This is a genomic window from Pseudomonas sp. (genome assembly GCF_050739935.1).
In the GTDB taxonomy this organism is placed as follows: domain Bacteria; phylum Pseudomonadota; class Gammaproteobacteria; order Pseudomonadales; family Pseudomonadaceae; genus Aquipseudomonas.
This window is the reverse complement of sequence record NZ_JBOICF010000082.1, coordinates 1-57,671: the sequence shown is the minus strand read 5'-3', so window position 1 is coordinate 57,671 and position 57,671 is coordinate 1. Positions and strand designations below refer to the sequence as shown.

The window sequence follows — 57,671 nt, the reverse complement described above, 5'->3', positions numbered from 1 at the left end:
CGATTCAGCGCATTCAGCTTTGGCTTTCGCTATGTCCGATCGTCAACGGCTGTTCCTGCACAAACCCGAACGAGGTCAATTGAAACCCCTGTTCGTCGATCTGCAGTGCCCAGCCTTCACGATCCCAATCTCCCAGCACGATCCGTTGTGCGGTGTCGGCGCCGATCTGCAGCTTGTGGATCGCCGGGCGATGAGTGTGACCGTGGATCAGGGTCTTCACCCCGTATTCGGACATGATCCGCGGGACTTCTTCCGGCGTCACGTCGACGATATCGTTGGCTTTCATGCGGGTCTGCGCGCGGCTTTCGCTGCGCAATTTGCGCGCCAGCTTGTGCCGGGTGCTCAAGGGCAGGTGCCGCAAAACCCATAAAGTCAGTGGATTGCGCAAATAGCGGCGCATGCGCATATAGGCTTCATCGCGAGTGCACAGGCTGTCGCCGTGCATCAGCAACACCGGCTCGCCATTGAAGCGCACGACACTCGGGTCGCGGAGCAGGGTGCAGCCAGCGGCCTTGCAAAAGGCCTGGCCGATCATGAAGTCGCGATTGCCATGCATCAGGAACACTTGCGTACCGCTGTCGCTCAATGCTCGCAGGGCTTCGCAGATCGAGCGCTGGAAGGGCGACATCGCGTCATCGCCGATCCAGGCTTCGAAAAAATCCCCGAGGATATACAGCGACTCGGCGCCACGGGCCCGGTCACTTAGCAGATCCAGAAACGCCCGGGTAATGTCCGGGCGTCCTTCTTCCAGATGCAGATCGGAGATCAGCAATATCACTCAACGATCTCGGCTTTCTCGATGATCACGTCTTCGGCGGGAACGTCCTGGTGACCGGCCTTGGAAGTAGTGGCGACGCCTTTGATTTTGTCGACCACGTCCGAACCTTCGACCACTTCACCGAACACCGCGTAGCCCCAACCTTGAACGGTCTTGGCGCTGTGGTTCAGGAAGCTGTTGTCAGCGACGTTGATGAAGAACTGAGCGGAAGCGGAATGCGGTTCCATGGTACGGGCCATGGCGACCGAATACTTCTTGTTCGGCAGGCCGTTGTCGGCTTCGTTCTGGATGCTTGGACGCTTGTCTTTCTTTTCTTTCATGCCTGGTTCGAAACCGCCGCCCTGGATCATGAAGTTACCGATGACGCGGTGGAATACGGTGTTGCTGTAGTGGCCGGCGTTCACGTATTCGATGAAGTTGGCGACAGTGATCGGCGCTTTTTCAGCGTTCAGTTGCAGGACGATGTCGCCGTGGTTGGTGGTCAGTTTTACTTTGGACATGTTCTAAGTCGCTCTTTTGAAATTCGTGGTTGGACGTGTCGATCGCGGCTTACGGCGTAAAAGAGCCAGCGATTTCACCCAGGCGCGCAGTTTACAGAGGCAGGTCGCACAACGGGAAGTTGCGATTAGCTTTGTACGAAAAGTGTCTGCGGGCTGAGCGCCTTCGGCGTTACGCGTCCCAGGCTACGTTAAAAACAGGCTCACCATGTTCATCGAGCGCCTCAACTCCGCTTGCTCGCCTGTTTTTGCCTTTGCCTAGCCTTGCCGTGCCTTCGTTCGACGACTTTTCGTACAAACCCGGTCGCCGCTTAGATGACCTGCGGCGTATCTCGGCAGTTTTGTCACTGCACGCTGTCAGGGCCTTGACAGCTTCGGCTATGATAGGCGCTTTGATTTATTCGGCCTACCCTGGCCAAGACTGTTAGGTTTTCAAGGATCCTATGAGCAAGCCCACTCAAGACGCCGCTGCGAATTCAAAGGCAGGCCCTGCAATTCCAACCAACTTCCTGCGCCCTATCGTGCAGGCAGACCTGGATTCGGGTAAGCACACCAAGATCGTGACCCGTTTTCCGCCGGAGCCTAACGGCTACCTGCACATCGGTCATGCCAAGTCGATCTGCGTCAACTTTGGTCTGGCTCAGGAGTTCGGTGGCGTCACGCATCTGCGTTTCGATGACACCAACCCGGCCAAGGAAGACCAGGAATATATCGATGCCATCGAAAGCGACGTCAAATGGCTGGGCTTCCAGTGGTCCGGTGAAGTGCGTTATGCCTCGCAGTATTTCGATCAGTTGCACGACTGGGCGGTCGAGCTGATCAAGGCCGGCAAGGCTTATGTCGACGACCTGACCCCCGAACAGGCCCGTGAATATCGAGGCACCCTGACCGAACCGGGCAAGAACAGCCCGTTCCGTGAGCGCAGCGTCGAAGAAAACCTAGACCTGTTCGCCCGCATGAAGGCCGGTGAGTTCGAAGATGGCGCCCGCGTGCTGCGCGCCAAGATCGACATGGCTTCGCCGAACATGAACCTGCGCGATCCGATCCTGTACCGCATCCGCCACGCCCATCACCACCAGACCGGCGACAAGTGGTGCATCTACCCGATCTACGACTTCACCCACGGTCAGTCGGACGCCATCGAGGGCATCACCCACTCGATCTGCACTCTGGAATTCGAAAGCCATCGTCCGCTGTACGACTGGTTCCTCGACAACCTGCCGGTGCCGTGCAAGCCGCGCCAGTACGAGTTTTCGCGTCTGAACCTGAACTATACGATCACCAGCAAGCGCAAGCTCAAGCAACTGGTCGATGAAAAGCACGTCAATGGCTGGGACGACCCGCGCATGTCGACCCTGTCGGGCTTCCGCCGTCGCGGTTACACCCCGGCGTCGATCCGCAACTTCTGCGAAATGATCGGCACCAACCGTTCCGATGGCGTGGTCGACTTCGGCATGCTCGAATTCAGCATCCGTCAGGACCTGGATCACAACGCCCCGCGCGCCATGTGCGTGCTGCGTCCGTTGAAGGTCGTCATCACCAACTACCCGCAAGACAAGGTCGATCACCTCGAACTGCCGCGTCACCCACAGAAGGAAGAGCTTGGCGTGCGCAAGCTGCCGTTCTCCCGTGAAATCTACATCGACCGCGATGACTTCATGGAAGAGCCGCCGAAAGGCTACAAGCGTCTGGAGCCGAACGGTGAAGTACGCCTGCGCGGCAGCTACGTGATCCGTGCCGATGAGGCAATCAAGGACGCCGACGGCAACATCGTCGAGCTGCGGTGCTCGTACGATCCGGAGACCTTGGGCAAGAACCCTGAAGGCCGCAAGGTAAAGGGCGTGATCCACTGGGTGCCGGCTGCTGAAAGCATTGAGTGTGAAGTGCGTCTGTACGATCGCCTGTTTTTGTCCGCAAACCCGGAAAAGGCAGAAGAGGGCAAGACCTTCCTGGACAACATCAATCCAGGCTCCTTGCAGGTCCTCACCGGTTGTCGCGCTGAACCGTCGTTGGGTGAAGCAGCGCCGGAAGACCGTTTCCAGTTTGAACGCGAAGGTTATTTCTGCGCTGACGCGAAGGACTCGAAACCAGGTCAACCGGTATTCAATCGGACGGTGACCCTGCGTGACTCCTGGGGCCAATAAGGAATCGTCGTGCTTTCTATTTACAACACGCTGACCAAGAGCAAAGAAGTCTTCAAGCCGCTGGATGGCAACAAGGTGCGCATGTATGTCTGCGGCATGACTGTGTACGACTACTGCCACCTGGGCCATGGCCGCAGCATGGTGGCGTTCGATCTGGTTACCCGCTGGCTGCGTTTTAGCGGCTACGACCTGACCTATGTGCGCAACATCACCGACATCGACGACAAGATCATCAACCGCGCCCGTGAAAACGGTGAAGCGTTCGATGCCTTGACCGCGCGCATGATCGACGCGATGCACGAGGACGAAGCGCGCCTGAATATCCTTAAACCGGACATGGAGCCGCGTGCCACTGACTACATCGGCGGCATGCACGACATGATCCAGAGCCTGATCGACAAGGGCTATGCCTATGCGCCAGGCAATGGCGACGTGTATTACCGCGTCGGCAAATTCCTCGGCTACGGCAAGCTGTCGCGCAAGAAGATCGAAGATTTGCGCATCGGTGCACGGATCGAAGTCGATGAAGCAAAAGACGATCCGCTGGACTTCGTGCTGTGGAAAGGCGTCAAGCCGGGCGAGCCGAGCTGGGAATCGCCGTGGGGTCCGGGACGTCCGGGATGGCACATCGAGTGCTCGGTGATGTCCACCTGCTGCCTTGGCGAGACCTTCGACATTCATGGCGGCGGCAGCGATCTGGAATTTCCGCACCATGAAAACGAAATCGCCCAGAGCGAAGCGGCCACCGGCAAGACCTACGCCAATGCCTGGATGCATTGCGGCATGATCCGCATCAATGGCGAGAAGATGTCCAAGTCCTTGAACAACTTCTTCACCATTCGCGACGTGCTGGATAAATACCATCCGGAAGTGGTGCGTTACCTGCTGGTGTCGAGCCACTATCGCAGCGCGATCAACTATTCCGAAGACAGCCTGAAAGAGTCCAAGGGCGCGTTGGAACGTTTCTACCACGCGCTCAAAGGTCTGCCAGCTGCCGAGCCCGTGGGTGGTGAAGCATTCGTCGAGCGTTTCTCCGCGGCCATGAACGATGACTTCGGTACGCCGGAAGCCTGCGCTGTGTTGTTCGAAATGGTGCGCGAGATCAACCGTCTGCGTGACAGCGATGTCACGGCGGCGGCAGGGCTGGCGGCGCGTTTGAAGCAGCTCGCCAGCGTGCTGGGCGTGTTGCAACTCGAAGCCGACGACTTCCTGCGTGCAGGTGCCGAAGGTCGTGTCGATGCAGCACAAGTGGAAGCGCTGATCGCCGCGCGCCTGCAAGCCCGCGCCGACAAAAACTGGGCCGAATCCGACCGCATCCGCGACCAGCTCACCGCCTTGGGCGTGGTGCTGGAAGACGGGAAGGGCGGGACGACCTGGCGGTTGGCGGATTGATGATCAGATCTTGATACATCAGCGGCTGTTACATTGATTCGCGAATGAATTCGCTCCCAGAGGTTGATCGCATTTCAACTGTGGGAGCGAATTCATTCGCGATGACGCCGGACCGGACGCGCCAGTCTTTGGATGATCGGTCCCACGCTCCGCGTCGGAATGCATCCTCAAACGCTCTGCATCACAGTCGACGCCCACGCAGAGCGTGGGAACGATCAGCGTTCGCCTGGCTGCTTTCCATGCATTGATAATGCGTTCTTGTAGGCGCCGGCTTGCTGGCGAACGCCGTGGGTCAGTCGATATTTATGCTTCTGATCCAACGTGTTCGCCAGCAAGCCGGCTCCTACAGGGCTCGCATTTCAACGATAGGTGCGCATTTGGTCTGGCCCAGGGCCTAGAACCCTTGCTCACGCAAGCGCTTATACAGCGTATTGCGGCTTACCCCCAATTGCTTGGCCAACTGCGAAATATTCCCGCCAGTTGCCTGCAGCAATTCGTTCAATTCCTCTGGCGTATCCAGCGCAGCCTTGCGATTGAAGACGGTATCCGGTTCGTCGTTCTCGCTGTCCGTTTCCAGATCGGCAAAGAAATCTTCCGGCAAATGCTCGGCGGCAATCGCTTGATCTTCGGCCAGAGCCAGGGCCACCTGAATCACATTGCTCAACTGACGTAAATTGCCGGGCCACGGATGCCGTTCGAACAGCGCCAGCACTGAAGCGTCGAATCCCGCGGTCTGCTGAGGTTCGCGATGCTGCTCCCAGATTGCCCACACCAGTTCCGCCTTATCCGTGCGCTCCCGAAGCGGCGGCAGTTCAAGGTTCAAACCACTGATGCGGTAATAGAGATCCTGCCGAAACCGCCCGCTTTGTACCTGTGCGCGCAATGAACAGTGAGTCGCTGAAATGATCCGGATATCCACCGGAAACAATTCACTGCTGCCCAACGGCTGCACGCAGCGCTCCTGCAACACCCGCAGCAGTCGAGCCTGAACCGGCAAGGGCATGTCGCCGATTTCGTCGAGAAACAAGGTGCCTTTGTCGGCCTTGCGAATCAGGCCGATGCTGCCTTTATGGTGAGCGCCGGTGAAAGCGCCTTTTTCGTAGCCGAACAGCTCGGCTTCGACCAATTCCGAGGGGATCGCCGCGCAGTTGACAGCAATGAATGGCTGATCGGCCCGGGAGCTGGCCCGATGCAGGGTTTTGACGAACACCTCTTTGCCCGCGCCGGTCTCGCCAAGAATCAGCAACGGGACATTCTTCTCCAACAGACGCTGCGCCTGACGCGCCGCCTTCGCCACCTTCTCATCGGCGAAACCCGGCATTGGAGTTTCGGCTTTCTTTGGCGTGGCCACGGTCCGGAATTTCAGCACCGGCGCTTTCGGCCGTTTAATAAGGCCATGAAAACGGTTATGTCCCGAGGCCTGCAGCGCAAAGGGCTGGCCCTCCTGTTGAGCGAGCAAGTGCGCGATCGGCGCTTTGAACAGGTTCTCGATATTCACCTGCAGCAGGCTCACCCCCAACAGATTGTCGGCGCGGCGATTGGCGCAGAGGATGCGTCCGCTTTCATCGAACACCAGCAGCCCGGCCCATTGGCTGTCGAGATTGTTCAGGCCGGTGTTGAAAGTCAGCTGAAAATAGCCGTTCTGAAACTGGTCGAGGATCAGCCGGTTTTCGATGGTCTGGCTCATCATCTTCACCATCCCCAGGGTGTGGGACGGCGGCAGGAAGCTGTCGCTGGACACGTCGAGCACCGCGATCATTCGCCTGGAAGCATCGAAGATCGGTGCCGCCGAACCGGTCATGAAGCGATTGGCCTTGAGAAAGTGTTCATCGTGTTCAATGTGAACAGCCTGTTCGCACGCCAGCGCGGTGCCGATGGCATTGGTGCCGACGCCCCGTTCAAGCCAGCTGGCCCCCGCCACAAAACCTTTTTGCTGATCCGGTTCGACGAAGCGCTTGGTGCCCCACGAGTTGAGCACCTGGCCTTGCTGATCGGCCAGCAGAATCAGGCAGTTGGAATTGCTGAGGATGTTTTCGTAGAAAGGCAGCACTTGTTGATGCGTGGTCTGCACCAGCGCGTGATGGCGCTCCAGCAATTGGGAAACCTGCTGTTCAGGCAAACGGCCAAAGGCAGGGCTGGACTGGTGATCGAGGCCGAATTCACGGCAGCGCGCCCAGGAGTCCTGAATGATGGTGTCGTGAGCGATGGATGTGGCGGGTATGGCCATGGGCATGTGTCCGTGCGCGAGCTTTTATTGTTTTTGAGATACGGCTTTGGCGAAGCATCGGTGCTCGAATCGTTCATCCATTGTTGTTCAGGATTGTTCAAAGTCAATGTTCATTTTGTTCAGGTGTTCAGCCTTTCCTGTTCATTTATGTTCATCAACGAATATTGATTTACCTCGGGATTTAGCGCGACCGCTCTAGATAGGGCCATACGGGCGTCTGTTCGCTAGCGAAGATCGATTGGCACGATTGTCGCTATCCAACAAGCGGTCATCGAATTTCCCGACCGGTGTTTATGACCCAATCACGTCATACCCCGAACAAGACAAATAAAAAGGGCACGCCATGTCTCTCACGCTTGAGCACGTCAGCCGCGCAGTCGACGGTCAGATCTGGATCGACGATGCTTCGCTGAGCTTCGAACCCGGCTCATTCAACGTATTGCTGGGGCGCACCTTATCAGGCAAGACCAGCCTGATGCGCTTGATGGCCGGCCTGGACAAGCCAGACAGCGGCCGAGTACTGATGAATGGCAAAGATGTCACACAGATCGCTGTGCGCCATCGCAATGTTTCCATGGTTTATCAGCAGTTCATCAACTATCCGAGCATGACGGTTTTCGACAACATCGCCTCGCCCTTGCGTCAGGCGAAGATGTCAAAAGACGAAATCGAAGGCCGCGTGCGGGAAACCGCGAAGATGCTGCGGATAGAAAAATTCCTATCCCGTTACCCGCTGGAATTGTCCGGTGGACAGCAGCAACGTACGGCCATGGCACGCGCGCTGGTCAAGGACGCCGAGCTGATTCTGTTCGACGAGCCCTTGGTCAACCTCGACTACAAGCTGCGCGAAGAACTGCGCCAGGAAATGCGCCAGCTGTTTGAAACCCGCAACACCATCGCCGTATATGCGACCACCGAGCCCAATGAAGCGCTGGCGCTGGGCGGGACGACGACGATCCTGCATGAAGGACGGCTGATCCAGAGCGGCAAGACCCCGGAGGTTTATCACCAGCCGAAAACGGTGCTGGCCGCCGAGTTGTTCTCCGAGCCACCGATCAATCTGATGCCGGGGCGCATCGACGGCAACGAAGTGAGCTTCGCCAACTTCGTGCATTTCCCGCTCAACGTCGACCTGCGCAAGATCGGCGATGGCGATTATGGTTTTGGCGTGCGCCCCAGCCATCTGAGTCTGGTGCCATCCAATGACGACGATCTGGAACTGGCGGTGACTGTGGAGCTGGCTGAAATCAGCGGCTCGGAGACCTTCCTGCATGTGCGCAACGAGCATTTCTCGCTGGTGCTGCATTTGCCGGGGGTGCACGAGTACGACGTCGATACGCCGATCCGCGTGTACATCCCGACTCATAAATTGTTCGTATTCGATCAGCAGGGCGGCCTTATCCAGGCGCCGGGCCTGCGCATGGCGAGGGTTGCCTGATGGCCGAGATCCGTTTGCAACAACTCGCGCATAGCTATAGCGCAAGCCCCAGTGGCCCTGAAGATTACGCGATTCGCGAAATGACCCACGTCTGGGAGCAGGGCGGGGCGTATGCCTTGCTCGGGCCATCCGGGTGCGGCAAGTCGACCTTGCTCAACATCATTTCCGGATTGCTCAGCCCCTCGGAAGGCAAGGTGATGTTCGACTCCACGGTGGTAAACGACATGTCGCCGGAGCAGCGCAACATCGCTCAGGTTTTCCAGTTTCCGGTGGTGTACGACACCATGACGGTGTACGACAACCTGGCTTTTCCCCTGCGCAATCAGGGCATGGCCGACGCGAAAGTTCAGGCTAAGGTGCAGGAAATCGCCGATGTGCTGGACCTGCAACCGCTGCTGAAAAAGAAAGCCAAGAACCTCACCGCCGACGAGAAACAAAAGGTTTCCATGGGCCGCGGGCTGGTGCGCGACGACGTGTCGGCGATTCTGTTCGACGAACCGCTGACCGTGATCGACCCGCACCTGAAGTGGAAACTGCGGCGCAAGCTCAAGCAGATCCACGAGCAATTCAACATCACCATGGTCTACGTCACCCACGATCAGCTCGAAGCTTCGACCTTCGCCGACAAGATCGCGGTGATGTACGGCGGCCAGATCGTGCAGTTCGGCACGCCGCGCGAGTTGTTCGAAAAACCCCATCACACTTTCGTCGGCTACTTCATCGGCAGCCCCGGCATGAACCTCATCGAAGTCAGGCCTGAGGCGGGTGGTGTCGGTTTCGGCGGTATTCATCTGCCGCTGCCCGACGCCCTGCAGCAGCGCCTGTCGGCAACTCAGTGGAACACGCTCAAGGTCGGCATTCGGCCGGAATTCGTGCATGTCTGGGACGGCCCGTTCGACGACGCCATGTGTGCCGACGTGACCTACGTCGAGGACTTGGGCACCTACAAGATCCTCACCCTGAACCTGGCGGGACAGTCGCTCAAGGTGCGCCTGCAGGAAGACAAACCGGTGCCGCAGGGTCAGGCCTGGATCAGTTTCCCGGCCCAATGGCTGATGCTTTATGCCGATGAATTTCTGCTGGAAGCCGCTGCGAATCAGACGCCGGCCAGCGAGGTGCCCCATGAGTAAAGTGCAGAACAACAAGGCCTGGTGGCTGGTATTGCCGGTGTTTCTGCTGGTGGCGTTCAGCGCCATCATTCCGATGATGACCGTGGTCAACTACTCGGTGCAGGATATTTTCGACCAGTCCAGCCGTTACTTCGTAGGCGCCGACTGGTTCAGGCAGGTGCTGCAGGACCCGCGGCTGCATGACTCGCTGTTGCGCCAGTTCATCTACTCGTTCTGTGTGCTGCTGATCGAGATCCCGCTGGGTATTGGCATCGCCCTGACCATGCCGACCAAGGGTCGCTGGTCGTCGCTGTGCCTGATCGTGATGACCATCCCGCTGCTGATTCCGTGGAACGTGGTCGGCACCATTTGGCAGATCTTCGGCCGTGGCGACATTGGCTTGCTGGGGTGGTTTCTGAACAATGTTCTGCATATCAACTATAACTATGCGGCCAATGCCTCGGACGCCTGGGTGACGGTGCTGGTCATCGACGTGTGGCACTGGACCTCGCTGGTGGCGCTGCTCTGCTATTCGGGTTTGCGGGCGATTCCGGATGTGTACTACCAGGCGGCGCGCATCGATCGGGCATCGAACTGGGCGGTGTTCCGACATATCCAGTTGCCGAAGATGAAGAGTGTGCTGCTGATCGCTGTGATGCTGCGCTTCATGGACAGTTTCATGATCTACACCGAGCCGTTTGTATTGACCGGTGGCGGCCCCGGCAACTCAACGACCTTCCTCAGTCAGACCCTGACCACCATGGCGCTCGGCCAGTTCGACTTGGGTCCGGCGGCGGCCTTCTCGCTGGTGTATTTCCTGATCATTCTGTTGGTGTCATGGGTGTTCTACACCGCGATGACCCACGGCGAAAAGAACTGAGGAGCGGCCCATGAACAAGCGCGAAAAACTGCCGTTGAAGAAAATCGTGTCGTTGTGGATCTACCTGCTGTTTCTGCTGGTGCCGATCTACTGGCTGGTGAACATGTCGTTCAAGACCAACACCGAAATCCTCGGCGGCCTGACGCTGTTTCCTCAAGATTTTACCGTCGCCAACTACAAGGTGATCTTCACCGATGAGAGCTGGTACAGCGGCTACATCAACTCGCTGTACTACGTTTGTCTGAATACCGTGATATCGCTGAGCGTGGCCTTGCCTGCCGCTTATGCGTTTTCCCGCTATCGTTTCCTTGGCGACAAGCACTTGTTCTTCTGGCTGTTGACCAACCGCATGGCGCCACCGGCAGTGTTTCTGCTGCCATTTTTCCAGCTGTACTCGTCCATCGGTCTGTTTGATACCCACATCGCGGTGGCATTGGCGCACTGCCTGTTCAACGTACCGCTGGCAGTGTGGATTCTCGAAGGCTTCATGTCTGGGGTTCCCAAGGAGATCGACGAAACGGCCTACATCGACGGTTACAGCTTCCCCAAGTTCTTCGGCAAGATTTTCATCCCGCTGATTGGCTCGGGCATCGGTGTGACGGCGTTCTTCTGCTTCATGTTTTCCTGGGTCGAGCTGTTGCTGGCGCGGACCCTGACATCGGTCAACGCCAAGCCGATCGCCGCGGTCATGACGCGCACGGTGTCGGCATCGGGGATCGACTGGGGCGTGCTGGCGGCGGCGGGGGTTTTGACCATCCTGCCCGGCATGCTGGTGATCTGGTTCGTTCGCAATCACGTGGTCAAGGGTTTTGCCCTTGGTCGTGTCTGAGGAGTCGAAAAATGGAGTGGATGTCCTGGACACTGCCGACCGCCATTTTCTTTGCGTCCATCGCCACCATTCTGGTTGCGATGACTGTCTGGGAACTGCGTTCGGCGAGCATCGAACGTCGCGGTTTTCTGCCGATTGCCACCACCCGTGGCGACCGGCTGTTCATCGGTCTTCTCGGCAGCGCCTACCTGCATTTGCTGGTGATTGGTGCGACCGACTGGAACATCTGGGTCGCCTCCGGGCTGTCCCTGATTTGGCTGTTGATGGTGATGCGTTGGGGTTGAGAAAGGAGCGGCTAAAAACCGTAGAAGCGCGCTTGCCCGAAAGGGGGTTCGTTTGCGAAGAAAGTGTCGACTGACACTGGCCGGGCGCGCTCCTGCAAAAGAAGCAAAACGGGTTGAAACGCGGGACTACATAAGAATCAACACTGGAGGTGTCTATGTTCAATAAGAAAAACAAGCTGCGACATAGTGTGACGGTAGCGACGATGGTGATGCTCAGCGGTTTGAGCGTTTCGGCGTGGGCGGATCAGTACGAGGACGCCGCGAAGAAGTGGGCGGCCAGCGAGTTCAAGCCGACGACCCTGTCCGACGCTGACCAGCTCAAGGAACTGGAGTGGTTCATCAAGGCAGCCGAACCGTACCGCGGCATGGACATCAAAGTGGTTTCCGAAACCTTGACCACCCATGAGTACGAGTCGAAAACCCTGGCCAAGGCCTTCACTGAAATCACCGGCATCAAGGTGACCCACGACCTGCTGCAGGAAGGGGATGTCATCGAGAAGCTGCAGACGGCCATGCAGTCCGACAAGAGTATCTATGACGGATGGGTCAACGACTCCGACCTGATCGGTACACACTTCCGCTACGGCAAGGCGCTGTCGCTGACAGACCTGATGGCCAGCCCCGAAGGCGCCAAGGTCACATCGCCTACTCTGGACCTCAAGGACTTCATTGGCACCTCGTTTACGACCGCGCCGGACGGCAAGCTGTATCAGTTGCCTGACCAGCAGTTCGCCAACCTCTATTGGTTCCGCGCCGACTGGTTCGAACGTCCTGAGCTGAAGAAAAAGTTCAAGGACAAATACGGTTATGAGCTGGGCGTCCCGGTGAACTGGTCGGCGTATGAGGACATCGCCAAGTTCTTCAGCGAAGACGTCAAGGAAATCGACGGCAAGAAAGTCTATGGCCACATGGACTACGGCAAGAAAGACCCTTCCCTGGGTTGGCGCTTCACCGACGCCTGGTTCTCCATGGCCGGCAGCGGCGACAAGGGGCTGCCGAACGGTCTGCCAGTGGACGAGTGGGGTATCCGTGTCGAGGATTGCCATCCGGTCGGCTCCAGCATCACTCGCGGCGGCGACACCAATGGCCCGGCGGCTGTTTACGCGACCCAGAAATACATCGACTGGCTCAAAGCCTATGCACCGCCGGAAGCTGCGGGCATGACCTTCTCCGAGTCAGGTCCGGTTCCGTCTCAGGGTAACGTCGCGCAGCAGATTTTCTGGTACACCGCGTTCACCGCCGACATGACCAAGCCGGGTCTGCCGGTGATGAACGCCGATGGCACGACGAAATGGCGGATGGCGCCGTCGCCGAAGGGCCCGTACTGGAAGGATGGCATGAAGCTGGGTTATCAGGACGTGGGTTCGTGGACGTTCCTCAAAGCTTCCGACGAGAAAAGACGCAACGCGGCATGGCTCTACGCGCAGTTCGTGACCTCCAAGTCGGTCTCGCTGAAGAAAACCATCGTTGGCCTGACGCCGATTCGCGAATCGGACATCAACTCCAAGGAGATGACTGCGCTGGCGCCGAAGCTAGGCGGGCTGGTGGAGTTCTATCGCAGCCCGGCCCGCCTGCAGTGGTCGCCGACCGGTACCAACGTTCCGGACTACCCGAAACTGGCACAGCTGTGGTGGAGTCACGTGGCTGAAGCAGTTACCGGCGAGAAGACCGCGCAAGCGGCCCTGGATGGTCTGGCCAAGGATCAGGATGCGATCATGACCCGCATCGAACGCTCCAAGGTTCAGGATGCCAGCGGTTGTGCACCGAAGATGAATCCGGAAACCTCGGCGGAAGAGTGGTACAGCAAGGCTGAACAAAGTGGCGGCAAATTCCTCGCGCCGCAGCGAAAATTGGCCAACGAGAAACCGAAGGGCGAAACCATCGCATATTCCGATCTCTTGAAAAGCTGGGAAGCTGCGAAGAAGTAACGCGTTGGAACACTGATCGTTGTTTTTGCAGACCAACGATCAGTGGGCAAATCCCCGTGGGAGCGAATTTATTCGCGAAAATGTTTTCCTGGCGATGCAGATGTGTCGGATGTACTGGCAAATCGCGAACGAATTCGCTCCCACAGGTTATTTGTAGATTTAATTTACCTCGACAACCAAAAACGGCACCCCAGGTAGGGTGCCGTTTTTCATTCATGCGCCTGTGGCTTAGCCGTGCAGTGTCTCTGCCGCGTATAAAGTGTTCTCAAGCAGGCAGGCGCGGGTCATTGGGCCTACGCCGCCTGGCACCGGGGTGATCCAGCCAGCGCGGGGCAGGGCGGTCTCGTAGACCACGTCGCCTACCAGCTTGCCGTCGTCCTGACGATTGATGCCTACGTCGATGACGATCGCGCCTTTCTTGATCCACTCGCCTTTCACCAGCCCCGGTTTACCCGCCGCCACGACCACCAGATCGGCGCGACCGACATGGCCCGCCAGATCCTGGGTGAAGCGGTGAGTCACGGTGACGGTACAGCCTGCCAACAGCAGTTCCATGGCCATTGGGCGGCCGACGATGTTGGAAGCGCCCACGACCACCGCATCTTTGCCGTACAGATCGACGCCGGTGCTTTCCAGCAAGGTCATGATGCCTTTCGGGGTGCAGGGACGCAGCAGCGGGATGCGCTGGGCGAGGCGGCCGACATTATAAGGGTGGAAACCGTCGACATCCTTGTCCGGACGGATGCGCTCCAGCAGGCTGGACGACTCGAGATGCTCGGGCAGAGGCAATTGCAGCAGTATGCCGTCGATGGCCGGGTCATCGTTGAGGCTGTCGATCAGGTCGGTCAGCGCGGTCTGAGTGGTTTCGCTGGGCAGGTCGTAGGCCCGGGAGATGAAGCCGACCTCTTCACAGTCTTTGCGTTTGTGCGAGACGTAAACCTGAGAGGCGGGGTCGCTGCCGACCAGAATCACCGCGAGGCCCGGCGTGCGCAACCCTTGCTCGCGACGTTCAGCGACTCGTTGGGCGATCTGCTGGCGCAGGTTGGCTGCGATCGCTTTGCCGTCTATTAGTTTTGCAGTCATTACGCGTGATTAACCATCGGAAGGGAGGGAAAAAGAGCGCGCATTCTCGCATGACCAGACGCAAGGGCAAAGGCGATTGGTCCGCTTAATAAGCTAACCCCTTTAATTAACTGAATTTTTTAGAAAAAAGTGTTGACGACCTTCGAGGCCGTCTATAAGATTCGTCGCACTTGTCGGGCACAACCCCACACAGGATAAGCCGGAAGCGGTTAATCAGGTCGAAAGGTTGATTAAGTCAGGTAGAGTTCAAATCGGCTCAGCGTGATTGAAAGCTCTTAATTTGTAGTCGCAAGAATGCAAATTAACCAAGCGCCCGTAGCTCAGCTGGATAGAGCATCCGCCTTCTAAGCGGATGGTCGCAGGTTCGAGTCCTGCCGGGTGCGCCATTAAGGCAGCTTTGGCACAAGTAGTTACAACGCAATATGGTGGGCGTAGCTCAGTTGGTAGAGCACAGGATTGTGACTCCTGTTGTCGTGGGTTCGATCCCCATCGTCCACCCCATATTCGAAAAGGCGCCAGATTCATAGTCTGGCGCCTTTGCCTTAAGCGCCTCATACGCGGATGTGGTGGAATTGGTAGACACACTGGATTTAGGTTCCAGCGCCGAAAGGTGTGAGAGTTCGAGTCTCTCCGTCCGCACCAGCTACAAACCTTGAGAGATGCCTAGCGCATTCGCAGGGATCGAAAAGCCGCCTAGTGCGGCTTTTTTTGTTTCAGAGTATTGGTTTCATGCGGGTAGAGTTTCGCCAGGTAATAGATGGCGTGCTTTCCCGGGATGTTTCCAGCGATGGGATCGATATTCGGTCGTGCTTCGCTTCCTTTATATAGGTGCGCGCAAGGTGCGTTCCAGACCGCTCGCGGTGGTCTGAATCTTCTTGGTCTCTTCGCTGGTTGCATTCCTGTGTATTTACCCTTCTTCGGTAGGGTGACTTCTTGAGTTTGACCCACTAGAATGCTTGCCCTTGATTCTGGGGTCGGAAACGGCCGGCTAACGTCTGTGCAACGAGGAATATCCATGCAAGTTTCTGTTGAAAACACTTCCGCTCTCGAGCGCCGCATGACCATTGGCGTGCCAGCTGAGCGCATCGAGACCGAAGTCAACAAGCGTCTGCAGCAGACCGCACGTAAAGCCAAGATCCCGGGCTTCCGCCCTGGCAAAGTGCCTATGAGCGTGATCCGCCAGCGTTACGAAGACGGTGCTCGTCAGGAAGCACTGGGCGACCTGATCCAGTCGACCTTCTACGAAGCTGTCGTAGAGCAAAAGCTGAACCCGGCTGGCGCGCCTTCCGTCGAGCCAAAAACCTTCGAGAAAGGCAAGGACCTCGAGTACATCGCTACTTTCGAAGTGTTCCCTGAATTCTCCGTTGCCGGTTTCGAGTCCGTTTCCGTCGAGCGTCTGTCCGCTGACGTCGCTGATTCCGACCTGGACAACATGCTGGAAATCCTGCGCAAGCAGAACGTCCGTTTTGAAGTGGCCGAGCGCGCCGCCGCAAACGAAGACCAGTTGAACATCGACTTCGTGGGCAAGATCGACGGCGAAGCATTCGCTGGCGGTTCGGCTACTGGCACTCAGCTGGTACTGGGCTCGGGCCGCATGATCCCTGGCTTCGAAGACGGCCTGGTTGGCGCCAAGGCCGGTGAAGAGCGCGTTCTGAACCTGACCTTCCCAGAGGATTATCAGAATCTGGAGCTGGCTGGCAAAACCGCCGAATTCACCGTCACTGTCAACAGCGTTTCGGCACCGACCCTGCCTGAACTGAACGAAACTTTCTTCAATCAGTTCGGCATCAAGGAAACCGGTATCGAAGGCTTCCGCACCGAAGTTCGCAAGAACATGGAGCGCGAGCTGCGTCAGGCCATCAAGTCCAAAGTCAAGAATCAGGTAATGGACGGTCTGCTGGCCGCCAACCCGATCGAAGTGCCTAAGGCTCTGCTGGAAAACGAAGTGAACCGTCTACGTGTTCAGGCCGTTCAACAGTTCGGCGGCAACATCAAGCCTGACCAACTGCCGGCCGAGCTGTTCGAAGAGCAGGCCAAGCGCCGCGTCGAGCTGGGTCTGATCGTTGCTGAAGTGGTCAAGCAGTTCGATCTCAAGCCTGATGAAGTCCGCGTTCGCGAGCTGATCCAGGAAATGGCTTCCGCTTATCAGGAGCCAGAGCAGGTAGTCGCTTGGTACTACAAGAACGAACAGCAGATGAACGAAGTGCGTTCGGTTGTGCTTGAAGAACAAGTTGTGGATACTGTTTTGCAGAAAGCGAGCGTGACCGACAAAGCGGTCTCGTACGAAGAAGCAGTCAAGCCGGTAGAAGCTCCACAAGCCGACTGATTTCTTTCTCTCGTTCGAAAACACCATAAGCCAGCCTTCGCGCTGGCTTATGCGTATTCAAGACATGACTATTTGGGAGTGAATGCGAGACATGTCCCGCAATTCTTATATTCAGCAGAACTCTGACATCCAGGCCGCTGGCGGCTTGGTCCCGATGGTTATCGAGCAGTCCGCCCGTGGCGAACGCGCCTATGACATCTATTCCCGCCTGCTCAAGGAGCGCGTCATTTTCCTTGTCGGTCCGGTTGAAGATTACATGGCCAACCTGATCTCGGCGCAGCTGCTCTTCCTTGAAGCGGAAAACCCGGACAAGGACATCCATCTCTACATCAACTCTCCAGGCGGTTCGGTGACTGCGGGCATGGCGATCTACGACACCATGCAGTTCATCAAACCGGACGTTTCGACTACCGTAATGGGTCAGGCCTGCAGCATGGGCGCGTTCCTGCTGGCGGGCGGTGCCAAGGGCAAGCGTTTCGCCCTGCCCAATTCCCGCGTGATGATTCACCAGCCACTGGGCGGTTTCCAGGGGCAGGCGTCGGACATCGACATTCACGCCAAGGAAATCCTGTACATTCGTCAGCGTCTGAACGAGCTGCTGGCGTACCACACCGGTCAGTCGCTGGAAGCCATCGAGCGTGACACCAACCGCGATAACTTCATGAGCGCCGAACGCGCTGCTGAATACGGCTTGGTGGATGCGGTGCTCGACAAACGTCAAATGATCAAATGATTGCTTGATAGGCAGTAATCCCAGGTGGCGAGGATCTCCCTGCTACCTGCGGACTTGAAAAAGCCCGCAATTGCCTTCATCTTGTGTTGCAAGCCTACCGGATTGGATCGATCGAATGACTGACACCCGCAACGGCGAGGACAACGGCAAACTGCTTTATTGCTCCTTCTGCGGCAAAAGCCAGCATGAAGTACGCAAGTTGATTGCCGGCCCCTCGGTATTTATCTGTGACGAGTGCGTCGACCTGTGCAATGACATCATCCGCGAGGAGGTGCAGGAAGCACAGGCAGAAAGCAGCGCGCATAAATTACCATCGCCGAAAGAAATCAGCGGCATCCTTGACCAGTACGTTATCGGTCAGGAGCGTGCCAAGAAGGTTCTCGCAGTAGCGGTGTACAACCACTACAAGCGGCTGAACCAGCGCGACAAGAAAAATGACGACGTTGAACTGGGCAAGAGCAACATCCTGCTGATCGGCCCAACGGGCTCTGGCAAGACCCTGCTGGCCGAAACGCTGGCACGTTTGCTCAACGTACCGTTCACCATCGCCGACGCCACCACCCTGACCGAAGCCGGTTACGTGGGTGAGGACGTGGAAAACATCATCCAGAAGCTGTTGCAGAAATGCGATTACGATGTCGAGAAGGCCCAGATGGGTATTGTCTACATCGACGAAATCGACAAGATTTCGCGCAAATCCGACAACCCGTCGATTACCCGGGACGTTTCCGGCGAGGGCGTGCAACAAGCTTTGCTGAAACTGATCGAGGGTACCGTGGCTTCCGTTCCGCCGCAGGGCGGTCGCAAGCATCCACAGCAGGAATTCCTGCAGGTGGACACGCGCAACATCCTGTTCATTTGCGGCGGTGCGTTCTCCGGCCTTGAAAAGGTCATCCAGAATCGCTCTACCAAAGGCGGCATCGGCTTCAACGCTGAAGTTCGCAGCAAGGAAGAGGGCAAGAAGGTGGGCGAGTCCCTGCGTGAAGTCGAGCCTGACGATTTGGTCAAGTTCGGTCTGATCCCGGAATTCGTGGGCCGTCTGCCAGTGCTGGCGACCTTGGATGAGCTGGACGAAGCTGCGCTGATGCAGATTCTGACCGAGCCGAAGAACGCCTTGACCAAGCAGTACGGCAAGCTCTTCGAAATGGAAGGTGTGGACCTCGAATTCCGCACTGACGCGCTCAAGTCGGTTGCCCGTCGCGCGCTGGAGCGCAAGACCGGTGCCCGCGGTTTGCGCTCCATCCTCGAAGGCGTACTGCTCGACACCATGTATGAAATCCCGTCGCAAACCGACGTGAGCAAAGTGGTGATCGACGAGAGCGTCATCGAAGGAACTTCCAAGCCGCTGTTGATCTACGAAAACAGCGAGCCGCCTGCCAAGGCAGCTCCGGACGCGTAAGCCTCGCGGCTTCGCGCCGGGCGACTGGAAAACGAAAAGGGCCCTCGGGCCCTTTTCGCGTTTCAACGCCTCTTTCGCATTAACTCGAACCAACGCTTGTTTTTTTGGGTAGCTACCCCCATCTTGGTTTTCAGCCCATTTATATCTGTCCATGGCCTCAAGGCCGCCGTAGAGGCGAAATCATGAAGACGACCATTGAATTGCCTCTTTTGCCATTGCGCGATGTCGTGGTGTATCCGCATATGGTTATCCCACTGTTCGTGGGGCGCGAGAAGTCCATCGAGGCCCTTGAGGCTGCGATGACCGGTGACAAGCAGATTCTGCTGCTCGCGCAAAGAAACCCAGCAGACGATGATCCTGGTGAAGACGCTCTTTATAGCGTAGGTACGATTGCAACCGTATTGCAGTTGCTAAAGCTGCCGGACGGTACTGTCAAAGTGCTGGTCGAAGGCGAGCAGCGCGGCTCAGTAGAGCGCTTCATCGAAGTGGACGACCATTGCCGCGCCGAAGTGGCGCTGATCGACGAGGTTGATGCCCCCGACCGTGAGTCCGAAGTGTTCGTGCGCAGTCTGCTGGCGCAGTTCGAGCAATATGTGCAGTTGGGCAAGAAAGTCCCCGCTGAAGTCCTGTCTTCGCTCAACAGCATCGATGAGCCGGGTCGCTTGGTCGACACCATGGCCGCGCACATGGCGCTGAAGATCGAGCAGAAGCAGGAAATCCTCGAAATCATCGATCTGGGCGCTCGCGTTGAACACGTGCTGGCCTTGCTGGACGCCGAAATCGACCTGCTGCAGGTTGAGAAGCGCATCCGCGGTCGCGTGAAGAAGCAAATGGAGCGCAGCCAGCGCGAGTACTACTTGAATGAGCAGATGAAGGCCATTCAGAAAGAGCTCGGCGACAGCGACGAAGGCCACAACGAAATCGAAGAGCTGAAAAAGCGCATCGATGCCGCCGGCCTGCCGAAAGATGCGATGACCAAAGCCACGGCCGAGCTGAACAAGCTCAAGCAGATGTCGCCGATGTCTGCTGAGGCTACCGTCGTGCGTTCGTATATCGACTGGCTGGTTCAGGTGCCGTGGAAGGCGCAAAGCAAGGTTCGTCTGGACCTGGCGCGTGCCGAAGACATCCTCGACGCCGACCACTATGGTCTGGAAGAAGTCAAAGAGCGGATTCTCGAATACCTCGCCGTGCAAAAGCGCGTGAAGAAGATTCGTGGTCCGGTGCTGTGCCTGGTCGGTCCGCCGGGTGTGGGTAAGACCTCGCTGGCAGAGTCGATCGCCCACGCCACCAACCGCAAGTTCGTGCGCATGGCCCTTGGCGGCGTGCGAGACGAAGCCGAAATCCGTGGTCACCGTCGCACCTACATCGGGTCGATGCCGGGTCGTCTGATCCAGAAAATGACCAAGGTTGGCGTTCGCAACCCGCTGTTCCTGCTCGATGAAATCGACAAAATGGGCAGCGACATGCGCGGTGACCCGGCCTCGGCGTTGCTTGAGGTGCTCGATCCGGAGCAGAACCACAATTTCAATGACCACTATCTGGAAGTCGATTACGACTTGTCGGACGTGATGTTCCTCTGCACTGCCAACTCGATGAACATCCCGGCGGCCCTGCTGGACCGTATGGAAGTGATTCGTCTGCCGGGTTATACCGAAGACGAGAAGATCAACATTGCCACCAAGTATCTCTCGCCCAAACAGATCGCTGCCAACGGCCTGAAGAAAGGTGAAATCGAGTTCGAAGAAGAGGCCATACGCGACATTATCCGGTACTACACGCGTGAAGCCGGCGTGCGTAGCCTGGAACGTCAGATCGCCAAGGTTTGCCGCAAAGCGGTCAAAGAGCATGCCGCCGAGAAGCGTTTTGCCGTGGTGGTCACCGCCGCCATGCTGGAAAACTTCCTTGGTGTGCGCAAATTCCGCTACGGGCTGGCTGAGCAGCAGGATCAGATCGGTCAGGTGACTGGCTTGGCATGGACGCAGGTGGGTGGTGAATTGCTGACCATCGAAGCGGCCGTGGTTCCGGGTAAAGGTCAGTTGATCAAGACCGGCTCGTTGGGTGACGTGATGGTCGAATCGATCACTGCAGCCCTGACCGTCGTCCGCAGTCGCGCCAAAAGCCTGGGCATCCCTCTGGACTTCCATGAGAAGCGCGACACCCATATCCACATGCCGGAGGGGGCGACACCCAAAGACGGCCCTAGCGCGGGCGTAGGCATGTGCACGGCGCTGGTTTCGGCGCTGACCCAGATACCGGTGCGTGCAGACGTAGCGATGACTGGCGAAATCACCCTGCGTGGTCAGGTTCTGGCGATTGGCGGTTTAAAGGAAAAACTGCTCGCCGCGCACCGTGGTGGAATTAAAACGGTGATCATTCCTGAAGAAAACGTACGTGATTTGAAGGAAATACCTGACAACATCAAGCAGGATCTGCAGATCAAACCCGTTAAATGGATTGACGAAGTCCTGCAAATTGCGCTGCAATACGCGCCGGAGCCCTTGCCGGATGTGGCTCCCGAGATGGTTGCAAAGGACGAAAAACGCGAGTCTGACTCTAAGGAAAGAATTAGCACGCATTAGTCTGGGGGGCCTTCCTTGACAGCTTTTTAGAGCCCTTGTTATAAAGCGGCTCTTTCCAGCGTCAGAAGGCCATTCAGCATTTGTTTGGCTTCACCAAAAAACTTAGAAAATATACTCAATATAGATAGATATAAGGGGACTTAGAGTGAACAAGTCGGAACTGATTGATGCTATCGCCGCATCCGCTGACATCCCGAAAGCTGCTGCTGGCCGTGCGCTGGACGCAGTCATCGAGTCCGTCACTGGCGCTCTGAAGGCTGGCGACTCTGTTGTACTGGTTGGCTTCGGCACTTTCTCCGTAACTGATCGCCCTGCCCGTACCGGCCGTAACCCACAGACCGGTAAGACTCTGGAAATCCCGGCTGCCAAGAAACCAGGCTTCAAAGCCGGTAAAGCTCTGAAAGAAGCAGTCAACTAATTTTCTTTTTTACCTTTGCCCACCCAGGACAGCGTTATCTCTGCCCCGGGCGTGAAGTGGCAAGTGCGGTTGGTCAAGCGCTGGCCTGTCAACTCAGGGAACGCAAATTCGAACCCTGTCCGCTTTGCCCGTTTTGAAAGTTACGAGAAGGCGCATCCTCGGATGCGCCTTTCTTCTATCCGGATTTCACCCACGCTCCACTCCGTGTGTCGCAGCTTTGTGAGTTGAGTAAAACCCTCTGGGGGACGCATGCTGCAGAATATCAGGGACAATTCACAAGGCTGGATTGCCAAAACCATTATCGGCGTTGTCGTGGCGCTGATGGCGCTGACCGGTTTCGATGCCATTTTCAGGGCCACTAGCCACAGCCAGGACGCCGCCAAGGTCAATGGCGACGAGATCACGCAGACGGATCTGAGCCAGGCCGTGGAAATGCAACGCCGCCAGCTCATGCAACAGTTGGGCAAGGATTTCGATCCGGCAATGCTCAACGAAAAGATGCTGCGTGACGCTGCTCTCAAGGGCTTGATCGATCGCAAGCTGCTGCTGCAGGGAGCTGCGGACGCCAAATTCGGTTTCTCCGAAGCCGCACTGGACCAGCAGATCCTGCTGACGCCTGAGTTCCAGGTGGACGGCAAATTCAATGCCGATCGTTTCGACCAGGTGGTTCGTCAGTTGGGCTACAGCCGGATGCAATTCCGTCAGATCCTCGGTCAGGAAATGCTGATCGGCCAGATCCGTGCGGGTATCGGTGGCAGTGCCTTCGTGACCGACGCGCAAGTCGATGCATTTGCCAGCCTGGAAAAACAGACCCGCGACTTCGCGACCCTGACTCTACCGGCCGATCCATCCAACGTGAAAGTCACCGACGACGAAGTCAAGGCGCACTACGATCAGCACGCCAAGGAATTCCTCAGCCCTGAACAGGTGGTCCTGGATTACATCGAACTGAAGAAATCCTCGTTCTTCGACAAGGTGTCAGTGAAGGACGAAGACCTGCAGGCGGCGTATCAGAAAGAAATCGCCAACCTGGCCGAGCAGCGTCGTGCCGCGCACATTCTGATCGAAGTCAATGACAAGACAACCGATGCCCAGGCCAAGGCGAAGATCGAAGAGATCCAGCAACGCGTGTCCAAAGGTGAAGACTTCGCAGCGCTGGCCAAGGAACTGTCACAAGACCCGGGCTCTTCGAGCAAGGGCGGTGATCTAGGCTACGCAGGCAAGGGCGTTTACGATCCAGCCTTCGAAGACGCGCTGTATGCGTTGAACAAGGATCAGGTATCGGCGCCAGTTCGCAGTCAGTTCGGCTGGCACTTGATCAAGCTGCTGGGAGTCGAGGCTCCGTCGGTTCCGACCTTCGCCAGCCTGAAAGACAAGCTGACTCACGATTTGAAGTCGCAACAGGTCGAGCAGATGTACGTCGATGCCAGCAAGAAGCTGGAGGACGCTGCGTTTGAGGCTTCTGACTTGTCACAGCCTGCGCAGGATCTGGGCCTGAAGGTTCAGACCACTGCACCGTTCGGTCGTGAAGGCGGGGAAGGGATCGCGGCCAACCGCGCGGTGATCCAGGCAGCGTTCAGCCCTGAGGTGATGGAGGAGGGCTCCAACAGCTCGGCGCTGGAACTCGACCCTGAAACCTCCGTGGTGGTACACGTCAAGGAACACCGTCAGCCTGAGCAGTTGCCTCTGGAAGCGGTCTCCGATGCGATCCGTGCACAGCTGACCAAAGAGCACGCCAGCGATGCCGTCAAAGGCAAGGGCGAAACGCTGCTGGCCGGTCTGCGCGATGGCAAGGTGCCGTATAGCGCTACCAAGCAGGAAGGCCAGAACTGGAAGGTTGTGGAAGCGGCTTCTCGTGGTCAGGAGGGTATCGACCCTCAGGTTCTGCAGGCGCTGTTCCGTATGCCTAAACCGGAAGGTAAGGACAAGCCGGTTTATTCGAGTCTGACGGCGGCCGATGGCAGCTTTGTGGTTGTGCGCCTCAATGGTGTGAATCAGGCGGCGCCGGCGACCGATGCGGAGAAGACTCAGTATCGTCGCTTCCTGGCATCGCGTGAGGGGCGTCAGGACTTCGAGGCGTATCAAGCGCAGCTGCAAGCCGAGGCGAAGATCGAGAAGTATTGATTCTCGCTGGATGCTGAAAACGAAAAGCCCTGACTTGTGAGAGTTGGGGCTTTTTGTTTTTTGGCGCTGGGGGATGTATCCGTTGCTCGATCTTCTATAGGAGCCGACTTGCTGGCGAACGCGCAGTGTCGACAAAACATCTGTAACTGAGCACCGCATTCGCCAGCAAGCCGGCTCCTGTACATTTTGTGACGCACCGAGATTCTGCGCGCGACCACAGTTTTTTACGCGATACGCCTACAAGGCGGACCCAAGCCAATACCTCACCGATAACGGCTACACCAAAAAACCAGCGCAAAAAAAAGGCGGGCCATTCAGCATATCGCTGCCTGACCCACCGTTTTCGCCAGCAAGCCGGCTCCTACAGGTATTGCATTGAGATCAACCGGACATCAACCTTCCAGATCACCCATCGCCGTGGTGTTGAACCCACCGTCGACGTACATGATTTCACCACTCACACCCGAAGCCAGATCAGAGCAGAGGAATGCGCCGGCGTTGCCGACTTCGTCGATGGTTACGTTACGACGCAGCGGGGTCTGGGCTTCGTTGGCGTCGAGCATCTTGCGGAAATTCTTGATGCCGGAAGCGGCCAGCGTGCGGATCGGGCCAGCCGATACCGCGTTGACGCGAGTGCCGTCCGGACCCAGGCTGCGGGCCAGGTAACGTACGCCGGCTTCCAGACTGGCCTTGGCCATGCCCATCACGTTGTAGTTAGGCATGGTGCGCTCGGCGCCCAGGTACGACAGGGTCAGCAGGCTGCCATTGCGGCCTTTCATCATTTCGCGACCGGCCTTGGCCAGAGCCACGAAGCTGTAGGCGCTGATGTCGTGAGCGATGCGGAACCCGTCACGGGTGGTGGCTTGGGTGAAGTCGCCATCCAGCTGGTCGCCCGGAGCGAAGCCAACCGAGTGCACGATGCAGTCCAGGCCGTCCCATTTCTTGCTCAGCGCTTCGAAGACCTTGGCGATTTCTTCGTCGCTGGCGACATCGCAAGGGAAGCACAGCTCAGGGTTCGAACCCCAGCCCGTTGCGAATTCTTCGACACGGCCTTTGAGTTTTTCATTCTGATAGGTGAAGGCAAGCTCAGCGCCCTCGCGATGCATGGCGGCAGCGATACCGGATGCGATGGACAGTTTGCTGGCGACACCGACGATCAGGACGCGCTTACCGGCGAGAAAACCCATGGTTTGTTCCTCTTCAGGTTAATCGACAGCTGCTGGTGCCAGAAAAGCGGCCTCCAGCAGCTGTTGTGTATAAGGATGTTGCGGCGCGGCGAAGATGTCTTCTGCCGTACCCTGTTCGACCACTTGGCCTTGCTTGACCACCATCAGTTGGTGGCTCAACGCTTTGACTACCGCCAGGTCATGGCTGATAAACAAATACGTCAGGTTGTACTTGGTTTGCAGGGAGCGCAGAAGCTCCACTACTTGACGCTGAACGGTCCGGTCGAGGGCCGAAGTCGGCTCGTCCAGTAAAATCAGCGCCGGTTTTAACACTAATGCCCGTGCGATGGCGATCCTTTGCCGCTGTCCGCCGGAAAACTCATGCGGATAGCGGTGCCGGGTTGCCGGGTCCAGACCCACCTCCTTGAGCGCTTCAACCACCGCCGCTTCCTGTTCGACGGGTGTTCCGATCTTGTGAATGCGCAGACCTTCGCCAACGATGTCGCACACCGACATACGCGGGCTAAGACTGCCGAACGGGTCCTGAAACACCACCTGCATTTGTCGCCGCAGCGGTCGCACCTGGTCCTGTTTCAGACAGGCCAGCGAGTCGCCCTGAAAGCGTATCTCGCCTTCGCTGCGAATCAACCTGAGAATCGCCAGTCCCAACGTCGATTTGCCCGAGCCGCTTTCGCCGACGATCCCCAGCGTCTGCCCCTTGGGCAGACTGAAGTGGATGCCGTCCACGGCCTTGACGTGATCGACGGTGCGCTTGAACACGCCTTTCTTGATCGGAAACCAGACCCGCAGGTCTTCGACTTCCAGCATCGGCGCGCCCGGAGCGTTGTTCGCAGGACCACCTTTTGGCTCAGCGCTGAGCAGTTCGATGGTGTACGGATGCTGCGGTGCACGGAACAGTTCTTCACACGATGCCTGTTCGACGATGCAACCGCGCTGCATGACACATACTCGGTTGGCAATTTGTCGAACCACATTCAAATCGTGACTGATCAACAGCAAAGCCATGCCCAGACGGGCCTGCAACTCCTTGAGCAGTTCGAGGATTTTCAGCTGCACCGTGACATCCAGCGCGGTGGTCGGCTCATCGGCGATCAGCAGCTCCGGCTCGTTGGCCAGGGCCATGGCGATCATCACCCGCTGGCGCTGACCGCCGGAGAGCTCGTGTGGCAAGGCTTTGAGGCGTTTGAGCGGCTCGGGGATGCCCACCAGCTCCAGCAACTCCAGAGTGCGCCGTGTGGCTGCCTTGCCGGTCAGACCCTTGTGCAGACCAAGCACCTCGTTGATCTGCTTCTCGATTGACTGCAGCGGGTTGAGCGAGGTCATCGGCTCCTGGAAGATCATCGCGATGCGATTGCCACGAATGGCGCGCATGCGTTTTTCACTTACGGTCAGCAGCTCGTTGCCGGCGTATTGAATGGTCCCGGTGGGATGGCGTGCGAGCGGGTAGGGCAGCAATCGCAGGATCGAGTGGGCGGTGACTGACTTGCCTGATCCGCTTTCGCCGACCAGCGCCAGGGTTTCGCCCTTACGGATATCGAAGCTGATGCCCTCAACCACGCGCTGGGTTTTCTGGCCAGTGACGAACTCGACCGACAGATTGCGGATTTCGATCAGATTATCCTGCGTCATCTCATTTCCTCGGGTCGAATGCGTCACGGGCGGATTCGCCGATGAACACCAGCAGACTCAACATGATCGCCAGCACGGCAAAAGCACTGATGCCCAGCCACGGCGCCTGCAGGTTGGATTTGCCCTGTGCGACGAGTTCGCCCAGGGAAGGGGAGCCCGCGGGCAAGCCGAAGCCCAGGAAGTCCAGCGCGGTCAGGGTACCGATCGCGCCGGTGAGGATGAAGGGCATGAAGGTCATGGTCGAGACCATCGCGTTGGGCAGGATGTGCCGGAACATGATCGCGCCGTTCTGCATCCCCAGCGCTCGTGCGGCCCGCACGTACTCCAGGTTGCGTCCCCGCAGGAACTCGGCGCGCACCACGTCCACCAGACTCATCCAGGAGAACAGCAACATGATGCCCAGCAACCACCAGAAGTTGGGCTGCACGAAGCTGGCCAGAATGATCAGCAGGTACAGCACTGGCAGGCCGGACCAAATCTCCAGAAAGCGTTGACCAACCAGATCGACCCAGCCGCCATAAAAACCCTGCAATGCCCCGGCGATGACCCCGATGATCGAACTGAGGATTGTCAGGGTCAGGGCGAATAGCACCGAGACACGGAAGCCATAAATCACCCGCGCCAATACATCGCGGCCCTGATCGTCGGTGCCGAGCAGATTCTCACGAGAAGGCGGCGCCGGGGCTGGGACTTTCAGATCGTAATTGATGCTCTGGTAGCTGAACGGAATCGGCGCCCACAGCGTCCAGCCGCCTTTGCTGGCCAGCAATTCCTTGATATAGGGACTCTTGTAGTTGGCTTCCAGCGGGAACTCGCCGCCGAAGGTGGTTTCCGGATAGCGCTTGAACACTGGGAAATACCACTCACCGTCGTAGCGTACGGCCAGCGGTTTGTCGTTGGCGATCAGTTCGGCGCCCAAGCTCAGACCGAACAGGATGAGGAACAGCCACAGCGACCACCAGCCACGCTTGTTGGCCTTGAAGCGTTCGAAACGGCGTCGATTGAGAGGGGACAACGTCATATCAATGATCCCTGCGGTCGAAGTCGATACGTGGGTCAACCAGCGTATAGGTCAGGTCGCCGATCAGTTTCACCACCAGCCCCAGCAGGGTGAAGATGAACAGGGTGCCGAACACCACCGGATAGTCGCGGTTGATCGCCGCTTCAAAACTCATCAGACCGAGGCCGTCGAGGGAAAAGATCACCTCCACCAGCAGGGAACCGGTGAAGAAAATGCCAATGAATGCGGACGGGAAACCGGCGATTACCAGCAGCATCGCGTTGCGGAACACATGTCCATAGAGCACGCGACGCTGGGTCAGGCCCTTGGCCTTGGCCGTGATCACGTATTGCTTGCCGATTTCATCGAGGAAGCTGTTTTTGGTCAGCAAGGTCATGGTGGCGAAGTTGCCGATCACCAGCGCGGTGATCGGCAATACCAGATGCCAGAAGTAGTCGCCCACCTTGCCCAGCCAGCTGAGTTCGTCGAAATTGCCGGAGGTCAGGCCGCGCAAGGGGAACCAGTCGAAATAACTGCCCCCCGCGAATACCACGATCAGCAGGATCGCGAACAGAAACGCCGGAATGGCATAGCCGACAATGATTGCCGAACTGGTCCAGATGTCGAACTGGCTGCCGTGTCGCGTGGCCTTGGCGATCCCCAGCGGGATCGACACCAGGTACATGATCAGCGTGCTCCACAATCCCAGCGAGATCGACACCGGCATCTTCTCGGCGATCAGATCGATGACCTTGGCATCGCGAAAGAAGCTGTCGCCGAAATCCAGCCTGGCGTAGTTCTTGACCATGATCCACAAGCGTTCTGGCGCCGACTTGTCGAAGCCGTACATGTGCTCGATTTCCTTGATCAGCGCGGGATCCAGGCCCTGAGCGCCCCGGTAGGTCGAGCCCGCCACGGAGACTTCCGCACCGCCGCCAGCGATGCGGCTGGTGGCGCCTTCGAAACCTTCGAGCTTGGCGATCATCTGTTCGACCGGGCCCCCCGGCGCGGCCTGGATGATCACGAAGTTGATCAGCAGAATGCCGAACAGGGTCGGCACGATCAGCAGCAAGCGCCGCAGAATGTACGCCAGCATGTTATTGCTCCGTGTCCTTGGAAGGTGCCGCCTCAGGCTCGGCGAGGTCCGGCGCGCTCTGCAGCGGAATCGCAGGCGTCGCGTCGGGCTTGGCCCACCAGGTCATGGTGCCTATGTCGTACAGCGGCGATTTCTGCGGGTGGCCCAGATGGTCCCAGTAGGCCAGGCGCCAGGTCTTGATGTGCCAGTTGGGGATCACGTAGTAGCCCCAGAGCAGTGCGCGGTCGAGGGCGCGGGTGTGGTCGATCAGGCTCTGGCGCGAGTCGGCGTTGATCAGGCCGCTGACCAGCGTGTCGATGGCCGGATCCTTGAGCCCGATCAGGTTGTAGCTGCCGGGCTTGTCGGCGGCGGACGAATCCCAGTATTCGCGCTGTTCATTGCCCGGCGAGCTGGATTGCGGGAAGCTGCCGACGATCATGTCGTAGTCTCGCGAGCGGCGGCGGGTGATGTATTGCGAGACGTCGACCCGGCGGATCTCCAGGTCGATGCCGATATCGGCCAGGTTGCGTTTGAACGGCAGCAGCACGCGCTCGAATTCGGTCTGGGCCAGCAGGAATTCGATGCTGACCGGCTTGCCTTCGGTGTCGACCATCTTGTCGCCGACGATTTTCCAGCCCGCTTCCTTGAGCAGGGCGAAGGCCTTGCGTTGTTGTTCGCGAATGATGCCGCTACCGTCGGTGACCGGCAGCTTGAATTCCTCGCTGAACACCGGATCCGGCAGTTTGCCGCGCAGCGGTTCGAGGATTTTCAGCTCGGCGTCGGAAGGCAGGCCCCGTGAGCGCATGTCCGAGTTGTCGAAATAGCTTTTGGTGCGCGTGTACATGCCGAAAAACAGCTGCTTGTTGGTCCATTCGAAATCCAGCAGCAGGCTCAGGGCCTGACGCACGCGGATGTCCTGGAACATCGGTTTGCGCAGATTGAAGATGAAGCCCTGCATGCCCTGGGGATTGCCGTTGGGGATTTCTTCCTTGATCAGCCGACCTTCACGCACAGCCGGCACGTCGTAGGCGGTGGCCCAATTCTTCGCGGTCATCTCCTGCCAAAAATCGAAGGCCCCGGCTTTCAAGGCTTCCAGCGCGACTGTGTTGTCGCGGTAGTAGTCGGTGGACAGCTTGTCGAAGTTGTAGAAACCCTTGTTGACCGGCAGGTCCTTGCCCCAGTAATCCTTCACTCGCTCGTAACGCACCGAGCGCCCTGGTTTGACCTCGACCACCCTGTACGGCCCGCTGCCCAGCGGAATCTCCAGGTTACCCTTGCTGAAATCGCGGGTTGCCCACCAATGCTTCGGCAACACCGGCAACTGGCCGATGATCAGCGGTAATTCGCGGTTGTCGTTGTGCTTGAACTTGAACAGCACGGTCAGCGGATCTTCCGCGACGGCTTGATCGATGTCCGCATAGTAACTGCGATACAGCGGCGAGCCGTCCTTGATCAGCGTTTCGAAACTGAACACCACGTCTTCGGCGCGTACCGGATGGCCGTCGTTGAAGCGGGCTTCCGGGCGCAGGTAGAAGCGTACCCAACTGTTATCCGGGGCTTTTTCGATCTTGCTCGCGATCAGGCCGTATTCCGTGAACGGTTCGTCCAGGCCCTGACGCATCAGCGTGTCGTAGATCAAGCCGATATCATCGGCAGGCACGCCTTTGCTGATGAATGGGTTGAGGCTGTCGAAGCCGCCGAAACCGGCGCTGCGCAGAATGCCGCCCTTGGGGGCGTCGGGGTTCACGTAATCGAAATGCTTGAAGTCGGCCGGGTATTTCGGCGCTTCGTTGTACAGCGTGATGGCATGTTGCGGGGCCGCCTGGGATGCACAAGTCATCCCGAGTAACAAAGGGCCGAGCAAAAACAGGCCGCCAGCCCGCGTCAGGGAGCGGAGGGCAGTCATTGGGTTTTCTCCGAGGGCTTGAGCCACCACGCACGCAGGCCCAGGGTGTAGGGCGGGGTGGTGACGAAGGCGAACCGGTTGCGGTACGCCAGACGATGAGTATTGAGATACCAGTTGGGAATCATGTAGTGCTGCCAGAGCAGAACGCGGTCCAGTGCCTTGGTCGCCGCGACCTGATCCTCCCGGGTTTTCGCCGCCAGCAACTGATTGAGGAGGTCATCCACAACCGGATTGGCGACGCCCGCGTAATTCTTGCTGCCTTTAATGCTGGCCTGACTGGAGTGGAAGTACTGCCATTGTTCCAGGCCCGGACTCAATGTCTGGTTCAGGGTCATCAGAATCATGTCGAAATCGAATTGGTCCAGGCGCTGTTTGTATTGGGCACGATCGACGGTGCGCAAGCGAGCATCGATGCCGATTCGCGTGAGGTCTTCGATGTAAGGCTGCAGGATTCGTTCGAGGCTCGGATTGACCAGAAGTATTTCGAATCGCAACGGCTGTCCGGCGCTATTGGTCAGGCCGCGATCGGTGAACTTCCAGCCCGCTTCGGCGAACAGCCCGAGCGCCTTGCGAATGGTGTCGCGAGGCACGCCGCCGCCATCGGTTTTCGACACGGCAAACGGCTGGGTGAACAGTCTCGCGGGCAGCTGATTGCGATAGGGTGAGAGAAAAAGAAATTCGCGCCCGGCAGGCAGATCGGTCGCGGAAAATTCGCTGTTGGGGTAGTAGCTGACCGAGCGTTTGTAGGCGTTGTTGAACAGCGTGCGGTTGGTCCACTCGAAGTTGAACATCAGGCCCAGGGCTTCACGCACCTTGATGTCGGCAAAGGTGCCGCGTCGGGTGTTCATGAACAGGCCCTGCGTCTGGGTCGGAATCTGGTGTGGGATCTGCGCCTTGATCACCTGACCATTGTGCACCGCGGGATAGTCATAGCCGGTGAACCAGTTTTTGGCCTGATGCTCGATGTAGATGTCGAATTCGCCCGCCTTGAAGGCTTCGAAAGCGACGTCGGCATCGCGGTAGAACTCGACCGCCACGCGGTTGAAGTTGTATTTACCGCGATTGACCGGCAGGTCCTTGCCCCAGTAATCCCTGACTCGTTCGAACACCAGGCTGCGTCCGGGGCGTACCTGCGTGATGCGATACGGCCCACTGCCCAAGGGCGGTTCGAACGTCGTGGCCTTGAAGTCGCGGTTCTTCCAGTAATGCTGCGGCAGCACTGGCAATTCACCGAGGCGCAGAATCAGTAATGGATTGCCGGACCGTTTGAATACGAAACGAATGCGATGCCGGTTGAGGATGTCCACCCGCTGCACTTCCTGCAGGGCAGTGCGGTATAGCGGGTGACCGTCTTTCAGCAGGGTCCGGTAGGAGAACGCCACGTCGTAGGCCGTAATCGGCTTGCCATCGTGAAAGCGTGCTTCGGGGCGCAGGTTGAACACTACCCAGCTGCGGTCTTCGCTGTATTCGACGGTCTTGGCGATCAGTCCATAGCTGGAGGTAGGTTCGTCGCCGGACGGATCGTATTGCCCGGTGCCGACCATCAACGGTTCGTTCAGCTCGCTGATGCCGTACTGGCCGAAGTTGGGGGTGGAGATCGGGCTGCTGCCCTTGAAGGTGTAGGGGTTGAGGGTGTCGAACGTACCGTTGGCCATGATTCGCAAGGTGCCAGCCTTCGGCGCCTCGGGATTGACCCAGTCGAAATGGGTGAAGCTGGCCGGATACTTGAGGACACCGAACTGTGCGTAACCATGGCTTTCACTGATGGTCGCGGCGGCTGTCGTGCTCAAGACCAGGCTGAAAATCATCAGCGAGAGGCGTATCAAATCGACGTTCGATCCAGGCAGCGGTCGGTCACAGTAACAGCTTGTATGGGCTGGAAAAAGGTGGGGAACAAGGGCGTCAATGATACGGCAGGCTGACGCGAAACCCTATGGGAGCGAATTCATTGGCGAGAGTTGCTCCAGGATGCGGATCTATCAAGCATGCTGCCGCATCGCGAATGAATCCGCTCCCACAGTTGATCGAGATTCTGCCGGTCAGTGGCCGCTGTACTTCACGGCTTCCAAAACAGTCTCACGATCAATGCGGCAAATATACCGTCAACGTCTGCCCCGGCTTCAATGCCTGGCCGCTGCGTGGGTTCCAGCGTTTGAGGTGCTGCATTTCGACGTTGAAACGTTTGGCAACCAGGTACATCGAGTCGCCTTTCTGAATCTTGTACTGCATGGCCTTCTTGTCGGCGTCCTGGTCTTTGCTCTGAGTGCTGGTATCGGCCTTGGCCACGGCGCGAGCGCTGGTTTTGGCGGCAGGCTTGCCATTGTCCTGCATGACCAATGTCTGGCCGACCTTCAGGTTGTAGCCGGAGAGCTTGTTCCAGTGCTGCAGGTCTTTCACATCCACCTTGTTGATGCGCGCGATCTGATGCAGGTTTTCGCCTTTCTTCACTTTATAAGTACGTGTGCGCGCCGGTTTCTCATCGACTTCGGCCACTTCTTCGAATACCGGCATGGCCATCTTCATGCCCGGCTGCACCGGAATCGTCAACGCCTGGCCGCGCTTGAGCTGATTGCCAGAGAGCTTGTTCAGATCCTTCAGCGTGGCAGTCGACACCTTGTAGCGGCTGGCGACGCTGGTCAGGCTGTCACCCGGACGCACGCGGTATTGCTGCCAGTCCACCAGCTCTTCTGGCTTCATGTTCGAAAGGCTGGCGGTCAGCAGCTGCGATTTGGAGGTGGGTACCAACAAATGTTGCGGGCCGTCGATGGTCAGACGTTTCTTGAACGCCGGGTTGAGCTGCATCAGCTCGTCTTCATCGATATTGGCCATCTGCGCGACTTTGGACAGGTCCATGCGCTGGTTCAGCTCGACGACCTGGAAGTAAGGCTTGTTGTCGATCGGGCTGAGGTTGACGCCGTAGGCTTCCGGCGACATGACCACTTGCGACAGGGCCAGCAATTTCGGCACGTAGTCGCGGGTTTCCTGCGGCAGTGGCAGGTTCCAGTAGTCGGTAGGCAGGTTGAGTTTTTCGTTGCGCTCGATGGCGCGGCTGACCGTGCCTTCGCCGGCGTTATAGGCCGCCAGGGCCAACAGCCAGTCGCCGTTGAACATGTCGTGCAGTTTGGTCAGATAATCCAGCGCTGCAGTGGTAGACGCCGTGATGTCGCGACGGCCATCGTAGAAATTGGTCTGACGCAGGTTGAAGTAGCGCCCCGTGGACGGGATGAACTGCCAAATGCCAGCGGCATCGCTGCGGGAAAGGGCCATCGGGTTGTAGGCGCTTTCGATCACTGGCAGCAGGGCCAGCTCCAGCGGCATGTTGCGTTCTTCCAGGCGCTCGACGATGTAGTGCATATAGAGGCTACCGCGCTCGCCTGCCGTTTCGAGGAACGACGGGTTGTTGGCATACCACAGGCGCTGTTGGTCGATGCGGGGATTGAGATCGTTGCCATCCTGCAACTGGAAGCCTTGACGCATGCGTTCCCACACGTCATGGGGCGGAGCTAGCGGGGCAGGTTTGCGTGCGACGAACACCGGTTTTGGTTTGGCAATCACCGGTGTATGAGAGGCGTTGGTCGAGCTGCCAGGCTCCAGGCTGCCGGTGGTCTGGCAGCCTGCCAGAGTAGCGCTCGCGACCACCGCGATTGCCTGAGCCAACCGAGTCAATGCGTCGGAATTAAAGGTTCTGCGTATAGATGACGACATTGGCTGGGAGATAGTTCCAGTCGAAAATGTCGGGCGATTCTAGAAAGCGTCTTAACAACGGTCAACCTTTCAGAATTTTTGTGCTGATCGGCCACCGGTTTAGAACTTATCTTTCCATGCGCGCAGGGCGGCAAAAACCGCTACAGGCGAGGTATTGTCCGTACCTGTCCGTTCGTCCGCTTTTTGTTTGACTGACGGTTGTGAGGCCCTCAGGAAAGGGTTGGTCTTGCGTTCCAGCTCCAGAGTGGATGGCAGGCTGATGCGGTCTTCCTCGCGCCAGCGGGTCACCTGTTCGAAGCGTGCGGTCACGTCGGGATTGCTCGGCTCCACAGCCACCGCAAAGCGCAGGTTGCTCAGCGTGTATTCGTGGGCGCAGTAGACCAGCGTGCTGTCGGGCAATTTCGCCAGACGGCTCAGGGAATGATGCATCTGCTCGGGCGTGCCTTCGAACAGACGACCGCAGCCTGCTGCGAACAGGGTATCGCCGCAGAACAGCAGCGGTCTTTGCGAATTTTCATGGTAGAAAGCGATGTGCCCCAGGGTGTGGCCCGGGACCGCATGGACGGCGAACGTCAGGCCGAGTACGGTGACTTCATCGTTGTCTTGCAGCGTGACGTCTCGGGCCGGAATGTGCTCATTGGCCGGGCCGTAGACTTTCGCCCCGGTGAGTTTTTTCAGTTCGGCGACGCCCCCGACATGATCGGCGTGATGGTGGGTGATCAGAATGTCGCTCAGTTGCCAGTCTGGATGACGCGCCAGCCAGGCCAGCACTGGCGCAGCATCGCCCGGATCGACCACGGCGCAACGCTTATTGGCATTGTCTTGTAACAACCAGATGTAGTTGTCGGTGAAAGCGGGCAGGGCATCGATCTGTATCATGGCGCGATTCACTTGGCTGGAAACAAAGCGCAATCTTAGAGTCTGAACAGGCTCCACGCGAGTACCTCTCGCGCAGGGCATCTCATGGAGACCGGAAATGACCGATGAAGCGTTCGCCCAGGCCGACCCCGAATGGCTTGAGTTGATCAGCTCTGCCCGTGAGTGGTTGTCCGGGCCAGTGGGACAGTTGCTGCTGGAAGAAGAGCGACGGGTGCTCGAAGAGGAACTCGAACGGTTCTTCGGCGGCTATCTGGTGCATTACGGCCCGTCGGCGCAAAAACCGCCCGAAGCCAAGCAGGTGCAGCGCAATGTTCGGCTCGGTGCGCCGTTGCCGGGGGTCGAGATCGTCTGCGACGAGCAGGCCTGGCCATTGAGCGAGCATGCCGCCGATGTCGTGGTGATGCAACATGGCCTGGATTTTTGTCTATCGCCTCATGGTCTGTTGCGCGAGGCCGCCAGCAGCGTGCGTCCCGGAGGGCATCTGGTGATCATCGGCATCAATCCCTGGAGCGCTTGGGGCATTCGTCATATCTTCGCCAACGACGCATTGCGTCGGGCACGCTGCATCTCGCCTTCGCGGGTCGGTGACTGGCTCAACCTGCTGGGCTTTGCGCTGGAGAAACGCCGGTTCGGGTGCTATCGTCCGCCGCTCGCTTCGCCTGCCTGGCAGAACCGGTTGTCGGGCCTGGAGCGGCTGGGCGGTGGTTGGCAGAGCCCCGGTGGCGGCTTCTACGTATTGGTCGCACGCAAGCTTGTGGTAGGGCTGCGACCGGTGCGCATGCCGCGACGCGAACCGATGGGCAAACTGCTGCCTCTGCCAATGGCCAAGGTCAATCGGCGCTCCCCCGAGCCTTGATGGCCGGCGGATCAAGCCTTCTCAAATCTGGAAAAGTCGTAATGAGCGATACCGTAGAACTCTTCTCCGATGGCGCCTGCAAGGGCAACCCCGGGCCAGGCGGCTGGGGCGCGCTGCTGGTGTGTAAAGGGGTGGAAAAGGAACTCTGGGGTGGTGAAGCCAACACCACCAACAACCGCATGGAACTGCTCGGGGCGATTCGTGGCCTGGAAGAACTCAAACGGCCCTGTGAAGTGATTCTGGTGACCGACTCGCAATATGTGATGAAGGGCATCACCGAGTGGATGGTCAACTGGAAGAAACGCGGCTGGAAGACGGCGGCGAAGGAACCGGTCAAGAACGCCGACCTGTGGATGCAGCTGGATGAGCAGGTCAACCGCCACAAGGTGACCTGGAAATGGGTCCGCGGGCACATCGGCCACCACGGCAATGAACGCGCCGACCAGTTGGCCAATCGTGGCGTGGATGAGGTGCGCGGGATCAAGCATGGGTGACGGGCGGCGATCCTGAAAATCAGCGATCAACCCCGGCGGGATAACCCTGCGGGAGAGCATTCATTCGCGAGGCGTCGATACATCGGACACATCTCTATCGTCTGTCCTATCGCATCGCGAATGAATTCGCTCCCACAGGGGATCATCTTCGTGCGCGGGTTCGTGCACACATGTAGAAAACAGCCATGTTAATATCCGCGCCTGTAACCGAGGCGCCAGGCAATGACTGCACAAAACATCATCACTGAACGAAGAGTCGTACTCGACACCGAAACCACCGGTATGCCCGTCACCGACGGCCACCGGGTAATCGAGATCGGCTGTGTCGAGGTGATCGGTCGGCGGCTGACCGGGCGGCACTTCCACGTCTATCTGCAGCCGGATCGCGAGAGCGACGAGGGCGCGATCGGCGTTCACGGTATCACTGACCAGTTCCTGATCGGCAAGCCACGCTTTGCCGAAGTCGCCGATGAATTCTACGAGTTCATCAAAGGCGCGCAGCTGATCATCCACAACGCGCCCTTTGACGTTGGCTTCCTCAATAACGAATTCTCCCTGATCGGTCAGCACGACCGCGCCGATCTCACCACCTATTGCTCGGTGCTCGACACGCTGGCCATGGCCCGCGAAAGGCATCCGGGGCAGCGCAACAGCCTCGATGCCCTGTGTAAACGCTACGACGTCGACAACTCGGGTCGTGAGTTGCACGGCGCGTTGCTCGACTCCGAGATTCTGGCGGACGTCTACCTGGCAATGACCGGTGGCCAGACCACCCTGTCGCTGGCCGGTAACAACGATGGTGAAGGCGGTGCGGATCGTCCGACCGAAGTGCGTCGCATCGTCAATCGCACGCCGGGCCGCATCATCGTCGCCAGCGAAGCCGAACTGGCCGATCACGAAGCCCGGCTGGCGGTGATCGCCAAATCCGCTGGCGCCCCGTCTCTCTGGACACAACTGCTGGAAGCGCAAGCCCAGCAAGTCTGAACCGCCGGGGCATGACGCCCTGATCGATGGCCAGGAGTCCAATGGTGACAATGGCGAGCCCGAGCATAAGCATTCGTGTCGCGGACGAATGCTTCGAGGATTACATCCTCAACTGCGAATTCACCTTCATGGTCACCGGTTACGCCCAGGTGCAGATCGGCCAGCCCGTTGCGCAGTGGCCTGTCACTGCGGTCGAGCCTTACCTGAAAAATTACGGGATCGATTCAGAAGAGTTCTGCAACTATCGAGAGGGCGGGGACGGCACCGTGCTGGTGGCCTGGCTCGACGAAAACCCGGTCGGGCATGTCGTCATCAGCAAGCACTGGAATGGTCTCGCGCACATCGATGAGCTGGCCGTGGACACCGTAGCCCGGCGCAAGGGCGTTGCCCGCAAGTTGCTGGACGTCGCGGTGTTCTGGAGCCGCAAGCACGAACTGCCGGGCATCGTGCTGGAAACCCAGAACAACAATCTGGCGGCGTGCAGGTTGTACGAAAGTTATGGGTTCGTGGTAGGTGGGGTCGATTACCTGCGTTACCGCGCCATCGACCCGGCCACCGAAGAGGCGGCGATATTCTGGTATCTGCTGTTCGACGGCTCCGCGCTGTAGCAGCACGGCTTGCCAGCGTCATCGAAATCGCCATCGTTGGCGATGCCTTCAGACCGTGCGAGTGAGTTTGATACCCGACTGAACCAACTCGAACTCGTCACCACCCAGGTGATTAACACGGTCGCCAATGGCCAGGCGATAGGTAGACACGGGCTCCTTGCCGTCAGCCTCGTCGGGCTGTGATTCACGGAATTCATGCACCGGATAAATGCGGCCTTCCGCATCTCTGGCATGAAATTGCCCAACTAGAACTGAAGCCATTTGCTTTGTAACCTCTGGAAATAACTGCTCGTTTTCGCCCGCATCGTACCACTGCGGGCTTTGAATCCGTGTCCGCTTGTAAGGCAATTCCGCAGGTCCTGTAGTTGCCTTCCTCACTCAAGCCCTTCAGACCATTGTTTTCAGGGGTAGTTTTCGCCGAGGGAAAAAATAGTCGCGACCAACGGTAGCCTTGATTCCTCCTGATCCGTGCCTGGGATCGGTCGTTTCGATCAATGACAACGAAAAAACAGCGCGGACCAAACGACGTCTTTCATCTATAACTGTCCTTTCCTACATCTGAAGAAGGTCAGGTTCATGAGCCAGCCCCATACCATTGCAGTGATCGTTGGCAGCTTGCGAAAAGACTCCCTCAACCGCAAAGTGGCCCGCGCACTGGCCGAGCTGGCACCGCCCAGCTTGAAATTGAGCATCGTCGAAATCGGCGAGCTGCCGCTGTACAACGAAGACATCGACCAGGACTCGCCACCTGCCCCCTATACCCGGTTTCGTGAGGCTTTGCAGGCTGCCGATGGCTTCCTGTTCGTCACCCCCGAATACAACCGTTCCGTGCCAGGGGTGCTGAAAAACGCCCTGGACGTGGGCTCACGGCCTTATGGCAAGAGCGCGTGGGGCAAGGCCAAGCCTGCGGCGGTGGTCAGCGTGTCGCCGGGTGCGATTGGTGGTTTCGGCGCCAACCAACACCTGCGCCAGAGTTTCGTGTTCCTCGATGTGCTGTGCATGCAGCAGCCTGAGGCGTACCTGGGCAATGCGGGAAGTTTCTTCGACGAGCAGGGCAAGTTGAGCGAGAAAACCCGGCCGTTCCTGCAAGGCATCATCGATGCGTTTGCAGCCCATGTTGAACGCACGGTGAACGTCTGATCCGCTTTCGAACTGTGCAAAAGCCCGGCACATATGCTTGCTCATGCGGGTCGTCATGCGTGGGCGGATGGCCACCGGCGGCTTGAGCAGTAAATCCTAAATGTCGACGATAAAGCACAGCATTATGTAGCTCAGCACCCGCCGCTTTTCTCCATACGCTCCTTGGCAACGCTGTCCAAGCCTGGTTCATCGCCAGGCTTGGACCGTTCCATTTAGAAGGAGCTTTCATGTCTATCGCCAGCCTCAACTATTTCCATAGCGCATCACTCAGGCAGCGCTATATCGCCGAGCTTGATGTGGCGCTGAAGACCAGGCGTCTGCGGGCAGATGAGCGATTGTGGCTGCAAGATGCGGCGCGCCCATTGGTTACTGGTGGGCCGGACCCCATCAGGGTTGATCGGCTTTGCTGTACCACCGCTTCAGTCAACGCGTTCGAACTCTCAGGCGCGCTGATGTTCAGTCACTCCCAGACCGACGCTGCGCCGGTTTATCTGTACACCTTGGCCAACGGTATCGAGGTCTTCAAAGATCGACACATGCTGTTGAATACACTGCGTGCGCGGTTCGCAAAGGGGGATGCCGATGCAGTGTTCGAATACGAACTGATCGAGGGTGACCCCTTTCGCGCGCAGATGCTGGCGATAGTCGAGCACCAGGTTGAACACCTCGACCAACTGACCGCCCAATTGAAACTGACGCCCTCGCTGATGCAGGCATCGACTGACTCGCTCGCCCGACAACTGCGCGAAACCTTGCCGCATATGTCGATTGACCCTGAAACCCATCTGTTACAAATCGTCCCCTGTTCGAACAGCTATGTTGATTTGTTGCCCATTGCTCAGACGCTGGCCGACACAGTGTTCGATGACTACTGCAAGGTGCAGACAGTAGGGGGGTTCGAACGCCGGTTTCTGAATGAGCACGGCTTGCCTGCCGATGACGCTGAAGCAGCGTTGTTTTCCCAGGTCCTCACCGATGCTGTAGCGGGAACGAACAAGTGCTATGAAGAACTGCTGAAGACGTTCTGGAGCGGTGAGTGGAGCGATCAGCGCACGCGCCGTGATCTGGCAGCCGAGACGTTGGAGAACAACCTGCGTCGCGAGCTGTATCGTCTGCGCCACGAAGGCGAGTTGAGCGCAGCAGAGCTCAAGGCGTTGTTGCCCTTGGCGCAACCAGTCTCGGGCACGCTTGCGGCAGGCAGCACGCTGCGTTGCAGCCGTTTGACCATCAAGGTCGGCGACAGTGCTTCATACGCACTGGCGGGGACATTCGTTGTAGAAAACGGGCGCGATGCCGACGCCTCGCTGCTTTGTTTTTCGTCGGAGCATAGGCTACTCAAGTTCACTGACCTAGCGGCATTGGCCACGCATTTCGCCACCAACCTGGAACTGCTGCGTCCCACGCTGGCCGTTCAGGACCAACCGATTTTGCTCAGGGAAGGTCGGCTGCAGGTCAGTCAGGAGCCCATCCGCGCACCGCTGTTCGCTGATCGGGTCGATTCGATCCTGGCCCTGCAAGCGCGCAATCTCCGGTACGCGATGGGATTGACCGCCGCGCCGGAAGAAGTCACCTCCATGATCGATGATGCATTGGACGTTCGCCATCTCTTGGATCCTCGGCAGTTGCAGCTCAGTGCGGGGCGCTGGCGCGTGGACGCACCGTTTTACTTCACCGGTATCTGGCTCAGGAATGCGTCCGGCACGTCGATCAGCGTTGCATTACCTGACTCGGCAAACCAGCGCGCAGAGGCGAGCACGGCCTCATCGAACGTCGACACCGACGCAAGCGGTGCGTCCACAGCCTCTTTCCTGGAGTACGTGCAGTCCTTCGACTCACGGGCCGATCGTCTGCGGCAGATGGACAACATGCTGCTCGATTATGCCGAGCAGGCGCTGCAGCGATACCTGTGCGTGTTACTCGAGAGCCCGGTGCGAGCCAAAGACGTGTTCGTGCAATGGCTGGAGTCGGCTCCGATCGATACATCCGATGTCGAGACCCACGCCGCGCCCGTAAGCGAATCACAACGGTTGGTTGGCATGGATCTGGTGTCACTGCTGATTGAGTGCGTCAGCGGTCATCGTCCCAAGGCGCTGGCGGTCGGCGCTCAGGTCCTGTTCGGATCGTCGTCGGGAACCCGCCACATCGGTGCCGGCCTGGTCAATCATGTGCTGGGCAAGGTCACGACGAATTTCATCGAGGGTTATCTTCAGCGGTTCAAGGAATCACGTCTGCAATTACAGCGGCAGGGCGATCAGCAAGTACACCCAGCCCGAGACGCACGCAGCATTCGAGAGGATGTGGTGCGCCTTGATCTGGCGCTCAGCAAACGCCAGCAAAGGATCGACAGCGCTGCATTCAGCATGGCCCGGCAGGTCCTGGATTCTCCGCTTCGGTCTTTGCGAATGGCGCAGGGCGTACCGATGACGGAGGCATTTTCCGTGTCGCTTAGCTACGGTAATGCTACTGCGCTGCTCTGCGACACCATGGTGGTAAGGCAGCCGCTCATCCTGGGCAGTGCAGTGCTGCTCTGGGCCTGCGACTATGGCTGGCGGCAATTCACGTCGGTCAAGGATCTGCTGAAAACATTGCGCGGCAGCCTTTACGGCCCACAGCGTAGGCGCTGGCTAAGACTGGTGGCGGACCGCGACAGGGAAATGCTGCAAGCGGGCCTTCTCAGGAGGTCCGACATTGAGGTGCAGATTCGCCTGGACAGGCTGGACGGACACGCCATTGAAGCCTTGCAGACTGCGGTGCTCAAACGTGAGCAGAACGACCTGCGGCAGTTTTGCCTGCGCGCTGTGCGTTGCCGTTTCGAGGCCGGTCTGTTCGCGCGCCTGGCCAATGCAATCGAACTCGACTGGCCACTGAACAACATGCTGGACGGCTTGTCAGTGCGCATCGACAACAGCATTTTCGAGCAAATGGTGCCCGCCTGGATTGATGCGGCAACGGCCGACGATTTGAATCTCTACTACGAAATCTTTCTGCGCTATTACCAGGCCAGCGACGGCGGAGGAGATTTTCTGTTCGGTATTCCCTCGTTGCAGGCCCTCACACTCGACCGACTGGTTGCCAGATTGAGCGTGGATTTCCCTGAGGTGCAATGGAATCCGGATCAGATAACCGTGATCTCGCGTCGCTATGTCAGTGCCTTTCCGCCCGTCGGCGAGTTGCCATCGGCCACGCCTGCGGCCACCATCGAGCGTCGCGAATCACTCACCAAATACGCGATCAATCGTTTCGTCGACGCTCCGGACGCAGCCCTGAGCGTCGATTGGGCGCCACAACCCGACGCCGCGAGCCTGCTGACGCATGGTTATCTGCGGCGTCTGGTCAGGGAGTTGGACGTCGGTGCGCAGTACCGAGCGTTATTGCGTAAGGCATTCGCCCCCGACGATGCCAACTACCTGAAGCGAAGACGGCTTTTTTGCGACCTGTTGCCTCCTGCTTTGCTCGCCGTGGCCTTGCCCGAGAAGGTCGAGGGCAAACTCAGCGCGCAGGGGTATGAGTTCATAACACGCGTGCTTGACATGCCGGACGGTGTCGCCCGTGAGCCGGTCGAGGGTTTGCGGGTGATCATTAGCCCACTGCAGCTGGTCGCTGATCGGGGAATGGCCCCGGACATCGTATCGGGGATGTACCTGATTTGCCCGGCGGACGCCGGTGCCGGCCCGGTGTTGCTGTGTGCACTTTACAACCCGGATTTCGTTTTCCGTGAATACGCCGATCGGGCGGCGGTGATGGATGCCATTCGCGCTGATCAATCCTTGCAACAACTGCTGATGAGCCGACTCAATCCGGAGGTGCATCGACGCTATGCGCGTGGGGGATTCATAGAGCCGCATCTGGCGTCCTCTGTCGGATTGTTCGACTTTGACGTACCTCTGCACCGGCCGGGGCCTGTTAGGTTGGAAATTGCCGAAGTCAAGGGCAATGCCTTGCAGTTCCTGTTCAGCAGCGCCATTAAGTTGTTGGTGGATACTGGCGTCTCCAATTCCGTGACCAACGAGCAAGTCGATCAGGCGGGCAGGAGTTTTCTGGCAACCCTGGCTGTCAGTCAGGCGCTGAGTTTGTTACCCAGCAAAGTCGCGGCGGTGGTGACGCTGTGGCAGAGCCATACGCTATTACGCGCGTCCGTGGCATCGTTCTCGGGGCATCGTTGGGGGCAGGCGCTTTCAGAGTTCACTGCCGCACTGGGTGTCATGGTCACCGCCAGGGATCAGGCCATTGAGGAGCAGCCGTCCGCCGACCTGGTCGGCCCAACGTTGTCGGTCACCGGTGATGAAGACACGACGCCGACGTTTTCCTGGAAGTCGACTTCCCTGACCCTGGAGCAACGGGTAAGGCTTCAGGAGCTGGAAGCACAAGGCGTGGCCCTGACCGACATGCGCCACGATCGGCTGCTGAACCTGTTTGTGGACAAAGCCAATGGCACACCCTACGCGGTGGTGGATGGCAAGGTCTATCAGGTCCGGCACAGCGCCAAGCAAGGACGGTGGAGGATTGTCGGCGCCGATGGCACCAAGGGGCCCTTGATAGCCGCCGACGCCACCCAGCGCTGGCAGCTGGATCTGGAACAGCGTCTCAGGGGCGGGGGCGGCATGGTGACCAAGGTCAAGGATTCGATCGCAGTGTCCTCCGCCGAGGGGAATCTGGTCATCGAAGCGAGCGGAATGCCGGAAATTCGCCTGTTTTACCGGGACCGGGCTCGGGCGATCAGTCAGGCGCACGTGCAGGCCAGGCGTTACCTGGGAAATTGCCTGGATAACCTCAACGCCAGTCAACGCAGTGCGCCGTTGGACCCGCGGGTCCAGCAAATCCTGAGCGATTTCTTTGGAGTGGCCAATCCCGACCAGGAGCTGCTTAGCAGAGTCGAAAGCGCCATCAAGGCGATGTTCGACGCCGTGATGGATGAGTCGTTATCACCCTTCTCGTCCAAGCGTTTCGTGGTGGGCTCCAATCGGCCGGGGCGTGATCGCGTTGCCGCTTTTGTCATCCCCTCGGATCCGCAGAAGCGTGTGTTTCTTACCGAGCAGTTCTTTCGTGCGCCAGTCTACCGTCTCAAATCCGGGGCCGAAGACGATGGATTCGAGATGGAGAACCATTTTCGTGCCGCGATTCTGCTTCATGAGCTGTCGCATCTGGTGCTCGATACCAAGGACATTGCGTACCTGGAGTCCGAAGCGCCTTACACGGATCTGTTACGCGCCAACACCGCCGCCAACCTGCGCATACGATCGAAAATTCAGCAGACGCGGGAGTACCGGTTTTCACACCGTGCTCAAAGGCACGAACTTTTCACCCGTTTCGAAGATGGGGAGTGGAGGGATATCACGGCAGAGGATGTCATGGGCATGAATTCGATCTTGCGGATAACCGGAACCACGAACTTGGACCAGGCGCGGACGGTTTTCCTTGCTGACGTGGGAAAGCGCAGCCAAGTCATGCTCAAGAATGCCGACTCGGTGGCCATGCTGATAACGCTCTTGGGCAGGCGCAATTATGCGGCGCCCGAACCGACGGAGCGCCCGTCCACGTAATCTCCCTGGCTATCGTCCGGCACGACGGATATTCCTGGGAAGCGCTGGCTGCTATGCACCTGGGCGAGTAAATCCGAAAGCGCGATGCGTGTGTACAGCGTTATCTAACGCAGAGCGCGGCATTTTTCTTCATACGCTCCTTGTCAATGTTGCCCGCCCTCGGTGATCGCCGAGGCCGGGCGGTTTTGTGCACCGAGGAGCTTCCATGTCTATCGCCACTGTCAATTATTTCCATAGCGCAACGCTCAGGCAGCGTTACATCGACGAGCTCGATGCGGCACTGCGAGACAAACGAATTCGAGACCAGGAGCATGCGTGGCTGCAAGATGTAACGCGTCCGGTAATCGCCGGCGGGGCGGATCCGGTCAGGGTGGACCGACTCATGCCGACCCATGGTTCGTTCAGACCTTTCGAGCTTTCGGCCGCGCTCTTGTTCAGCCACGTCCGGGGCAATGATCCCAGGCTTTACCTATACACCCTGGCCAATGGCATCGGAGTGTTCAGTGATCGGCGGGCGTTATCGACAGTGCTGCGCGCACAATTTGCCGAAGGTGACCCGGACGCGTTGTTCGAATACGAAAAAATCGATGGTGACCCGTTCCGCGCACAGACGCTGGAACTCGTCGATCAGCAGGTGGAGCAGGTTGGCGAGCTGACCACCCAACTGAGGATGACGCCGTCGCTGTTCGAGGCGGCCAGCGCTTCGATCAGCTACCAATTGCGCACCACGCTCGTTCATTGGCCGATCGACCCGCGGACCCACCTGCTGCAACTTGTGGCTGATTCCACGGTTGGCATTGAAACAGCTCCCGTGACTCAGACGCTGGCCCAGGCGACATTCGACGATTGTTGCGACGTGCAGATCGAGAAGGGCTATACACGGCGCTTCCTCGACGCTCAGGGGCGGCTGGCCAATTCGACCGACACTGTGTTGCTCTCTCAAGCGCTGGCCAATGCGGCGGCAGGCGTGGCCGAGCGTTACGCCGCCCTGCTCAAGACCTTTTGGAACGCCACCTGGTGTGCTCAACGTACCCGTCGGCAACTGGCGATTGATAGCTTCGCCAGCAGTTGGCGTCGCGAACTGTATTGTGGGCTCGATAACGACGTCTTGAGCGCGGATCTGTTCAATGCTTTACGGCCGCTGTTGCAATCGCTCTCGGGCGCTCTGCCCAAAGGCACGGCGTTGCGCTGCAGCCGGTTGACCGTGCGCATCGGTGAAGTCGCCTGTGAATTGGCCGGCACGTTCGTTGTTCACCCCGGTACAGATGACCATTCCTTGCTGTGGTTTTCCCCCGATCATAGTCTGGTCAGGTTTTCCGATCAGGCAGCGTTGAGCGCGCATTTCGCCACGGTGGAAGGCCGCGCCCAACTTCGCCCGACGCTGGCCCTCGAAGATCAGCCGATTCTGCTGGCAGAGGACTTGCCGCAGCTCACTCTGGAAACGATCCAGGCTCCGGTTTTCGCTGATCGTATCGACTCGATTCTCACCCTTCAGGCGCGCAATCTCGCGCATGTGATGGGTTTGTCCAGCGCGCCGGAGGCGATGACAGCGATGATCGACGATGCACTGGACATCCGCCAATTGCTCGACCCGCGTCAATTGCAATTCAGTGCGGGCCGCTGGCGCCGAGATGCGCCCTTCCACTTCGCGGACGTCTGGTCCCAGCCCCGACCTGTTGCCGCAGTTGCTACTCAGCTATCCGCCGTGGAAGGAGGCAATATGTCGACCAGGCAGGGCAGGCCGGCGATGGACATCGACGCCAGCAAGTCGCTGACGACCTCCTGGATCGAGTATGCCCAGGCGTTCGACTGGCGAGCCGAATGTCTGCGGCGCTCGGACTGTATGCTGTCTGACTATGCCGAACAGGCGCTGCAGCAATTTGTCTGTGTATTGGTCGATGGTTCGGTGCGGGCGAGAACGATCCAGGTGCAATGGCTCGAGTCGGCACCTGTCGAATCGTCTGACGTCGAGACTCGCGGCACGCCTGTGAGCGAGTCGCAACAGCTGATTTCCATGGATCTGGTGTCGCTGTTGCTTGAGGTTGTCAGCGGTCATCGCTGCGGCTATCTGGCGGCGGGCGCACAGGTCGTGCTTGACGCCTCTACGGCACCCAGGCACCTCCAACTGGAGGTGGTCAATCACATGCTGGAGAAGGTCGTCACGAAGTTCGCCGACCGGTATGTCGATGACTTCAAGCGCTCACGTTACGCGTTCCAGCGCCAGAGTGATCAACAGTTGCAACCGGCCAGAGAGGCGCTCAGCCTGCGGGAGGACGCTGCACGACTTGATCTGGCGCTGAGCCTGCGACAGAAAAGGATCGACGATGCGGCAGCGCAGCTGGTCCGGCAAGTCCTGGACAGGCCACTGCGTTCTTTACGACTGGCACTGGGAGGGCCAGTGACGGAGGCGTTTTTCATTTCGCTGACGTACGGCCATAACCCCGCAGCCATGCTCTGCGACACCTTGGTACTGCGACAGCCATCAAGCCCTGGTAGCCCGGTCGTGCTTTGGTGTTGTGAGTTCGGCTGGCGACAGTACGCTTCGGTCGAGAAGTTGCAGGCCATGCTGCAACGCGAGCTGCACCTGACTCATCCCGAGCGCTGGCTGGCGCTTTTGGGGGCGAAAGACTGCGCTGCGCTGCGTGCTCACTTATCTAAAGCATCCGACAATCAAGTGCAGATCCGCCTGGAAAGGATCGATGGACATGCCATCGAGACCTTGCAGCAGCAGGTTGTGGACCGCGCTCAGCAAGACCTGCGAGCGCTTTGCATGCGTGCCGCACGTTGTCGACTCGAGGCCGGCCTGTTTACCCGGCTGGCGGCCGCGCTGGAACTCGACCGGCAATTGATCAGCATGCTCGACGCATTGTCGGTAAGGATCGACAACAGTATTTTCGAGGCGATGCTGCCGCCCTGGATGGACTCGGCGTCCATCGCCGATCTGAAGCACTATTACGGCATTTTCACGCGGTTTTATCTGGCCAGCGACGGTGGCCGGGATTTCCTTTTTGGCGTCCCCTCGTTGCAGGATTACGCCCATGGAAAGCTGGTAGCCCAGTTGGGTAAAGACTTTCCCGGCCAGCCGATGGACCCTGATCAGATCACGGTCACCTCGCGTCGCTATGTGAACGCACTCCCGGCCGCAGGGCAGCTGCCATCCGCTGTTCCTGCGGCCACCGTGGGGCGCAGTGAATCGCTGACCCAATACGCCATCAATCGCTTCGTAGACGCTCAGGATGCAGCCTTGGGTGTCGACTCCTTGCGATATCCGCAGGCTGCCCGTCTGTTGACACTGGGCTACATACGTCAGTTGGTCCGGCGCCAGGATGTCGGTGCCGGTTACCGGGTCTTGCTGCGTAAAGCGCTGATGCCCGGTGATCCTCGCTATGCGCAGCGCAGAGACCTTTTCGTCGCGCAGTTGCCTCCCGCGTTGCTGGCAACGGCACTCACGGAAAAAGTCAAAGGCAAGCTCAGTGCGACGGCCTATGAATTCGTATCACGTGTGCTGGATATGCCAGACGGCATCGCCCGCGAACCGGTGGATGGGGTCCGGGTGATCCTCAGCCCATTGCAACTGGTTGCTGATCGCGGAATGAATCCGGACCCGGTGGCGGGCGTTTATCTGATTTGCCCGGTCGCCCCTGCCGTGGGGCCGGTGGTGCTTTACGCAACCTACCATTTGCCATTCACGCTGCGTGAATACGCCAGTCAAGCGGCGCTGCTGAAGGACATCCGCACCGATACTTCCCTACAGCAACTGTTGCTGGATAGAGTCGATTCGCAGGTCCGCAGGCGCTATGAACATGGCGGGTTCGTCGAGCCGCACCTGCCTTTTTCGGTCGGGTTGTACGATGTGCCGCTTCGCGCGCCGGGGCCGGTAACACTGGAGTTGGCCGAGGTAAAAGGCAACGCTTTGCAGTTTCTCTTCCGCGACGCCGTCAAAGTGCTGCTGGATACGGGGGTTTCCAATTCCGTGACCAACGCTCAGGCCGACCGGGCGGGCAGAGCGTTCTTGGCAACCCTTGCACTCAGTCAGGTATTGAATCTGTTGCCGAGCAAATTGGCCGCGCTGGTGACACTCTGGCAGAGCCATACATTGTTCCGCGCATCCGCTGTCTCGGTCTCGGGCCACCGTTGGGGCGAGGCGCTATCCGAATTTACAGCGGCACTGGGCGTCATGGTGACGGCCCGCGAGCAAGCCATCGATGAAAAGTCCATCGACGAGCAAACACTCCAAAAGCAGCCATCCGAGGATCGATCTGGCAACGGTGAGGCGCTTGCCGCGGGTGAGTGGGAGAGCTTGCCGTCGGGTTTTTCCTGGCGCGGGACTTCCTTGAATGCGCAACAGAGAATGCGGCTTCAAGGGCTGGAAGCACAGAGCGTTGCCCTCAATGACATGCGCCACGATGAGTTGCTCAACCTTTACTTCGACAAGCGGGACAACAGCTCCTACGCGGTGGTGAATGGCAAAGTGTTTCAGGTCAGGCGTGTCACCGATGAAGGAAGATGGATCATTGTGGGCGCTGACGGCACCACCGGGCCGCAGATCCTGCTGAGCGGCGATCAGCGTTGGCAACTGGATCTGAGCCTGCGTCTCAGGGGCGGGGGTGGGGTCGTTACCAAATTGAGGACCTCGGTAGCGATTTCCACTGCCGAAGATGCATTGATTGTCGAAGCCAGCGGCATGCCCGAGATCCGTCTGCGTTATCGCGACCGGGCCCGGCGGATCAGTCAGGCGCACTTGCAGGCCAGCCGCTACCTGGAAAACTGCCTGGACAACCTTGGCGCGGCTCGGCGCCGAGATACGCTGGACCCCCGGGTCGCACAAATCGTCGACGATTTCTTCGGAGCCGCCAGCGCCGACCAGACCTTGTTGAACGAGATTGAAAGCGCTATCAAGACGCTGGCCGATGCGTTGATGGACGCTTCGTTATCACCGTTCTCGTCGTCGCGCTTCGTCGTCGGGGCCAATCGTCCGGGCCGTGAGCGCCTTGCCGCCTTTACCATCCCGCAGGACCCGCAACAGCGGATTTTCCTGACGGAGCGGTTCTTCCGCGTTCCTATCTATCGTCTCAAGCCTGAAGCGGCCGCGGAGGGGTTCGATGCATCCGTTCACTATCGCGCCGCCACGCTGCTCCATGAGCTATCGCATCTGGCTCTCGGTACCAAGGACATCACCTATCTGGAGACTGGTGCGCCGTATCCCGATCTGCTGCGCGAAAACACAGCGGCCAATCTCAGAACACGGGCGGAGATAGAACGTCTGCACGAAAGCAGACTGTCTCACCGTACGCGTAAAAACGCGTTGTTCAAGTTACTGGAGAACGGCCAATGGCGTGATATCACGGGACATGATGCTCTTGGTTACTCGACCATCTTGCGGATCACCCAGGCCAAAACCCTGGACGAAGCGCGCGATGTGTTCCTGTCCGATGTCTACAAGCGCGCGCGGGTCATGCTCAGCAATGCCGACTCAGTGGCTCTGCTGATCGTACGCCTGGGGCGAAACAACTATGCCGCGGACACCTGAGTGACACCTCACCTCCGGATAACCCTGGAGTCACGCCCACTGTCCGGCGTTGTGCCTGTACAGCTCGGCGGTATCGGGCGGCGAGATGGCAGCGCTCATTGAGTGCGATATTACGATGCCCGGTCGAAGCGTTATGTAACGCAGCGCATAACGTTTTTCTCCTTACGCTCCTGGCCAATGTTGTCCCGCCTCGGTGATTGCCGAGGCCGGGCTGTTTGTGCACCGAGGAGCTTCCATGTCTATCACTACTGTCAATTATTTCCATAGCGCAACGCTCAGGCGGCGTTACCTTGACGAGCTCGATGCGGCACTGCAAGGCAAACGAATTCGCGCCCAGGAGCGACTATGGCTGCAAGAGATCACGCGCCCCCGGGGCACGGGTAATGCCGATCCGCTGAGGATCGACCGGCTCGGCTTTGACCGCTCCCGGGCGCGACCTTTCGAATTGTCAGCTGCACTGATGCTGAGCCACGCTCATACCGATGGGCTCAGGGTGTACCTGTATACCCTGGCCGCGGGTATTGAAGCCTTCAGTGATCGCCGGGTTTTATTGGCTGCGTTGCGCGAGCGGTTTGCCGACGGTGACCCGCACACGCTGTTCGAATACGAGAAAATCGACGGCGATCCGTTCCACGCACAGATGCTGGCGATCGTTGATCATCAGGTCGAGCAGGTCACGCAACTGACCGCCCAACTGAAACTGACGCCGTCGTTGCAGCAGGCAGCCAGCGCGTCGATCAGCCGGCAACTGCAAGCCTCGCTTGCGCATCTGTTGCTCGATCCCGACACCCATCTGCTGCAGCTCGTCAGTAATTCGCGTGGCGATGCCGACTGGATTCCGACCTCCCAGACATTGACCCGTGCGACCTTCGACGACTTCTGCAACGTGCAACTTGCAAAGGGTTACGAACGGCGCTTCCTCGACGCTCAGGGGAGGTTGGCCAATACAACTCACACCGCACTGTTCACCGAAGCGCTCGCCGATGCAGCGGCGGGGGTGGCCGAGCGCTATGCCGCATTGCTCAAAGCCTTTTGGGGGGAGACGTGGAATGCGCAACGCACGCGCCGGGATCTGGCGATCGAGAGCCTTCATGGCAGTTGGCGTAGCGCGGTTTATCGTCACCGGCATGACGAGACGCTAAGCGCTGGCGTATTCGATCTTTTGCGGCCCGTACTGCAATCGGTCACCGGAACCTTGCCGACGAACACGGCATTACGTTGCAGCCGATTGATCATCAGCATTGGCGAGACCAAGTACTCCTTGGCAGGCACGTTCGTTTTACACAGTGGTGCGAGTGATGATCGTTCGTTGCTGTGGTTTTCCCCTGACCACAGCCTGGTGCGGTTCACTGATCAGGCAGCCTTGGCGATGCATCTCGCCTCGGTGGAAGGCCGTGCGCAATTGCGTCCGACACTGGCCCTTCAAGACCAGGCTGTACTGCTGGCAGACGCTGTGCCGCAGGTCGCACTGGAGGTGATCCAGGGCCCGTTTTTTGCTGATCGGGTCGACTCGATACTCGCCCTGCAGGCGCGCAATCTCGCCTATGTGATGACGTTGTCCACTAGCCCGGATGAAATGACAGCGATGATCGACGACGCATTGGACATCCGCCAGTTGCTCGACCCGCGTCAGTTGCAGCTCGGCGCAGGGCGCTGGCGCCGGAATGCGCCGTTCAACTTCGCCGACGTCTGGCCCGGCCCTCGGTCCTCAGCTGCGGACGATGCTCAGGCGTCTGTTCCCACACACGAAAGCGAACCGGTCAGTCAGAGCGCGTCGAACGCCGATACCGGGATTGACGGCGACACGAGGCTGACGCCTTCCTGGCGAGAGCAGATCCAGACACTGGATCGGCGAGCAGATGGCCTGCGGCGGATGGACAATGGCCTGCGCGAGTATGCCGAGCAGGCGCTGCAGTCGTATCTTTGCGTATTGCTCGTCGGCGCAGTTCAAGTCGAAACCATCCAGGTGCAATGGCTGCATTCGGGACCTGTCGACTCTTCGGATGTCGAAACGCTCGCGGTTCCGGTGACCGAGTTGCAGCGGTCTGTTTCGATGGGTCTGGTGTCGTTGCTGCTGGAGTGCGTGAGCGGCCATCGCTCATTGCCTTTACCCGCCGCAATGCAGGTAGTGCCTGATTCGATGCCAGGGGGCGGGTCCCTCCAGGGCGAGGTGGTCAATCATATGCTGGACAGGCTTGCCAGGGATTTCACCGACCGTTATGTCGACCATTTCAAGCAATCATGCGCCGAACTCCAGCGGCAGGATGATCGTCAATGGCAAGTCGACCGGGAAGCGCTGGCGTTGCGGGAACGCGCCATGCGTATTGATCTGGCAGTGGGCAAGCGCCAGAAGTGGTACGACCAGGCTGCAATCGGGATGGTTCGGCAGGTGCTGGAGCGTCCATTACGCTCTTTGCGTATGGCGCCGGGTGAGTTGGTGACGGAAGCCTTTTCCCTCTCGGTGACGCATGGCGACGATTTCGCCGGTGTTCTCTCGGACACGCTGGTAGTGAGACAGCCGCGGAATCCACGCAGCTCGGTCATGCTCTGGACATGCGAGCTGGGCTGGCAAGAGTTTTCCTCAGTCCAGAAGTTGCAGGCCATGTTGCAGCGCGAGCTTGGTACACCCCACTCCGAGCGCTGGCTGGCGCTTCTGTGCGAGCGTGACCGGACGTTGCTGCGCGGCCACCTGCAAAGCGCTGCCGGCAATCAGGTCCAGGTTCGCCTGGACAGGATCGATGGGCACGCCACCCAGACCTTGCAGCAGCAGGTACTGGACCGCAAACGGCAGGATCTGCGACAGCTTTGTCGGCGCGCCATACGCTGCCGTTTCGAGGCGGGCCTGTTTACACGGCTGGCGACCGCCACCGAGCATGACGGGCAAGCGGTCGACATGCTCGGCCGACTATCGTTGAGGGTCGACAACTGCCTCATCGAAGCGCTGCTGCCGCCATGGCTGACGTCGGCCCCTCTTGCTGATCTGAGGCTGTACCACCATCTGCTGAAGCGCTACTACTTCGCCAGCGACGGCGGCAAGGACTTTCTGTTCGGTATCAAGTCCTTGCAGGATTACGCGTGCCAGCGACTGATCACGCAATTGCGCCTGGACTTCCCGAGGCAGGCGTTCGATCCCAATGGGATCACCGTGACTTCGCGTCGTTATGTCGCTGCTTTTCCGGCGGCAGGACAGTTGCCGTCCGCCGTTCCCGCGGCCACCGTCGTACACCGTGAATCGCTGACCGAATATGCGATCAATCGTTTTGTGGACACTCAAGGTGCAGCGCTGGCCGTCGACTCTGCGCAGCACCTGCAAGCTGCCAGCCTGCTGACCCCTGTTTATCTGCGTCAATTGGTCAGAGGGCTTGATGTCGCTGCCGGTTACACAGCCTCGCTGCGCAAGGCACTGGCAGTCGATGATCCGGATTACCCAACGCGCAAACGCCTTTTCATCGAACAATTGCCACCGATGCTTTTGGTTGTGGCGTTAGGGGAAAAGCTCAAAGGCACACTGAGTGCAGTCGCTTACGAATTCATATCGCACATTCTGGATATGCCTGATGCGCTCGCCCGTGAGCCGGTCAACGGCGTCCGGGTGATGATTTCATCCCTGCAACTGGTCGCCGACGCGGGAAGAGCTCCAGACCAGATCGCGGGGATTTACCTGATTTGCCCGGCTGCCGGCGGTGCAGGTCCGGTGGTGCTGTGCGCGATCCGTCATTCACCGTTCATTTTTCGTGAATACCCCAGTTCGTCGGCGCTGCTGGATGATATCCGCGCGGATGAAACGTTGCAGCAATTGCTATTGGACCGTATGGACCCTGAGGTGTATCGACGCTATGCGCATGGCGGGTTCGTGGAGCCACACCTGGCATCCTCTGTCGGTCTGTTCGACTTCGATGTGCCTCTGCGTAGACCCGGACCGGTCACGCTGCAACTGACCGAAGAGAAGGGCAATGCTCTGGAATTGCTGTTCAGCGGGGTGATCAAGGTACTGCTGGATGTCGGTGTGGCGAACGCTGTGACCAACGAGCAAGACGACCGGGCGGGTAGAGATTTCCTGGCAGCGCTGGGAGTGGAGCAGGTCTTGAGCTTGTTACCTGGCAAATTGGCGGCGCTGGTGACGCTCTGGCAGAGCCAGACGCTGTTTCGCGCGTCTGCAATGTCGGCCTCGGGGCATCGCTGGGGCGAGGCGCTTTCCGAGTTTTCCGCGGCACTTGGGGTCATGGTCACGGCTCGGGGGCAGGCCATCGAGGAGCAAGCGGCGCCGGACGATGTCGAGGCCGAGCCTGTCAGCGTCGAGACCTTGCAAGGGGCATCGGAATTTTCCTGGCGCACGACGGTTTTGACCGACGACCAGCGTATCCGTCTCAAGGCACTGGAAGCTCGTGACGTAGCGCTTAGTGATATGAAGCACGATCGCTTGCTCAATCTTTATCTCAGCAAGCGTAATGGCACGCCTTACGCCGTCGTCGCGGGGTCGGTGTATCAGGTCAGGCATCTGATCGATGAGGGCAAGTGGCTGATTGTCGGTAACGACGGCACGCTGGGGCCAAGGTTGACACTTGATACTCGGCAGCATTGGCAGATCGATCTGAGTATGCGCCTGCGGGGAGGGGGTGGCCTGGTCACCAAGCTCAATGCCGCTGGAGCGCAGCGTAGCGCCGAGGACGTTCTGGTCATCGAAGCCAGCGGCATGCCGCAAATCCGTACGCGCTATCGCGACCGGGCGATGCGTATTGGTCAGGCACACTTGCAGGCCAAGGGTTACCTGGAGAATTGTCTGGACAACCTGCATCTGCACCAACGCAATGCCCCTCTGCACCCTCGCGTGAAACGTATCATCGGTGATTTTTTTGGCACCGACGAGCCGGACACCGAGCTGCTGGCAGAGACGGAAAAAGCGATAAAGGCACTCTTCGATGAAGTGATGGACGCCTCCCTGTCGCCGTTTTCGTCGCCCCGTTTCGTGGTGGGCAGCAATCGGCCGGGACGTGAATCAGTGACGGCCTTCATGATCGACGCCGACCCCAAACGGCGCCTGTATCTGACGGAGCGATTCTTTGACGTTCCACACTATGCGCTCACCTCTGAGGCAGCCGCACAAGGCTTCGAAAGCTCAATTCACCACCGTGCCGCCATTCTGATCCATGAGCTGTCGCATCTGGTGCTCGATACATACGACATAGCCTATCTCGACGCCATGGCGCCCTATCCGGATTTGTTGCTTGAGGGCACTGCCGACGATGTCAGATTCAAGGCAGATATAACGCGCCTGCATGAATCCGGGTTATCCCATCGCAGCGACAGAAGCAGACTGTTCAAGCTGAACACGGAAGGTCAATGGCGCGATATCACCGCCGCGGACAATGCCGGCCTGTCCGATATATTGCGCATCACTGATACCAAGACCCTGGACGAGGCTCGGGATATCTTCCTGCGCGACGCTCGCAAGCGCGCCGGCATCCTGCTGAAAAACGCCGATTCGCTGACCCTGCTTATCCTGCTTCTGGGGCGGCACAATTATGTGGAGCCGGCCCTCTGACGGACACCTTTGCGACCCGGCTGCGCAGTGCGACTTCATGGCGTACTTGCGTCAGTGAATCTGAAATTGCCTTGGGCTTGTGCAGTGTTATGTAACGCAGAGCGCGCCCGTTTTCTCCTTACGCTCCTTGTCGATGTTGCCCAGGTCCGGTTGATCGCCGGGCCTGAGCAGTTCTTGTCATTAAGGAGTTTTCGTGTCTACCACTACTGTCAATTATTTCCACAGCGTGCCGCTCAGGCAGCGTTACCTCGATGAACTCGATGCTGCATTGCAAAGCAATCGTCTCCGGGCGCAGGAGCGAGTATGGCTGCAACAGGTGACGCAACCGACGATCGCCGGCCGGTCTGATCCTGTGAGGGTGGATCGACTCGTATTGACCAATGCCTCATTCGAGCCTTTCGAACTGTCGGCGGCACTGTTGTTGAGCCATGGCCATACCGATGTTCCAAGGGTCTATCTGTATACCCTGGCCGATGGTATTGAAGCTTTCAGTGATCGCCGGGTTTTGTTGGCTGCGCTGCGCGAGCGGTTTGCCGATGGTGACCCGCACACGCTGTTCGAATACGAGAAAATCGACGGCGATCCGTTCCGCGCACAGATGCTGGCGATCGTTGATCATCAGGTCGAGCAGATCACGCAACTGACCGCCCAACTGAAACTGACGCCGTCGTTGCAGCAGGCGGCCAGCGCGTCGATCAGCCGACAACTGCGAGCCTCGCTTGCGCATCTGTCGATTGATCCCGACACCCATCCGTTGCAGATCATCCCTACGTCGCCTGTCAAAGATGAGTTCATTCCCGTCGCTCGAACGCTGACCCAATCGACCTTCGACGACTTCTGCAAAGTGCAACTTGCAAAGGGTTACGAACGGCGCTTCCTCGACGCTCAGGGGAGGTTGGCCAATACAACTCACACCGCACTGTTTACCGAAGCGCTCGCCAATGCAGCGGCGGGGGTGGCCGAGCGCTATGCCGCATTGCTCAAAGTCTTTTGGGGCGAGACGGGGAATGCGCAACGCACGCGCCGGGATCTGGCGATCGAGAGCCTTCATGGCAGTTGGCGTAGCGCGGTTTATCGTGGTCGGCATGACGAGACGCTAAGCGCTGGCGTATTCGATCTTTTGCGGCCCGTGCTGCAATCGATCACCGGCACCTTGCCGACGAACGCGGCATTACGCTGCAGCCGATTGATCATCAGCGTTGGCGAGACCAAGTACCCCTTGGCAGGTACGTTCGTTTTACACAGCGCTGCGAGCGATGATCGTTCGTTGCTGTGGTTTTCCCCTGACCACAGCCTGGTGCGGTTCACTGATCGGGCAGCCTTGGCTACGCATTTCGCTTCGGTGGAAGGCCGTGCGCAACTGCGTCCGACACTGGCCCTTCAAGACCAGGCTGTACTGCTGGCAGACGCTGTGCCGCAGGTCACACT

At 58.7% G+C, this 57,671-nt stretch carries 36 protein-coding genes and 3 tRNA genes; 26 read left to right on the top strand and 13 right to left on the bottom strand.

Annotated elements, in window-relative coordinates:
* Positions 1–13: 13 nt before the first annotated feature.
* A complete protein-coding gene (lpxH, locus tag ACRER8_RS16390) occupies positions 14–778 on the bottom strand; it encodes a UDP-2,3-diacylglucosamine diphosphatase (RefSeq protein ID WP_431747274.1) in 765 nt (254 codons plus the stop codon).
* Positions 775–1,278, bottom strand: a complete 504-nt coding sequence (locus ACRER8_RS16385; RefSeq protein ID WP_296181191.1) for a peptidylprolyl isomerase — start codon at positions 1,276–1,278, stop codon at positions 775–777. Before ACRER8_RS16385 ends, lpxH begins: the two co-directional genes overlap by 4 nt.
* 440 nt (positions 1,279–1,718) lie before the next feature.
* On the opposite strand from ACRER8_RS16385, the gene ACRER8_RS16380 reads away from it, so the two are divergent.
* Positions 1,719–3,419: a glutamine--tRNA ligase/YqeY domain fusion protein gene (locus ACRER8_RS16380; protein ID WP_431747273.1), complete on the top strand. Its 1,701-nt coding sequence runs from the start codon at positions 1,719–1,721 to the stop codon at positions 3,417–3,419.
* A 9-nt stretch (positions 3,420–3,428) separates the two neighbouring features.
* Entirely contained in the window at positions 3,429–4,811 is a 1,383-nt protein-coding gene (cysS, locus tag ACRER8_RS16375) for a cysteine--tRNA ligase (protein ID WP_431747272.1), read from the top strand.
* A 394-nt stretch (positions 4,812–5,205) separates the two neighbouring features.
* On the opposite strand, the gene ACRER8_RS16370 is transcribed toward cysS, so the two are convergent.
* The gene (locus ACRER8_RS16370; RefSeq protein ID WP_431747271.1) at positions 5,206–7,038 is read right to left on the bottom strand and encodes a sigma-54-dependent Fis family transcriptional regulator; all 1,833 of its coding nucleotides are present in this window, start codon (positions 7,036–7,038) and stop codon (positions 5,206–5,208) included.
* A 343-nt stretch (positions 7,039–7,381) separates the two neighbouring features.
* Between ACRER8_RS16370 and ACRER8_RS16365 the strand changes: the two genes are divergently transcribed.
* From ACRER8_RS16365 to ACRER8_RS16340, 6 genes are all read left to right on the top strand, one after another.
* Positions 7,382–8,476, top strand: a complete 1,095-nt coding sequence (locus ACRER8_RS16365; RefSeq protein ID WP_431747270.1) for an ABC transporter ATP-binding protein — start codon at positions 7,382–7,384, stop codon at positions 8,474–8,476.
* Positions 8,476–9,606, top strand: a complete 1,131-nt coding sequence (locus tag ACRER8_RS16360; protein ID WP_431747269.1) for an ABC transporter ATP-binding protein — start codon at positions 8,476–8,478, stop codon at positions 9,604–9,606. The genes ACRER8_RS16365 and ACRER8_RS16360 overlap by 1 nt, the downstream gene beginning before the upstream one ends.
* Entirely contained in the window at positions 9,599–10,465 is an 867-nt protein-coding gene (locus ACRER8_RS16355; RefSeq protein WP_431747268.1) for a carbohydrate ABC transporter permease, read from the top strand. Before ACRER8_RS16360 ends, ACRER8_RS16355 begins: the two co-directional genes overlap by 8 nt.
* A 10-nt stretch (positions 10,466–10,475) precedes the next feature.
* Complete coding sequence (locus tag ACRER8_RS16350; protein WP_431747267.1) at positions 10,476–11,294, top strand: carbohydrate ABC transporter permease; 819 nt, start codon at positions 10,476–10,478, stop codon at positions 11,292–11,294.
* An 11-nt stretch (positions 11,295–11,305) separates the two neighbouring features.
* A complete protein-coding gene (locus tag ACRER8_RS16345; RefSeq protein ID WP_431747266.1) occupies positions 11,306–11,578 on the top strand; it encodes a DUF2160 domain-containing protein in 273 nt (90 codons plus the stop codon).
* A 155-nt stretch (positions 11,579–11,733) separates the two neighbouring features.
* A complete protein-coding gene (locus ACRER8_RS16340) occupies positions 11,734–13,506 on the top strand; it encodes an ABC transporter substrate-binding protein (RefSeq protein ID WP_431747265.1) in 1,773 nt (590 codons plus the stop codon).
* A 228-nt stretch (positions 13,507–13,734) separates the two neighbouring features.
* Here ACRER8_RS16340 and folD read toward each other — a convergent pair whose 3' ends face one another.
* Positions 13,735–14,589: a bifunctional methylenetetrahydrofolate dehydrogenase/methenyltetrahydrofolate cyclohydrolase FolD gene (folD, locus tag ACRER8_RS16335; RefSeq protein WP_431747264.1), complete on the bottom strand. Its 855-nt coding sequence runs from the start codon at positions 14,587–14,589 to the stop codon at positions 13,735–13,737.
* A gap of 309 nt (positions 14,590–14,898) precedes the next feature.
* On the opposite strand from folD, the gene ACRER8_RS16330 reads away from it, so the two are divergent.
* The 9 genes from ACRER8_RS16330 to ACRER8_RS16290 all read left to right on the top strand — a co-directional run bounded on the left by ACRER8_RS16330 (position 14,899) and on the right by ACRER8_RS16290 (position 24,168).
* Positions 14,899–14,975 (top strand) — tRNA-Arg (locus tag ACRER8_RS16330).
* A gap of 39 nt (positions 14,976–15,014) precedes the next feature.
* A tRNA-His gene (locus ACRER8_RS16325) sits at positions 15,015–15,090 on the top strand.
* Positions 15,091–15,146: 56 nt separating this feature from the next.
* Positions 15,147–15,231, top strand: a tRNA-Leu gene (locus ACRER8_RS16320).
* 373 nt (positions 15,232–15,604) lie between these two features.
* The gene (gene tig / locus ACRER8_RS16315; RefSeq protein ID WP_431747263.1) at positions 15,605–16,915 is read left to right on the top strand and encodes a trigger factor; all 1,311 of its coding nucleotides are present in this window, start codon (positions 15,605–15,607) and stop codon (positions 16,913–16,915) included.
* A 91-nt stretch (positions 16,916–17,006) separates the two neighbouring features.
* Positions 17,007–17,648: an ATP-dependent Clp endopeptidase proteolytic subunit ClpP gene (gene clpP / locus ACRER8_RS16310; RefSeq protein ID WP_110951827.1), complete on the top strand. Its 642-nt coding sequence runs from the start codon at positions 17,007–17,009 to the stop codon at positions 17,646–17,648.
* Between the two features lie 115 nt (positions 17,649–17,763).
* Positions 17,764–19,047 (top strand): ATP-dependent Clp protease ATP-binding subunit ClpX, encoded by a 1,284-nt coding sequence (gene clpX / locus ACRER8_RS16305; protein WP_062390606.1) that lies wholly within the window; start codon positions 17,764–17,766, stop codon positions 19,045–19,047.
* A gap of 182 nt (positions 19,048–19,229) precedes the next feature.
* The gene (gene lon / locus ACRER8_RS16300) at positions 19,230–21,626 is read left to right on the top strand and encodes an endopeptidase La (RefSeq protein ID WP_431747262.1); all 2,397 of its coding nucleotides are present in this window, start codon (positions 19,230–19,232) and stop codon (positions 21,624–21,626) included.
* A gap of 145 nt (positions 21,627–21,771) precedes the next feature.
* Positions 21,772–22,044, top strand: a complete 273-nt coding sequence (locus tag ACRER8_RS16295; RefSeq protein WP_003183171.1) for an HU family DNA-binding protein — start codon at positions 21,772–21,774, stop codon at positions 22,042–22,044.
* 249 nt (positions 22,045–22,293) lie between these two features.
* Positions 22,294–24,168, top strand: coding sequence for a SurA N-terminal domain-containing protein (locus tag ACRER8_RS16290; protein WP_431747261.1), 1,875 nt, complete (start codon positions 22,294–22,296; stop codon positions 24,166–24,168).
* Positions 24,169–24,560: 392 nt separating this feature from the next.
* Here ACRER8_RS16290 and fabI read toward each other — a convergent pair whose 3' ends face one another.
* From fabI to gloB, 8 genes are all read right to left on the bottom strand, one after another.
* Entirely contained in the window at positions 24,561–25,355 is a 795-nt protein-coding gene (fabI, locus tag ACRER8_RS16285; protein ID WP_431747260.1) for an enoyl-ACP reductase FabI, read from the bottom strand.
* 18 nt (positions 25,356–25,373) lie between these two features.
* Positions 25,374–26,984 (bottom strand): ABC transporter ATP-binding protein, encoded by a 1,611-nt coding sequence (locus ACRER8_RS16280; protein ID WP_431747259.1) that lies wholly within the window; start codon positions 26,982–26,984, stop codon positions 25,374–25,376.
* Position 26,985: 1 nt separating this feature from the next.
* Positions 26,986–28,005, bottom strand: a complete 1,020-nt coding sequence (locus ACRER8_RS16275) for an ABC transporter permease (protein WP_431747258.1) — start codon at positions 28,003–28,005, stop codon at positions 26,986–26,988.
* Position 28,006: 1 nt separating this feature from the next.
* A complete protein-coding gene (locus ACRER8_RS16270; RefSeq protein WP_431747257.1) occupies positions 28,007–29,080 on the bottom strand; it encodes a microcin C ABC transporter permease YejB in 1,074 nt (357 codons plus the stop codon).
* Between the two features lies 1 nt (position 29,081).
* A complete protein-coding gene (locus tag ACRER8_RS16265) occupies positions 29,082–30,965 on the bottom strand; it encodes an extracellular solute-binding protein (protein WP_431747256.1) in 1,884 nt (627 codons plus the stop codon).
* Positions 30,962–32,773 carry an extracellular solute-binding protein gene (locus tag ACRER8_RS16260; protein WP_431747290.1) on the bottom strand — a complete coding sequence of 604 codons (1,812 nt, stop codon included), beginning with the start codon at positions 32,771–32,773 and terminating at the stop codon, positions 30,962–30,964. The genes ACRER8_RS16265 and ACRER8_RS16260 overlap by 4 nt, the downstream gene beginning before the upstream one ends.
* Positions 32,774–33,047: 274 nt before the next feature.
* Positions 33,048–34,670 carry a LysM peptidoglycan-binding domain-containing protein gene (locus ACRER8_RS16255; protein WP_431747255.1) on the bottom strand — a complete coding sequence of 541 codons (1,623 nt, stop codon included), beginning with the start codon at positions 34,668–34,670 and terminating at the stop codon, positions 33,048–33,050.
* Between the two features lie 99 nt (positions 34,671–34,769).
* Complete coding sequence (gloB, locus tag ACRER8_RS16250) at positions 34,770–35,549, bottom strand: hydroxyacylglutathione hydrolase (RefSeq protein WP_431747254.1); 780 nt, start codon at positions 35,547–35,549, stop codon at positions 34,770–34,772.
* 97 nt (positions 35,550–35,646) lie between these two features.
* Here gloB and ACRER8_RS16245 point away from each other — a divergent pair, with 97 nt between their 5' ends.
* The 4 genes from ACRER8_RS16245 to ACRER8_RS16230 all read left to right on the top strand — a co-directional run bounded on the left by ACRER8_RS16245 (position 35,647) and on the right by ACRER8_RS16230 (position 38,491).
* Positions 35,647–36,405, top strand: coding sequence for a class I SAM-dependent methyltransferase (locus ACRER8_RS16245; protein WP_431747253.1), 759 nt, complete (start codon positions 35,647–35,649; stop codon positions 36,403–36,405).
* Positions 36,406–36,446: 41 nt separating this feature from the next.
* Positions 36,447–36,899 (top strand): ribonuclease HI, encoded by a 453-nt coding sequence (gene rnhA / locus ACRER8_RS16240; protein WP_431747252.1) that lies wholly within the window; start codon positions 36,447–36,449, stop codon positions 36,897–36,899.
* A 222-nt stretch (positions 36,900–37,121) separates the two neighbouring features.
* Positions 37,122–37,883, top strand: coding sequence for a DNA polymerase III subunit epsilon (gene dnaQ / locus ACRER8_RS16235; protein WP_431747251.1), 762 nt, complete (start codon positions 37,122–37,124; stop codon positions 37,881–37,883).
* A 44-nt stretch (positions 37,884–37,927) separates the two neighbouring features.
* A complete protein-coding gene (locus ACRER8_RS16230) occupies positions 37,928–38,491 on the top strand; it encodes a GNAT family N-acetyltransferase (protein WP_431747289.1) in 564 nt (187 codons plus the stop codon).
* A 48-nt stretch (positions 38,492–38,539) separates the two neighbouring features.
* On the opposite strand, the gene ACRER8_RS16225 is transcribed toward ACRER8_RS16230, so the two are convergent.
* Positions 38,540–38,752 carry a hypothetical protein gene (locus ACRER8_RS16225; RefSeq protein ID WP_431747250.1) on the bottom strand — a complete coding sequence of 71 codons (213 nt, stop codon included), beginning with the start codon at positions 38,750–38,752 and terminating at the stop codon, positions 38,540–38,542.
* Positions 38,753–39,067: 315 nt separating this feature from the next.
* Between ACRER8_RS16225 and ACRER8_RS16220 the strand changes: the two genes are divergently transcribed.
* The 5 genes from ACRER8_RS16220 to ACRER8_RS16200 all read left to right on the top strand — a co-directional run.
* Positions 39,068–39,631, top strand: coding sequence for an NADPH-dependent FMN reductase (locus ACRER8_RS16220; RefSeq protein ID WP_431747249.1), 564 nt, complete (start codon positions 39,068–39,070; stop codon positions 39,629–39,631).
* Positions 39,632–39,858: 227 nt separating this feature from the next.
* Complete coding sequence (locus ACRER8_RS16215; RefSeq protein WP_431747248.1) at positions 39,859–45,171, top strand: dermonecrotic toxin domain-containing protein; 5,313 nt, start codon at positions 39,859–39,861, stop codon at positions 45,169–45,171.
* A gap of 205 nt (positions 45,172–45,376) precedes the next feature.
* Positions 45,377–50,701 carry a hypothetical protein gene (locus ACRER8_RS16210; protein ID WP_431747247.1) on the top strand — a complete coding sequence of 1,775 codons (5,325 nt, stop codon included), beginning with the start codon at positions 45,377–45,379 and terminating at the stop codon, positions 50,699–50,701.
* 235 nt (positions 50,702–50,936) lie between these two features.
* Entirely contained in the window at positions 50,937–56,243 is a 5,307-nt protein-coding gene (locus tag ACRER8_RS16205; RefSeq protein WP_431747246.1) for a hypothetical protein, read from the top strand.
* 193 nt (positions 56,244–56,436) lie between these two features.
* Positions 56,437–57,671 (top strand): dermonecrotic toxin domain-containing protein (locus ACRER8_RS16200; protein WP_431747245.1); only part of this gene is annotated, 1,235 nt, incomplete at its 3' end.

Bases quoted from the DNA above. Each gene is read 5' to 3' on its own strand.
- ACRER8_RS16210 (WP_431747247.1), top strand. From the start codon at position 45,377: ATGTCTATCGCCACTGTCAATTATTTCCATAGCGCAACGCTCAGGCAG.
- lon (WP_431747262.1), top strand. From the start codon at position 19,230: ATGAAGACGACCATTGAATTGCCTCTTTTGCCATTGCGCGATGTCGTG.
- ACRER8_RS16215 (WP_431747248.1), top strand. From the start codon at position 39,859: ATGTCTATCGCCAGCCTCAACTATTTCCATAGCGCATCACTCAGGCAG.
- ACRER8_RS16345 (WP_431747266.1), top strand. From the start codon at position 11,306: ATGGAGTGGATGTCCTGGACACTGCCGACCGCCATTTTCTTTGCGTCC.
- ACRER8_RS16255 (WP_431747255.1), bottom strand. From the start codon at position 34,670: ATGTCGTCATCTATACGCAGAACCTTTAATTCCGACGCATTGACTCGG.
- ACRER8_RS16260 (WP_431747290.1), bottom strand. From the start codon at position 32,773: ATGATTTTCAGCCTGGTCTTGAGCACGACAGCCGCCGCGACCATCAGT.
- ACRER8_RS16290 (WP_431747261.1), top strand. From the start codon at position 22,294: ATGCTGCAGAATATCAGGGACAATTCACAAGGCTGGATTGCCAAAACC.
- ACRER8_RS16265 (WP_431747256.1), bottom strand. From the start codon at position 30,965: ATGACTGCCCTCCGCTCCCTGACGCGGGCTGGCGGCCTGTTTTTGCTC.
- ACRER8_RS16360 (WP_431747269.1), top strand. From the start codon at position 8,476: ATGGCCGAGATCCGTTTGCAACAACTCGCGCATAGCTATAGCGCAAGC.
- ACRER8_RS16355 (WP_431747268.1), top strand. From the start codon at position 9,599: ATGAGTAAAGTGCAGAACAACAAGGCCTGGTGGCTGGTATTGCCGGTG.
- ACRER8_RS16275 (WP_431747258.1), bottom strand. From the start codon at position 28,005: ATGACGTTGTCCCCTCTCAATCGACGCCGTTTCGAACGCTTCAAGGCC.
- ACRER8_RS16370 (WP_431747271.1), bottom strand. From the start codon at position 7,038: ATGGCCATACCCGCCACATCCATCGCTCACGACACCATCATTCAGGAC.
- ACRER8_RS16225 (WP_431747250.1), bottom strand. From the start codon at position 38,752: ATGGCTTCAGTTCTAGTTGGGCAATTTCATGCCAGAGATGCGGAAGGC.
- dnaQ (WP_431747251.1), top strand. From the start codon at position 37,122: ATGACTGCACAAAACATCATCACTGAACGAAGAGTCGTACTCGACACC.
- tig (WP_431747263.1), top strand. From the start codon at position 15,605: ATGCAAGTTTCTGTTGAAAACACTTCCGCTCTCGAGCGCCGCATGACC.
- ACRER8_RS16380 (WP_431747273.1), top strand. From the start codon at position 1,719: ATGAGCAAGCCCACTCAAGACGCCGCTGCGAATTCAAAGGCAGGCCCT.
- ACRER8_RS16270 (WP_431747257.1), bottom strand. From the start codon at position 29,080: ATGCTGGCGTACATTCTGCGGCGCTTGCTGCTGATCGTGCCGACCCTG.
- clpX (WP_062390606.1), top strand. From the start codon at position 17,764: ATGACTGACACCCGCAACGGCGAGGACAACGGCAAACTGCTTTATTGC.
- ACRER8_RS16220 (WP_431747249.1), top strand. From the start codon at position 39,068: ATGAGCCAGCCCCATACCATTGCAGTGATCGTTGGCAGCTTGCGAAAA.
- fabI (WP_431747260.1), bottom strand. From the start codon at position 25,355: ATGGGTTTTCTCGCCGGTAAGCGCGTCCTGATCGTCGGTGTCGCCAGC.
- ACRER8_RS16245 (WP_431747253.1), top strand. From the start codon at position 35,647: ATGACCGATGAAGCGTTCGCCCAGGCCGACCCCGAATGGCTTGAGTTG.
- ACRER8_RS16365 (WP_431747270.1), top strand. From the start codon at position 7,382: ATGTCTCTCACGCTTGAGCACGTCAGCCGCGCAGTCGACGGTCAGATC.
- rnhA (WP_431747252.1), top strand. From the start codon at position 36,447: ATGAGCGATACCGTAGAACTCTTCTCCGATGGCGCCTGCAAGGGCAAC.
- folD (WP_431747264.1), bottom strand. From the start codon at position 14,589: ATGACTGCAAAACTAATAGACGGCAAAGCGATCGCAGCCAACCTGCGC.
- ACRER8_RS16280 (WP_431747259.1), bottom strand. From the start codon at position 26,984: ATGACGCAGGATAATCTGATCGAAATCCGCAATCTGTCGGTCGAGTTC.
- ACRER8_RS16340 (WP_431747265.1), top strand. From the start codon at position 11,734: ATGTTCAATAAGAAAAACAAGCTGCGACATAGTGTGACGGTAGCGACG.
- ACRER8_RS16385 (WP_296181191.1), bottom strand. From the start codon at position 1,278: ATGTCCAAAGTAAAACTGACCACCAACCACGGCGACATCGTCCTGCAA.
- clpP (WP_110951827.1), top strand. From the start codon at position 17,007: ATGTCCCGCAATTCTTATATTCAGCAGAACTCTGACATCCAGGCCGCT.
- ACRER8_RS16350 (WP_431747267.1), top strand. From the start codon at position 10,476: ATGAACAAGCGCGAAAAACTGCCGTTGAAGAAAATCGTGTCGTTGTGG.
- ACRER8_RS16205 (WP_431747246.1), top strand. From the start codon at position 50,937: ATGTCTATCACTACTGTCAATTATTTCCATAGCGCAACGCTCAGGCGG.
- gloB (WP_431747254.1), bottom strand. From the start codon at position 35,549: ATGATACAGATCGATGCCCTGCCCGCTTTCACCGACAACTACATCTGG.